At 66.3% G+C, this 53,837-nt stretch carries 35 protein-coding genes (1 of these 35 only partly in view); 20 read left to right on the top strand and 15 right to left on the bottom strand.

The window, feature by feature from the left end; translation table 11 throughout:
- The first annotated feature begins 292 nt into the window (after window positions 1-292).
- A complete protein-coding gene (locus ACWGRX_RS22415; RefSeq protein ID WP_452119368.1) occupies window positions 293-2,683 on the top strand; it encodes a hypothetical protein in 2,391 nt (796 codons plus the stop codon).
- Between the two features lie 116 nt (window positions 2,684-2,799).
- The gene (locus ACWGRX_RS22410) at window positions 2,800-3,588 is read left to right on the top strand and encodes an ABC transporter permease (protein ID WP_452119367.1); all 789 of its coding nucleotides are present in this window, start codon (window positions 2,800-2,802) and stop codon (window positions 3,586-3,588) included.
- 84 nt (window positions 3,589-3,672) lie between these two features.
- On the opposite strand, the gene ACWGRX_RS22405 is transcribed toward ACWGRX_RS22410, so the two are convergent.
- The 3 genes from ACWGRX_RS22405 to ACWGRX_RS22395 form a co-directional block, all read right to left on the bottom strand.
- Window positions 3,673-5,271 carry a DUF2793 domain-containing protein gene (locus tag ACWGRX_RS22405; RefSeq protein WP_452119371.1) on the bottom strand — a complete coding sequence of 533 codons (1,599 nt, stop codon included), beginning with the start codon at window positions 5,269-5,271 and terminating at the stop codon, window positions 3,673-3,675.
- Between the two features lie 64 nt (window positions 5,272-5,335).
- On the bottom strand, window positions 5,336-6,151 hold the full coding sequence (locus tag ACWGRX_RS22400; RefSeq protein ID WP_452119366.1) for a glycosyltransferase family A protein: 816 nt from the start codon (window positions 6,149-6,151) through the stop codon (window positions 5,336-5,338).
- Between the two features lie 50 nt (window positions 6,152-6,201).
- On the bottom strand, window positions 6,202-11,346 hold the full coding sequence (locus tag ACWGRX_RS22395; protein ID WP_452119365.1) for a glycosyltransferase: 5,145 nt from the start codon (window positions 11,344-11,346) through the stop codon (window positions 6,202-6,204).
- Window positions 11,347-11,481: 135 nt separating this feature from the next.
- Between ACWGRX_RS22395 and ACWGRX_RS22390 the strand changes: the two genes are divergently transcribed.
- From ACWGRX_RS22390 to ACWGRX_RS22370, 5 genes are all read left to right on the top strand, one after another.
- On the top strand, window positions 11,482-14,979 hold the full coding sequence (locus tag ACWGRX_RS22390; protein WP_452119364.1) for a glycosyltransferase family protein: 3,498 nt from the start codon (window positions 11,482-11,484) through the stop codon (window positions 14,977-14,979).
- Window positions 14,980-15,124: 145 nt separating this feature from the next.
- Entirely contained in the window at window positions 15,125-16,555 is a 1,431-nt protein-coding gene (locus ACWGRX_RS22385; protein ID WP_452119363.1) for a cytochrome P450, read from the top strand.
- Window positions 16,480-17,421, top strand: coding sequence for a lysophospholipid acyltransferase family protein (locus ACWGRX_RS22380; protein ID WP_452119370.1), 942 nt, complete (start codon window positions 16,480-16,482; stop codon window positions 17,419-17,421). The genes ACWGRX_RS22385 and ACWGRX_RS22380 overlap by 76 nt, the downstream gene beginning before the upstream one ends.
- Before the next feature lie 39 nt (window positions 17,422-17,460).
- Entirely contained in the window at window positions 17,461-18,282 is an 822-nt protein-coding gene (locus ACWGRX_RS22375) for an SDR family NAD(P)-dependent oxidoreductase (protein ID WP_452119362.1), read from the top strand.
- Window positions 18,283-18,338: 56 nt separating this feature from the next.
- Entirely contained in the window at window positions 18,339-19,127 is a 789-nt protein-coding gene (locus tag ACWGRX_RS22370) for a hypothetical protein (RefSeq protein WP_452119361.1), read from the top strand.
- A 27-nt stretch (window positions 19,128-19,154) separates the two neighbouring features.
- Here the strand turns inward: ACWGRX_RS22370 and ACWGRX_RS22365 are convergent, their stop codons facing one another.
- The 4 genes from ACWGRX_RS22365 to ACWGRX_RS22350 all read right to left on the bottom strand — a co-directional run bounded on the left by ACWGRX_RS22365 (window position 19,155) and on the right by ACWGRX_RS22350 (window position 30,748).
- Window positions 19,155-20,480, bottom strand: a complete 1,326-nt coding sequence (locus ACWGRX_RS22365) for a glycosyltransferase family 4 protein (protein WP_452119360.1) — start codon at window positions 20,478-20,480, stop codon at window positions 19,155-19,157.
- Between the two features lie 86 nt (window positions 20,481-20,566).
- Entirely contained in the window at window positions 20,567-21,928 is a 1,362-nt protein-coding gene (locus tag ACWGRX_RS22360; protein ID WP_291648994.1) for an aminotransferase class I/II-fold pyridoxal phosphate-dependent enzyme, read from the bottom strand.
- Window positions 21,925-29,346: a type I polyketide synthase gene (locus tag ACWGRX_RS22355; RefSeq protein WP_452119359.1), complete on the bottom strand. Its 7,422-nt coding sequence runs from the start codon at window positions 29,344-29,346 to the stop codon at window positions 21,925-21,927. Before ACWGRX_RS22355 ends, ACWGRX_RS22360 begins: the two co-directional genes overlap by 4 nt.
- A gap of 112 nt (window positions 29,347-29,458) precedes the next feature.
- On the bottom strand, window positions 29,459-30,748 hold the full coding sequence (locus ACWGRX_RS22350) for a glycosyltransferase family 4 protein (protein WP_452119358.1): 1,290 nt from the start codon (window positions 30,746-30,748) through the stop codon (window positions 29,459-29,461).
- 181 nt (window positions 30,749-30,929) lie between these two features.
- Here ACWGRX_RS22350 and ACWGRX_RS22345 point away from each other — a divergent pair, with 181 nt between their 5' ends.
- On the top strand, window positions 30,930-31,592 hold the full coding sequence (locus ACWGRX_RS22345) for a CDP-alcohol phosphatidyltransferase family protein (protein ID WP_452119357.1): 663 nt from the start codon (window positions 30,930-30,932) through the stop codon (window positions 31,590-31,592).
- Between the two features lie 33 nt (window positions 31,593-31,625).
- Here the strand turns inward: ACWGRX_RS22345 and ACWGRX_RS22340 are convergent, their stop codons facing one another.
- Window positions 31,626-33,401 (bottom strand): WcbI family polysaccharide biosynthesis putative acetyltransferase, encoded by a 1,776-nt coding sequence (locus tag ACWGRX_RS22340; RefSeq protein ID WP_452119356.1) that lies wholly within the window; start codon window positions 33,399-33,401, stop codon window positions 31,626-31,628.
- 266 nt (window positions 33,402-33,667) lie between these two features.
- Between ACWGRX_RS22340 and ACWGRX_RS22335 the strand changes: the two genes are divergently transcribed.
- From ACWGRX_RS22335 to ACWGRX_RS22320, 4 genes are all read left to right on the top strand, one after another.
- Window positions 33,668-35,419, top strand: coding sequence for a fatty acyl-AMP ligase (locus ACWGRX_RS22335; protein ID WP_452119355.1), 1,752 nt, complete (start codon window positions 33,668-33,670; stop codon window positions 35,417-35,419).
- Window positions 35,420-35,476: 57 nt separating this feature from the next.
- Complete coding sequence (locus tag ACWGRX_RS22330; protein WP_452119354.1) at window positions 35,477-35,722, top strand: acyl carrier protein; 246 nt, start codon at window positions 35,477-35,479, stop codon at window positions 35,720-35,722.
- 175 nt (window positions 35,723-35,897) lie between these two features.
- Entirely contained in the window at window positions 35,898-36,791 is an 894-nt protein-coding gene (locus tag ACWGRX_RS22325; RefSeq protein WP_452119353.1) for a metal-dependent hydrolase, read from the top strand.
- A 9-nt stretch (window positions 36,792-36,800) separates the two neighbouring features.
- Window positions 36,801-37,667: a class I SAM-dependent methyltransferase gene (locus tag ACWGRX_RS22320; protein ID WP_452119352.1), complete on the top strand. Its 867-nt coding sequence runs from the start codon at window positions 36,801-36,803 to the stop codon at window positions 37,665-37,667.
- Here the strand turns inward: ACWGRX_RS22320 and ACWGRX_RS22315 are convergent.
- From ACWGRX_RS22315 to ACWGRX_RS22290, 6 genes are all read right to left on the bottom strand, one after another.
- Complete coding sequence (locus ACWGRX_RS22315) at window positions 37,645-38,421, bottom strand: sterol desaturase family protein (RefSeq protein WP_452119351.1); 777 nt, start codon at window positions 38,419-38,421, stop codon at window positions 37,645-37,647. The two genes, ACWGRX_RS22320 and ACWGRX_RS22315, sit on opposite strands and share 23 nt — an antisense overlap.
- Before the next feature lie 26 nt (window positions 38,422-38,447).
- Window positions 38,448-39,341, bottom strand: coding sequence for an FkbM family methyltransferase (locus tag ACWGRX_RS22310; RefSeq protein ID WP_452119350.1), 894 nt, complete (start codon window positions 39,339-39,341; stop codon window positions 38,448-38,450).
- 157 nt (window positions 39,342-39,498) lie between these two features.
- Window positions 39,499-41,403 (bottom strand): adenylyl-sulfate kinase, encoded by a 1,905-nt coding sequence (cysC, locus tag ACWGRX_RS22305; RefSeq protein WP_452119349.1) that lies wholly within the window; start codon window positions 41,401-41,403, stop codon window positions 39,499-39,501.
- Window positions 41,400-42,332: a sulfate adenylyltransferase subunit CysD gene (gene cysD / locus ACWGRX_RS22300; RefSeq protein ID WP_452119348.1), complete on the bottom strand. Its 933-nt coding sequence runs from the start codon at window positions 42,330-42,332 to the stop codon at window positions 41,400-41,402. The genes cysC and cysD overlap by 4 nt, the downstream gene beginning before the upstream one ends.
- 47 nt (window positions 42,333-42,379) lie before the next feature.
- Window positions 42,380-43,504, bottom strand: coding sequence for a polysaccharide biosynthesis/export family protein (locus ACWGRX_RS22295; protein WP_452119347.1), 1,125 nt, complete (start codon window positions 43,502-43,504; stop codon window positions 42,380-42,382).
- Between the two features lie 224 nt (window positions 43,505-43,728).
- Window positions 43,729-44,982 (bottom strand): KpsE/RkpR family capsule polysaccharide export protein, encoded by a 1,254-nt coding sequence (locus tag ACWGRX_RS22290; protein WP_452119346.1) that lies wholly within the window; start codon window positions 44,980-44,982, stop codon window positions 43,729-43,731.
- On the opposite strand from ACWGRX_RS22290, the gene ACWGRX_RS22285 reads away from it, so the two are divergent.
- The 3 genes from ACWGRX_RS22285 to ACWGRX_RS22275 are packed head-to-tail and all read left to right on the top strand — an operon-like array spanning window position 44,909 to window position 48,059.
- Window positions 44,909-46,330: a KpsE/RkpR family capsule polysaccharide export protein gene (locus tag ACWGRX_RS22285; protein WP_452119345.1), complete on the top strand. Its 1,422-nt coding sequence runs from the start codon at window positions 44,909-44,911 to the stop codon at window positions 46,328-46,330. The genes ACWGRX_RS22290 and ACWGRX_RS22285 overlap by 74 nt on opposite strands.
- Entirely contained in the window at window positions 46,254-47,042 is a 789-nt protein-coding gene (locus ACWGRX_RS22280; protein WP_452119344.1) for an ABC transporter ATP-binding protein, read from the top strand. Before ACWGRX_RS22285 ends, ACWGRX_RS22280 begins: the two co-directional genes overlap by 77 nt.
- A gap of 42 nt (window positions 47,043-47,084) precedes the next feature.
- A complete protein-coding gene (locus tag ACWGRX_RS22275) occupies window positions 47,085-48,059 on the top strand; it encodes a hypothetical protein (protein WP_452119343.1) in 975 nt (324 codons plus the stop codon).
- Window positions 48,060-48,111: 52 nt separating this feature from the next.
- On the opposite strand, the gene ACWGRX_RS22270 is transcribed toward ACWGRX_RS22275, so the two are convergent.
- A complete protein-coding gene (locus ACWGRX_RS22270; protein ID WP_452119342.1) occupies window positions 48,112-48,984 on the bottom strand; it encodes a MurR/RpiR family transcriptional regulator in 873 nt (290 codons plus the stop codon).
- A gap of 98 nt (window positions 48,985-49,082) precedes the next feature.
- Between ACWGRX_RS22270 and ACWGRX_RS22265 the strand changes: the two genes are divergently transcribed.
- From ACWGRX_RS22265 to ACWGRX_RS22245, 5 genes are all read left to right on the top strand, one after another.
- Window positions 49,083-50,693, top strand: a complete 1,611-nt coding sequence (locus ACWGRX_RS22265) for an ABC transporter substrate-binding protein (RefSeq protein WP_452119341.1) — start codon at window positions 49,083-49,085, stop codon at window positions 50,691-50,693.
- A 99-nt stretch (window positions 50,694-50,792) separates the two neighbouring features.
- Window positions 50,793-51,770 (top strand): ABC transporter permease, encoded by a 978-nt coding sequence (locus ACWGRX_RS22260; RefSeq protein WP_452119340.1) that lies wholly within the window; start codon window positions 50,793-50,795, stop codon window positions 51,768-51,770.
- Window positions 51,771-51,772: 2 nt separating this feature from the next.
- Complete coding sequence (locus tag ACWGRX_RS22255; protein ID WP_452119369.1) at window positions 51,773-52,675, top strand: ABC transporter permease; 903 nt, start codon at window positions 51,773-51,775, stop codon at window positions 52,673-52,675.
- Window positions 52,672-53,655: an ABC transporter ATP-binding protein gene (locus tag ACWGRX_RS22250; RefSeq protein ID WP_452119339.1), complete on the top strand. Its 984-nt coding sequence runs from the start codon at window positions 52,672-52,674 to the stop codon at window positions 53,653-53,655. The genes ACWGRX_RS22255 and ACWGRX_RS22250 overlap by 4 nt, the downstream gene beginning before the upstream one ends.
- Window positions 53,652-53,837: the 5' end (the start) of an ABC transporter ATP-binding protein gene (locus ACWGRX_RS22245; protein WP_452119338.1), read on the top strand. Its footprint extends 822 nt past the window's final position; the window shows 186 of its 1,008 coding nt (coding positions 1-186); it begins with the start codon at window positions 53,652-53,654; its stop codon lies off the right edge, out of view. The genes ACWGRX_RS22250 and ACWGRX_RS22245 overlap by 4 nt, the downstream gene beginning before the upstream one ends.

The following is a 53,837-nucleotide window of genomic DNA, read 5'->3' as shown; positions in this document are numbered from 1 at the left end:
GCGCTGAAGCGACCCGTCGTCGTCGACCTGCGCAACATCTACCGCTCGAGCGAAATGCGCCAGCGCGGCTTCGAATACCTCAATATCGGAAACGCATGAGGATCAACGCAGCCGGCGCGCATGAAACGTCATGGCGCCAGATCCTACCGGAGAACGAACTCAAGCCGGCTGGGCAGTTGCAGGCCGGGTTGATAGGGGTGCGAATATCGACGCATGGCAAATTTGCTGTGATCGTCCATTTTCAACCGTATCGGATTTGGATTCGGTGGCGGCAGGAGACGATAAGGAAGAGATGGGCATTCTCCAGCGGCTTTACGCGTCCCTTCAAAATCGCCGTTTCGACCAGGCTCTGCGGAAACGCGACGCGAATGCGCTCTCGGCATTCGCTGGCGAGAGCGGTTTCCGGGCAAGGCCTCGGCAGGCGCTGGCGGCCGCGCGCCTGCTGATCGAGCAGGGGCGGCCGGTTGCCGCGGCTGCCCTGATTCAGAATGCGCTTTTAGCCGAACCGGGCCAGAAGGAGCTGATTCTTGCCCTGAGGGAAGCCGTTCAAGGGATTGTCGTTACCGCTGTCTCGCCTGCGGCCGAGGAGCTGGCACGGCGTGCCGATGCTGCGCGCGATGTAGGCCATTCGGCAGAGGCGGCCACTCTCTATGGGGAAGCGCTTTCGATCTTGCCCGACGCCACGCATTGGCGTGTCCAGCGTGCGAACATGCTCAAGGATTCGGGCGACCTTGCCGCCTCCGTGCCGGAATACCGCCGCGCCCAATTGGAGCGGCCGGAGGATGCCGACATCCCGCTTCAGCTCGGTCGCGCTCTGAAGCAGGCCGGCAAAAACGACGAAGCCCGCGAGAGCTTTCGCGAAGCTCTGCGGCGAGATCCCGCAAATCGCGCTGCTCGCGATGAACTCGCTTGGCTCGGCGAGCCGCAGGACCAGGTCCAGCAAACGCTCGCCGCGCTCGAGCGCGGAGAGCCTTCTGCGCTTTTCGCGCTCGCTGACGTGCTTTCCAACCTGCAGGCAAATTTTTCGCGGATCGAGCGACTGCTGCCTTCGGCCTCGGCCGGTTCAACCTTCCCGCCCGAACTCCATGCTCTCTTCCGGCGTCATTGCCCGTCACCGGCCGCGCCTGCCGGGCGCGCCGCGTTCCGCCTGGCGATCCTGATCGACGCCGATGCTGGACCCGATCGCAGCTTCCATGCCCGGCTCGACGCGCTGATCGCTCTGGCGAGCCGCGACGTCGTCCTGATCGTGACCGTGACCGATGCCGGCCGGCGCGACGACATCCTGCGCCGAGCGGCGCCCGAGGCGGACAGGCTGCTGATCTGTCGCGCCAGCTTGACGCTTCCCGAATTGGTGGCGCTTCTCGGCGAGTACGGATGCCAGGGCCTGCTGGTCCTGGAGGGCGAAACCCTTCCCGATGCGGTCGCGCCCGACTGGTTCTCCCTTGCGCTTCAGCGCGCCGAGTCTGCCTATGCCGATGGCGAGAGCGGCACGCTGCGCCCCGATGGGGGGATCGAGCATCACGCCCCCATCCTGCGCTCGCGCCATGATCCGCAGCGCGGCATCGCAGCTCCTGGCCGAGCCCTCGCGCTGAGAAGTGCGATGCTGGCGGAGATCGCGGCCGCGCAACCGGACGTGCCTGCGACGATCGCTGCCTTCTGGGCGGTGGCGGCTCATCGCGCCGCGCCGCTGCATATTCCGCTTTTCCTGGCCTGCGACATAGGTGTCGTGCCGGCGGCTTCCCTTGAGTCCGCTCTGGCATTCGCCGGAGCGCCTGTCGCCATCGGCTGCGTGATCCCGACCCGCAGCCACGCCGAAGATGCGGAGCGCTTCGTCCACTCGCTACGGAGTACGGCCCGCCACCCCGGAGCGCTGTCGATCATCGTCGTCGACAACGGCGTCTCCGGCGAGGGCCTGGCTGCGCTTGCGCGGCTGTCGGGGGAGGGCGTCAGGATCCTGCGGGACCACGAGCCCTTCAACTGGTCGCGGCTGAACAACCGAGCCGCGGCCGAACTCGGCGAGGCGCAGATCCTGCTCTTCGCCAATGACGACATGGAGATGCTGACGCAGCATTGGGATGATGAGCTGCGTGCAATCCTAGCGCGCGACGGCGTTGGCGCCGTCGGTGTCAAGCTCCTCTATCCCGATCGGACCATACAGCATGCCGGCCTTCTCTGCTCCTGGGCCGGCCGCCCGGAACATGAGGGCCGTGGCGAAGCGGAGGATGCGGCCGGTCCTGCAGGGCGCTGGCAATGCCGGCGCACGGCACTGGCCGTGACCGGTGCCTTCCTGGCGACGGTCCGCGCCGATTACGAGGCGGTCGGTGGCTTCGATCCCGATTTTCCGCTCGGGCTCAATGACGTCGATTTCTGCCTGCGACTGCGCGAACTGGGCCGCAGCACCGTCTACACGCCGCACGTGGCCTTGTTTCATCACGAATCGAAAACACGCGGCAAACATGCCGCCGACGCGGCGCAGGCGGCCCGGGCCGAGGCGGAAGACGCGCGTTTCGCGGCGCGCTGGCCAGCCCGGCTCATGCTCGACCCCACCGTCAATCCCAATTGGTCAGAGTCCTTGGCACCGTTCCGCGCCTATCGGGCGCCCGCGGGCGCCGCCGTCCTGCGCTATCTCGACGACCAGCTCGCGGAAGCGACCGCGGCTTTTCGACACGATCCGACACGATGACTACCGGATCGATCGTTGCTTTCGTTTTCCGCCGGCGGTCCGACGACCTTTGAGTCGCGAAGGAGCTGTGATACCCGAGCGGTCAGCGGCGGAAAGCTCCAACTGCGGGTTCCGATTTGTCCCACCAGCCTACCCTGCGTGATGCGCTCTCGGTCAAGCAACGGGTCTACCAGGCGCTGATCGTGCGCTATCTGGTCGGACGGTACGGCCGCGGCAATATCGGCTTCCTGTGGGTCGTCGCCGAGCCGATGCTGTTCTGCGGCGGCGTCATGCTGGTGTGGACGATCACGAAGGGAAGCGCCACGCACGGGATCAACGTCGTCGCCCTTGCCTATACCGGCTATCTGCCCCTGCTCCTGTGGCGCCACCTGTCGTCGATGCAGCATCTTCTGAGAGGGAGCAAGCATCTGACGATCTTCCGCGACATTCATCTTCTGGACGCGGTCTTCACGCGCTTCCTGCTCGATTTCGTTTCCATCTCGGCGAGCGCCCTGATCGTCTATCTGGTCCTGCAGGCGGCGGGCTCCATGCCCGAGGCCCATGATTGGTCCGACATCCTTCATGGCTGGTTCCTGATGGGGGGGCTCGGCTTCGGTGCCGGCCTCCTGACCGCGGCGCTCAGCGAGCTTTCCGAGATCGTGGAAAAGCTCGTCGGACCGGTTCAGTATTTCCTGCTGCCGTTCTGCGGCTGCTTTTACATGGTGACATGGCTGCCGGATCCCGCGAAGGACGTGGTCTGGTACATACCGCTCCTGCATTCTTACGAGCTGATCCGAGGCGGATTTTTCGGCCCCGAGATCCCGACCTATGCGACACCCGCCTATGGCTGGGCATGGGCGCTGGCGCTGACCGGCCTCGGCTTCGCCGTCTTCCGTCTGGTCGAAGACCATGTCGGCCAGAAATAGCAGGTGACATCACACCATCGAAACCTTGAACACTCCAGTCGCGACCGAAGCATATCGCCAAGGAGTCCCCCGAGCCCGCAAAGCCTATTGGTGCGGTATCCGTTCCAGGCGGTCGACGCGTGCCGAAAGCTCCCTGATTGCCTGAACCATCGGGGCGATAAGCTGATCATAGCGTAGCGACTGGCGACTTTCGGGGTCGTCGGGGTCGTCGAGCAGCCAGATGCCGCAGTCGACTCCGGCCGCTTCCAGCGCCGCGTGGACTTCCTGCGCCATCAGCCCGACATGGCAGCGGTTACCTGTGCGGGGCGTCTCGATGATGCGGATCTGCGCCGGCTCCGGGGCTTCCCCCGCCTCCGGCCCCGGAGCCGGCTCGGGGCGCTCCTCGACGAGCAGCCCACCCTCGCGCCAGCGGAACTGTTTCGGACGCAATGCCAGGACGAAATCGAGCCCAAGCGGGCAATCGCGCACATCCGTCTTGAGACGCTGGTCGGAAGACTGGATGACGCCGCCTGCCGCATAGACACTGGCCCAGCGATAGCTGGAGCTACCGAGGCTATGGGCATTGTCGGCGGCCGGCGACACCGTTCCCGCAACCGTGAATCTTGCATGGGGCGTGGTCACGCCGAGACCGAGATCGCCGGCTGCCGTCAATCGCAAGCGTTCGGTCAGTGTCCCACCCGCCGGAGTGGTGGAGAAGCTCAGGCGGCCCGGCACTACGCCGCTGCTCACGGTCGTGTCCACGGCGGCGGTGATCGAGACGGAGCGTTGGAAGGCTGCGCCGTCGCTGGCCTCGAAATGCATGCCTCCGAGTGTGTCGTTTCCGGCTGCGGCTGCGTGCGTCCCGATCGCGGCGCCTCTGCTCTTGGCGAAGACGATACCGTTAGGTCCACCGGAGTTGCCGACCCAACGGCTCAGCAGCATGCCCGATCCCGCCGAGGTATTGTTCATCTGGAAGGTCGGCCGTACCGAGAAGGCCACGGCGATATTGCTGGTGTCGCCGGCCAGTGAGGTGATCAGGTGGCCTTCCGAGGTGAGGTGAAGCCGTGTGCGATCGGCCGTGCGCAGGTCGAGCTGAAGCGGGGTCGCTGCCAGGCTCGAGGTCCAGTTGGTCCCGTCTTCCGAAAGCTTGAGCTCGAAGGCCTGCGAGCCGGTGAGGCCGAACTCGGCCTGGCCGGAAAAGCCGGTCTGGAAGACAACGCTCGCCGTGTTCGGGGTGGCGACCCGGCTCACCGCGATGCGGCAGTCGCCGCTTTCCTCTGCCGCAGCTTGAAACAGCGCGGTCGACGAACGCACGGCGAGGCGCGCGGCGAGCGAGGCTGGCATGTTGATGCCGAGGCTGTCGGCCAGCTGCGCCTTGACTGGTTGCCAGGCGCCCTCGGACCAGACCCTCAACGCGCCGTCCTGTTCCAGGAAGGCGATCCACCCGGGGCCAGGCGAGATGAAGCGCCAGCCGCCTTCCTCTTTTTCCGCGATGTCGCCGGCTGCCCCGCCGCCGATCGCGTTGAGCAGCAGCACACGGTCACCGGTCCCGGCACCTTCGGGCAGGGCGCTCGCAATGGCCTTGGCTGTCAGATGGACGATGTCGTCGAGCGCCATCAGCGCATCGTTGTGCGTGACATGCTTCTGGGCCTGACCGGCGGCGAGAAATGGCAGACCGAGGCGCGGTGTCGAGGATGCGGACATGGCGGACTCCCTCTTTGAGGGAGATTTTGTATATGAAAAAAATCCTATATCAAGGATATCATACTTATTTTGTGCGGCGCCGGATCTCTCCGAGCAAGGTGTCGCCGTAGCGGTTCCTGAAATCGACTTCGATCGCGGCAATCGCACGATCATTGCCGCCCTGCTCGTTGAAGTTCTTGTAGAGAGAATGATCCTTGGTCGTTTCCGGCAGTGAATTGACCCGGTAGTCGGCGTGAATCATGAAAACCGGCACGTCGAGGATCGCGCTGTGCCATTTGAACCAGAGGTCGTCGACAGTGCGCGCCAGCGCGACGCCGCGCTCCATGTCGAGCACGTCCGGATGGAAGAAGATGGTGTTGTAGAGCACGCCGTCCTTGCCGGTCGGCAGGTTCAGCACACTTCTGGAGGCGCCTGGCTGGCGGCGCATCCAGGAACGATAGCCCATCCAGCCATCGGCGTCGTAGGCCATCTGATGGCCGCGATAGCAGACGATGCAGTTCTGCAGACGGTAGTGGAAGTACAGATCCGACACCCAGCTCGGAGGGTAGAGGGTATCGTCGTCGGCGGTGACCACGAGGGAGGATTGGCCGAGCCGTTCCTCAAGCAACGGCACGAGTTTGCGATATGAGCCGATATTGCGGACGAAATGGACCTCGATCCGCGGCGCGTGCGCCTCGATCACCCGCATGCACGCTTCCGGCAATGTGTCGATGCCCTCGTCGAGAAGAAAGGCGTCGCGCGACACGTACAGACGGATCGTCAGATTCGGATAGCTTTGCCGGGCCAGCGATTCGAGTGTGAGATGCAGGGTCGGCAGGCGTGCATGGATGGTCGTCAAGCTGATCGTGATCGGTTCGGCGGTCGACGATGGGCTGGGCATGACAGTCTCAAGAGTGGCGTGGCGGTTGTCTGGGGAAGGTGCGCGGGGGGTCACAGGCTCGCGCTGGTCGGCCTGAGCGGGAATGGAACCGTCAATGGCAGCGCTCCGGCCGTCTCGGCACCTAGCGCCAGCAGCTCCGCCCGCTTCATGAAAGTATCCCGCAGCAATGCGAGGTAATGACCACGGGTGGAGGCAGCCGTGTTCGAAAGGGATTGCGGCGTCGCCAGACAATACATAAGCGGGCAGGGATCGTGATGGATCGCATGGACGCCGGCCCAATTGCGGATCCGCTCTCGGAACTCGACGTCGCCGCGCGAACGAACCGACGCGAAAAGGCCGAACTGCTCGAAGAGCGAACGGTGGAAGACTGAGGTCATGGGACCATCCCCGAAGATCTCGAGCGTATGCTCGAGTTGCGGGCGTCCCTGATAGTCCAGCCTGACATGGGCGGTGGTACTCAGCCGGACATGCGGGTTGTGCGTCATCGTTGCGATCTGGGTTTCGATCTTCTGCGGATGGGCGAAATCATCGCAGTCGTTGATGGCGACGAAAGGCGCGTCCGAATGGCGGATCGCCCAGTTCCGGCAGTCATAGGGGCCGACATTGCGGGGCATGCGATGGAAGCGGAAGCGCTGGTCGACGAGGGCCGCTTCCTGGATCTGCTCGGGCTCGATCTCGTCCGAGCCATCGTCGATCACGATCACGTCGAGGTCGGAATAGCTCTGAGCCGCCAGAGACAGCATCACCTGCCGCATCAGATCGAGATCCGGATTGAACACGGAGCAGATGACCGCGACCTTGCCGGCACGGGTCACCTCGGATCGTGCCGCTCTTTCGGCCGTCATGATACCGCCGAAGACGGTCGCCAGCCCACCTGTGCCGAAGGTGACCGGTTCGACGCCGCGCTCGTGGCACAGCCGCGCGATTGTCCGGTTGAACCCGGAGAAATCATCGAGCCGGGTCTGGGCCGCAAGATAGAGCGGGGCTTCGACCTCCGCCTCCACCGGCACGCGCGACACGAATTGCTGCATCGTCTCGCGATCGCCCAACAGCACGGCGGCCAGCAATTGGTCGCGTTCATCGAAGCGTGAGGGGTCGATGAGATCCGCGCAGCGCAAGCCCATGGCCTGCAATTCGACGGAATAGGTGCGCGTCAGCGCGGCGAATTCCTTGACGGATCGGCCGGATGCGAAAAAGCGGATCACGGCCTGCCGGACCGCCTCCGGATCGGCCGAGCGCAGGCTGCTGGTGAGCACGGCCGACGGGTCGGCGAAGACCAGGAGGTCGGCCAGGGCGAGCCCGCTGCCGCGCAGCCTCAGATCGGGCTGGAGACCGTTGGCGACGATAGCCGTCGCGACGATCCGTGCGAAATCTGGCTCGGACAGCAGCGACGGACGGCTATCGTCGATCTGGACCAGAGCCGTCCAGATCGTGCTTGGCGAGCAATAGCGGGCGATCAGATCGAAGGCGCGGAAGACCGGCCGCGCGCTCTTGGAGGTCAAGCCCCCCTGCAAGATGAGAGTGAGCATGCTGGCCAGGGCATCTGGCTCCAGCGTCGCTGCGAGCGCTTCGCCGACGGCGGTCAGAGCACTCGGGCAGTTGCGTGCCAGATGAGGTGCGTGCGGGCAGAAGGCGGCCGCGAAGTCGGGTTCGAGGCTGAGCCGACGAGACAGGCTCGCCAGAGCCGTGAGCTGTCCGTCCTCGACCACACCTGCGAGCAGGTTGGGCGCTGCCAAAGCGGACTTCATCCCCTGGTGGGCCAATTGCGGAAGGCCGAGCTCGATCAGGCGTTCCGCGAGTTCGAGCGCCTGGGGAAACGTCGCGGCCGGAAGCGCAGCTGCAGCCTCCGATGCGGCGATGCGGTTGATCCTGGCCAGCTGATGTCGCTCAGCCTGAACGATCCGATCGAGATCTGCATGGCTGATCCCGCCTTCCATCCAGGTCAGCAGTTCGGGCTGACTACGGTGGAAGGCTGCGCCTTCAACAGGCAGCGGCTGCTCCGGGATGACGAGCGGGAGATCGTTCGACACGAGCTTAGCCAGATCGTCAGCTCGCCAGACGGCAAAATCGATCCGTGCGATCGTGGCATGGTCCCCGGCCAGAACGAGTTGCAGGGTACTTTTGCGCAGGTCCCACGTCATCGCAGCGAAGGCGGTACTGCGACGGCCCGTTCGTTCATAGGCCCGCAATGCGTCGTCACGGAATGAGGCGTCGTAGGAGAGGGCCGGACTCATCACCAGCACCGGCTCGTCCGGTGTGGCCTCGCCGATGAGCGCGATCAGTCGTGCGCGGGCGCGTTCCACCCACGTCTCCGGCGCTTCGTCGCGCAGATCGACCACGCTGATCGCTCCGGCCGCGCTCTGGAGCGCGTCCACCTTCCCGGTTTCGACGACGGGAAATTCCGCTATCGCCAGTGCCGGCTGGCCGGCTCGTCGCCCGCCCTCCAGACGCGCTCCGATCAGCAGGCGCCGCGCTCCGAAGCGAGATTGATATCCCTGCAGGCTCACGATCTGCTGCGAGCCCGACAGATAGGCCAGCACGGGCCAGATCACGGCTCCCACCGGCCGCGCCATGCCGACATCGCCACGCAGATGTATTGCATCATCGCCGGTGTGCTCAGCCGCATCCGTGACGACCGTCACCGTAGCCGTCGCGTCCAGCGCCTCCAGAAGATCGACCTGAGGAACCTGCAAGAGCTGTCGCAGGCAAAGCCAGCGTGCGCGCCGCGCGCCAATGCCCTCGTCCGCATCTTCTTCCGCGAGTGTGGCGCGCGCCTCCTCGGAGAAGGCGGCGATCCATTCGGGCGGGAGCAAGGCGAGGCGCTTGGCTCTGTGCGCGCCTGCGACAGCGGCCAGGCCCTGCCGGATCTCGTTCACGCCGAGCACGTTCTCGAAAGATCCATACAGGTCGGCCGGATCATCCATCTCGTCGCGCAGGAGGCAATCCAGCACCAGGCGCCTTGCGACCAGCTGCGGATGCCGGTCGGCTTGCGCGATCGCCAGCAGGAAAGCGCGTTCGATCCCTGCGGAGACCAGCGCGTCGTCGATCGCCCTGGCAGCCTCGACGACGCCCGGAGCATCGACCGGCAGCTGTCCCTCGCGCTGCGGCCCAAAGGGCTGCCCATCCTCGAATGTCAAGGTGAGCCCAGCGCGCTCGCCCGGCTGCAGGAGCCTTGCCAGCGGCACCGCAAAGCCACAAGGCAGCGGCTCGGCCAAGCCCGCCTCCCGAGCATGGGCCGGCGCATCGGCCGTCACTCGGACGGAGCGTCCATTATCTGCCGTGATGACGAGTTCGAGTGGCTCGGCGATGACCGAAAGGTTCGCCGCCCAACCCGAAATCAGCTCGCCGGAGATAGTCCAGACTCCGCAGGCATCGACCCGGCCATCGCCGCGCAGCGTGCCGCCGCCGGCGCGCAGCGCCATCTGGACATCCCGCTCGCGCAAGGATCTCGGCGCGATTGCGCGTGCTTTCTGTTCGCGAGCCTCGGCATTGCCGTGTAGGCGCACTGGCAGGCCGAACAGGGCGAGCGTGGCGATGACATCGTCCTTGGCCAGGGCGCCGAAGGACACTGCGGCGCCCTCCCGGGAGCGCTCGTCCTCTTTCTCGTCGAAAACGGCTCGCAGTTGGGCCGTTCCCGCTGCTCGAATCGCTCGCCGCAGGGTCTCGCCTCGCTGCGTCGTGACTTCGACGATGGCGGTGCCATTGACCGCAGCCGGCAGCGCGATGTCGAAGACGCCCGGCGAGACCTGTTCTGCCTGGGCGGCGGCCGCGAGCAACGATGCCAGTGGGAGCCTCTGAAGCGCGAGGCTGGCAGGCGCCTCGAGAGTGAGCTCGCTGTCGAGATCGAGCGCGCCGACGCTGCTCAGATCGAGACTGAATCGCGCGCGGCCGAAGCCCGCGGAGATATCGGCCTCTTCGACAACCGCCAATGTCGAGGTCAACGGAAAATCCCGCGCTGCGAGCACGATGCTCAGATCGGGGCGTGGCGCTCCGTAGACAGAGCCAACCAAACGCCCGGCATCGAATGCAAGGCGTCCCCACCGCAAGCCCGGGGTTGCGTCGGCCACGAAGGCTTTGCGGAAGCGCGCCAGCTCGATCGGCCCGGTATCGGTATATGCCTCCACGACGGCGATGCGTGTCTGGCCGTCGACGAAAAGCTGGGGCGGCGTAAAATGGAAGGCAACCGCATCGGTGCCGGCGAGGCTCTTGGGCTGGAGATAGGCGGATCCCGCCAGCGCGCCGTCGAGCTTCAACGAGATACTCGACAGGCGCTCGAAAGGCACTATGAACCAGCCCCGGACGCTGCCGGCGAGATCCGTGTCGACGAAGGCCTCGCCCGCGCCCGGTGCATCGCTTCCAGCGGACATATCGCCGCCTGGTATGGTGAGCGGTGTGCCATCCTCAAGAAATACCTCGACCGGCGTGCCGATCTCGATGTCTTCGGGCAGCTCAATCTGAAAGCCATCGAAGCTGCCTGATACTGTCGAAAAATGGCAGGCGAGCCCCTCGATCTGTCGCTCCCCGCTTTTGACGACGACTTTGGCCGGGTGTTCCCCGGCTGTGTCGCGTGCGCGCCCGACGATGATACGGCCGTTACGGAGGCCGTCGACGCTTCCGGAGAAACGCTGCGGCGCAGGGCGCTCCTTGCGCCTGGCCGAGTTCCCTTTGGCGCTGGTTTGTCCTTCCACTTCGCGCGTCGGCTCGGCATGTGGCGCTTCAGGCTTCTGGCCGCGCCTGGCGGCGGCCCTCAGAACGAGGATTTGCAGCTCCTCATCCGTTTCGGCGAGGATGCGGGGGTCCTTCGACAAGGCCTTCACGGCCTCGAACGCCTCGCGCGTGCCGGGATCGTCGAGCCGCTTGAGCAGATGCGCCAGATGAACCCAGGGATCAGCATCTTCCGGCGCGAGTTCCGCGGCGCGCCGATAGGCGGTGGCGGCCTCTCCCAGCTGTCCGCTCTCCTTCAGCGCATGGGCGTATTGCACCCACAGACCCGCTTCACCGGCCGCTACCGCCACAACTTGAGCATACGTCTCGGCGGCTTCGCGCCATGCGTGTGCGTCACGAAGACCATCGGCCTTGGTAATCAGATCACGGATGAACTTATCGTCCTTGCCGCCCGCTGAGAATGCCTCGTCAGCCGGCAAAGGCTTCTTTGACGAAGGTCTAAACTTCCGAGTAAGGCGCATCAAATTCATATCGCAGACCTTCCTCACGTCGAACAGCCACGCGTCGCCTGAGCAGACGAGTATTATGAAATGCCAAAATTGTTGCGGGGAGCTCTACCCAATTAAAGCTTTATATGCGAGGGCAAAAAACGATAAGGATTACCTATGACTATCTCCTGGTTGCGTTTCGTCAGATGGTTCTCCACTGCCCCGGACGGCGACGCCCAGATCCTTTCCGTCAGCGATGCGATTCTGGCCGAGGCCGACGCGCTGCGTGATGGCGGCCGTTGGGTAGAGGCTGCCGCTGGCTATGCGCGTTTCCTGCAGATCAATGGTTCACAGCCGGCGATCCATGTCCAGCACGCGCATGCGCTCAAGGAAGCTGGCCGGTACCGGGAGGCCCTTGCGGCCTATGCCCATGCCATCGCGCTCGCTCCGGACGATCCGGAGGCGATTCTCCATCAGGCCCATCTGCTGAAACGAATCGGTGATCCGGCGGCCCTTCAGACCTTCCGCCGCCTTGCCGCGCTCGATGCCACCGCCGTCTCGGCAGAAGAGCTGTCGCGGCTCGAGGCGCTGTTCGGCGATTCGGACCCTGACGTCGAGCCCGAGGCGCCGGTGTCGCCCACCGCCGAGATCCCGCCGCCAGGCCCCGCAACCCGCATCGTCGAGCCTCTGCCGCCCGGGCTGCATCCGCGACGACGGGCGGTTCGCTTCGTCGCAGACGTCGATGCCGAGGCTCCTGCTCCGAAGCTGCGCGTCATGCTCGATGGCGACATCTGGTGGAGCGGCGACATCGAGACGCGCCCGGGATCGCGGTCCCGCCAGATCGACAGCATTTTTTCCTTCCCCGAGCCCGACGGCCCGATGGATCGTCGCGAGGTGCGGATCGAGGCGCTCTCGGACGGCATCACCCCGGCCCAGGCCTCGCTCACCTTGCCCTATGCCGCACGGTTCGAGGGCGAGTTCACGCTCGGGCCGCCCGGGCTCGGTGGCGACCGCATCGGAACGGCCCGTTTTGTCGACCGTGAGAGGCTGACGATCGCGCCGGCCTTGCGGGCGACGGATGCGGATGGCGTGTTCGTCCCGATAGTCCTCACGAGCTGGCGGCGCGAAGGCACGGGATTCGAGATCGTCTTCTCGGCCGTTTGCGACGGTGCTTTGCTGCTCTACCCGATGTGGAGCACGCAAGCGCTCTTGGAACGCGAGGCCGGCGAGGCGGATACGAGCACCCTCGCAGCGGTTTCTACGGTCGAAGGAGCCGAGGTCGTCGGCCGCATCCTCGGCATCGCCGACGGGCATGTCGAGGGCTGGGCGCTGCGTCCTGGCCAGCGCGATCGCGCGGTGATCGTCGATATCTTCGCCGTGGGAATGCTGGTGGGTTGCGGCCGGGCCGATCGACCGCGATCGGACCTGGCCGAGACGATCGGCGATGGCGGTGCCCATGGCTTCCGGATCGTCCTGCCCTGCGGCCTGCGGGAGAACACGCCGCTTACGGCGCGCGCACGCGGCTCCATGACCGATTTCGCCACGGGCCGCGTCCCGGCGCGAGCCGCCGGCGTTCTGGCCGCACCGGCGCGGGATGCGGTCTCTGCCGTCGCTGCCGCAGCGGCGACGGCAAAAGCCGCGCGATCGATCGCAGCGCTGCTGCTATGTGACGGCGATACGGCCTGGTGCGACGAGACGAGCCGCGTCCTGATCGAGCAGGGCCTGCCTGTTCACCGGATCATCCGCGGCAGTGGGGATTTCCCTGGGAGCCTTGACGCTGCATTCACCGTGATCGAGCAGGATCTCGTGCTGGTTCTGGGCGAGGCCGCGCTCTGGAACGAGGCGGCGCTCGCCCCGATGGCGCAGGCGCTGGCTGCCACCGGTGCCGTGGTGGCCGTGCCGATCCTGCAACCGTCCCGTTCCTCGAATCTTGCCGGCGCACCGGATCAGTGGGGCTGGTCGCTCGACCTGTCATGCGGCGAGGCGGCCCTGCGGCCGTCGCCGCCATCGCCCTGGCTCGCGCAGGCTGCGGCGGCATCTTCCTTTGTGACCGTGGCCGGCGCGGACTGGACGACGGCAAGCCTGATCGACCGGCGACGCTGGCTGGAAGGAGGCGGGCTCGTTCTTCGATCGTCGACAGAGGCGACGGCTTCGCCGCACAGCCCTGCCGCACCCATCGCGGCTCTCGCCGAGACCGAGACGATCTTGGCGACGCAGGCGGTGATCCCGTTGCGCGGCATGCCGTCGACGGAGCCCGTCCCGCTGCCCGCGGCCTCCGCTGACAGGCTGGCGCGGGCGCAGAGGAAGAGCCCGCTCCTGGCAGGAGCGCTTTCCGCGAGGCCGTCCGTCATCGCGCTGCTGGTCACGTCGACGCGGACCGATGCGCTCGAGGGCGATGCGATCGTCGCGCGCGAATTCGCTTCGGCGCTCTCGGCGGTGCTGCCCTCAGCCGAGTTTCGGCTGATTCCGCGCGAGCCCGATGGCGGGGCGGATCTGGCCGGCATCGATGCTGTGATCTCCCTTCGCGAAGATTGTGATCCGCGGCGTTTCCGCCATCTCTCGCCGTCCTGCCGTGTCGTGTTCTGGATCCGCAACTGTTTCGACGCTTTCCTGGAGAACGAAAACTGGCGGCGTGCAGACGAGGTGTGGATGTCGTCCGAGCACGAATGCAGGCGGTTCAGCCGGCATACCGGGCTTCCGGCTCGTCTCCTCAGGATCGCGACCAATCTGCAGCTGTTCGGGGCTGCGAAGCCCGATCCCGACCTCGCCTGCGATATCTGCTTCACCGGTTCCTATTGGGGCGTCCATCGCGAGATCGCGACCAGCCTCGCGCCCGAGATCCTGGATGCCACGGTGCGCATCTTCGGCGCCGGCTGGGATGCGGTGCCGGAGCTCGCCGCGGTGGCACAGGGGCCGGCGCCCTATGCCTGGATGCCGGCGATCTATGCGAGCGCCAAGCTCGTGATCGACGACGCCAACCATGTGACGATCGACAGCGGCTCGGTGAACAGCCGGGTCTATGACGCGATCGCGGCCGGCGCCCTGCCGATCACCAACGGCGTCGCGGGGGCGCAGGAGACCTTCGGCGACCTGCTGCCGACTTATCGGGACGCCCATGGTCTGACGGGGCAGATCCGCCGGTGGCTGGCGGATGAGCCGGGCCGCCTCGAGCGTGTCGCGGCGCTTCGGCGTCTGGTCATGGAAAAACATGGATTCGAGCATCGTGCCCGGGACGCCGTGCGCTTCCTGTCGGAGCCGGCGCAGATCCCGTTCGTCGCCGTGACCGGAGACGGGCCGGAGGCGGGAGCGATGGTGGATGCCCGGCCTGCCGGGCTCGCACCGCTCATGACGGCGCTGGCCCGCGCCGGCTGGCGCGCCGACTGGATCGGGCAATCGCATTGGGACGGGCGCCTGGCGGCGAGCGCCGATCTGCGCCTGCATGTCGGCGCCGCGCCGCCTCCCGCGACGCGAGCCGGCCAGGGTTCCGTCGCCTGGATCCTGTCCGAGGCCGACAGCTTGTCGGCGCGTATCGTCGGGCGCGAGAACGCCGTCTTCGTCCCTGCGGCGACGAGGCAGGCCGTGCCGGACCTGCCGCGAGCGGTCCGGACCCTGGACTGGCCGACGCGGGATGAGGAATTCGAGGCGATCGTGGCGCGTTTCGCAGGCCTGCGATGATGGAGCTCCGACCAAGACCGGCGCCGTTGAACAGGCGGCTCCATCGCTGTAACGATGCAGCCGCCCGGAGAGGTCCTACGCAACCTGGGATATCGCGCAGCCTGATGCCTTCCTATCACGGTCAGTTTCGGGCGATCGCGCCATGATGTCGGCTGCGTCCTTGCTCTATCCCGCCCCACCGACGATCGAAGAGCGCAGCGGTAGCGAATTCATCCCCGCTCACCCCATGCCCTTGCGGCGTGATCCCAATCTGCTTCAGATCGTCATTGGCGCCCGCCGCAGCCTGATCGAGGGCTGGACCGAGAGCTATTACCGGTCAGGGATCGACAGCTTCCGCATTCTGCGTCGCCAGATCGTCTTCGTGAACAGCCCGGAGCTCATCCGATACGTCGTGGTGACGCGGCACGGCAATTTCGAGCGCAAGAGCCCGCAGATGCGGCGTGCGCTGGAGGCCCTCCTCGGAGACGGGCTCTTCATCAGTGATGGCGAGACCTGGAAGAGGCGGCGCCCGCTGGTGGCGGACATCGTCCACAAGCGCAGGCTGCCCGAATTCGGCCAGACGATGGAGGATGCGGCGCTCGCCGTCGCAGAGGAATGGGGCGCGTTGCCGGCGGGCTCCGAGGTCGAGCTGACCGAGGAGATGGGGCGCCTGACCGCCACGATCATCTCCCGGGCCGTCTTCGGCAAGAACATCCCGCGCGACGCGGCCCAGCGGGTCATCGACGGTTTCAGTGCCTATCAGCGCCAGACCGATGCGTTCAATCTCGGCTATTTCCTTGGCGCCGATGACGGCTGGCCGGCCTTTGGCGGCAAGCGGCGGCGCCGTGCGATGGCGATGGTTCACGACGTCATCGAGAGCGTGATCAACGCTCATCTGGCGGGCGAGGGGGATGCGGGCTCGATGGTCGACCTGCTGATCCGCCGCAACCAGAAGAGCGGGGGCGAGCCGCTTGATCTCGCGGCGCTGCGCAACGAGGCGGCGACCATCTTCATGGCTGGGCACGAGACGACGGCGACGACGTTGGCCTGGGCCTGGTATCTGCTGGCCAACGCGCCCTGGGTGGCGCGCCATGTCCACGAGGAGATCGAGACGGCCTGCGGAACGCGTGCCCCGACCCTGGCCGACCTGCCGCGATTGCGCTGGTGCCGCGCCGTCATCCAGGAGACGCTCCGGCTCTATCCGCCGGTCCCGCTGCTGCCGAGGCAGGCTCTGGAGGCCGATCGCATCGGGCCTGTCGACGTCGAGAAATCGGCCCTGGTCATGATCGCGCCCTGGCTGCTGCACCGCTCCGTCGATCTCTGGGAGAAGCCGAACCATTTTCTGCCGGAGCGCTTCCTGTCCGGCACGCGGATCGACCCCTTCGCCTATATTCCCTTCGCGGTCGGCCCGCGGATCTGCCCCGGCATGAATTTCGGACTCGACGAGGCGACTCTGTGTCTGGCGATCCTGGCGCAGCGCTTCGAGGTGCGTCCCCGGGAGGGCTACAAGGTCGAGCCGGTCTGCCGCCTGACGCTGCGCCCGAAAGGCGGCCTGCCCGCCCGCATCGTCGCGCGCTCTTCCCGCCCACCCCTCTGAGACGGACCGCCACAGCCATGCAGAGCCTGGAGAGAATGGCGCATCGGGCTCTACGGCGCCTGCCCATCCCGGTGGTGTCGAATCTGGGCGCCCGGCTAGCTTGGCTCAAGATCCGCTTCATCGATCCGGACGTCGCCCGCAAAGCCCGGGCCAATGTCCGGCGGCATCATCCGGAGATGCCGGAGGCGGAGGTCGAGAAGCTCGTATGGCGTTTCGTCGAGAATGTCGGTCGGCTGATGGCCGAGTTCTCGATCGTGCATCGCTTCGCCTCGGCCGACCGGATGGAATTCGTCGGCGTGGAGGCGCCGCGCGCCAATGTCGGCAAAATCCCGACCATCGCGCTCTGCCTGCATCTCGGCAACTGGGAGGTGCTGGCTTCGGCAATGCAGATGATCGGCGTTCCGATCGCTTCGATCTCGGAGATCCCCGACAATGCGGCGCATCGCGACATCGCCGATGCGACGCGCGGCGGCTTCGACGTCAATGTGCTCGCTCCCGATCGGAACGGCCTGCGCCGTGCGCTGTCGATCCTCGCTGGGAACGGCGTCCTCGCCATCTTTCCGGATGAAAAACGCGGCGACACGATGATGGCGCCTCTGTTCGGACGCGCGCCTCACCTCAAGGGCAATCTGGCCATGGCAGCGAAACTCGCCCGGCGCAGCGGGGCGCAGCTCGTCGTCGTCTATTGCGAGCGGGTCATGGAGACGCGCTTCAGGCTGCATTTCGAGGGACCGTTCTACATGGATCCGGCGCAGACCGATCCGCTCGCCGATGTCGCCTATCTCAACGGCCGGATCGAGCCCGCCATCCTGCGCCATCTCGACCAGTGGTATTATCTGGACGATTCGATCGGGCCGATCGCATAAGGGACCGACCTCGTGACGGCCCGTTCGGAGAATGCTCGCGTGCCAAGCAGCGATCCGCTGAAGGTTGCCGTCGTCTCGGGCGGCTCGAGCGGCATCGGGCTGGCATGCGCGCGCGTCCTGCTGCAGCGCGGCCATCGCGTCGTCCTGCTGGCCCGAGACGCGGATCGCCTCGCCAGAGCCGCCGCGGCGCTCGATCCGGCGCAGGAAGGCCGTGTCGATGTTCTGGCCTTCGACGTCGCCGAGGCTGGAGCTGCGCAGGAGGCGATCGCCAAGGTGGAGGCCCGCCATGGCCGTATCGACTGGCTCGTCACGGCCGCGGGGATCGTCGAGCCGGGACTGTTTCGCGATCTCGACCTGGCGGACCACCGGGCGCAGATGGAGATCAATTATTTCGGGACGCTTCACCTGATCCGGGCAGCGCTTCCCGTCATGCGCCGCCATGGCGGGCGGATCACGCTCGTCTCCTCGGGGGCGGCCTTCATCGGCATCGCCGGCTATAGCGGCTATGCGCCGGGCAAGTTCGCGGTGCGGGCGCTCGCGGAGATCCTGCGCGTGGAGCTGGCCTGCGAAGGCATCTCGGTCAGCGTCGCCTTTCCGCCCGATACCGAGACGCCGCAACTGGATGGGGAGAGGCCGAAGCGGCCGCTCGTGACGCGGCTCGTCTCCGAGCAGGGCGGGGTGATGACGGCGCAGCGGGTCGCGGAGAGCATGATCGCCCAGGCCGAGAGGGGGGCCTTCGTGCTGGCTCCGTCCAGGACGATCGCGCTGCTGGCCCGGTTCCACAGCCTGTACAGACCTGTGCTGGCATGGCAGCAACGGCGTATCCTGGCACGAGATTCCGGTCGGCGCCCGGAGTCGTGAGAAGGGGATAGCGGTCCATCGTCCTGCAGCGGCAGGCGTTCCCGGCAAGGCAAGGCATGATCTATATCTGCTACGGCATCACGAAATCGGCCAGCACCTTCCTCTATCAGTTGACGGAGGAGGTCTTCAGAGCGGCCGGTCGGCCGGTCGCCAGGCTGGGCAAGCCGTTCAGGAAGCTCGATTCCGTCGAAAACTACTTCAACTTCATCGACCACGAGCTGCTCGAGGAGATCGAGCGCCATATCGACGGCGCGGATGTCGTCCTCAAGACGCATGGGCCGCCGCGCGGCGATGTCGCGGCGCTGGTGACTGTGGGCCGGGTCCTGGCGAGTGCGTCGATCAGGGATCCGCGCGAGATCGCGCTTTCGATGCTCGATCACGGCACCCGTTCGCGGCGCTGGCGGAACAAGCCGTTCTCGGAATTCGTGACTGTGGCGGACACGTTGAACTCGCTCGACATCCAGCTCGGCTGCTTTCGCGAATGGGCCGCGGCGGAAAAGGTCGCGATCTTCAACTACAACGAGGTCTGCTACGATAGCGGCGCCGTGGTCCGTGCCATCGCAAGCCAGATCGGCGTGAGCGTCGATGTCGACGGCGTTCTGGAGAAGTTTCGCGACAAGGGCGTCATCGGGCAGTTCAGCAAGGGCAAGGCGCTGCGCTATTCCGAGATGAGCGAGGCCGACCAGGCGACGTTCCTCGAACGTTACGCCGAGCTCTACGCCGCCCATGCCTTCGATACCGAGAAGGCCCGCCGGGTGGCCGCGGAACAGTCCTCGCTCGAAATGCGGGCCTCGGGCGAGCTCGCCCAGCACATCACCAATCTCAGGCGCCGCCTGCGCATCTGAGGGAAGCGGAGCCCGGCCGAGCCGGTGTCAGCCCAGGACCTTGTCGTAAACGGCCTTGACCCGCTCGGCGTGCCGCACTGGCGAGAAGAACGCGGCTCGGCTGCGCCCGCGGTTCGCCAGTTCCGCGCGTAGATCGGCATCGGCATCGAGGGTCCGGATCGAATCGCGGATCGCCTCGATCTCGTAGGGGTTCACCAGCATGGCGGCATCGCCCGCGACCTCGGGCAGGGAACTGGTCGTCGAGGTGATGACGGGCGTTCCCAGCAGCATCGCCTCGAGGATGGGTAGGCCGAAGCCCTCGTAGAGTGAGGGAAACAGCACGGCCCGCGCGCCCCTGATCAGGGATATCAGCGATCCCCGCGGCACATAGGGCAGGCGCTGGACGCGGCGCTCCGGCCGGATATGTGAGCCGTCGAAGCGCCAGCTCAGCAGGCGCTCGTCCTGGAGCGTCTCGAGATCCTTGTCATATTGCCAGCCGAGGCCACCAACGAGAATGAGCGGCCGCGTCGATCCGGAAGCTGCATAGGCTTCGACCAATCGCGAGATGTTCTTCTTCGGCTCGACGGCGCCGAGGAACAGAAAGTACTCCTTGAAGGCGAGGCCATAGCGATTCTCGATATCGCGGGCCACCACATCATCCGAGGTCGAGACGAGGGCTTCGTCCAGCGAGACGGACTGCCATGTGTTGGTGATCCGATTGTCCGGAATATCGAAGAATTCCTGCACGTCACGACGCGTATGCTCGGATACGGTGACGATATGATCGGCCTCTTTCACGAGATGGCGGATCATCGTGTAGAAATACTTCTTGTTGTCCAAAGTCGCGTAGGGCAGGCGCAGCGGGACGATATCGTGGATGGTATAGATATTGGCTGCGCCCTTCACGAAGGCCGGGGTCGGGCGGGTCACGTGAAACAGATCGTGACGCCCCTCGGATTTCACCGCCATTCGCCGCCCGAAGCGATTGAAGTGGAGAAATGCGCGCTCCCAGAACCGGACGGCCCCATGCGTCGGATGGCGCCTCTGCGCGGTGGTGCCGGAACCAGGGTCGAGAACGATGCGCGGCGCCGGCAGGCGCTGGGTCCGGGCGCCCGCAGGCACGCCGATCGTCCAGTCGACCGCACGGCCGATCATCTTGAGCGGATCGATGGTCTTCGGAGCCGCCGCCTCGTTGAGAACGACTTCGGACAGGAGAGCCTCGCGCCGGTTGATGGCGCGTTCGATGCCGATCAACAGCTCGACGTCATGGCCCAGGCCGGTCGCGGTGCTCGCGAGATTGCGGGCATAGGTCGCGATTCCCGTGCCCTGCTTGAGCGTCATCGCATGGGCTTCGAGAAGGATGTTCTTCGGCACCGGCTGGGTCCCTGTTGGCGATGTGTCGTCGAAAGCCGCCGATGACGGAGTGGGCGCAGCCTCGCGTGCCACGGGACGAGGAGAGGTCATTCGGCCCCGCCGCGCAGAATCTGCTTCAGCGAGGCGTCGCCGAGGTTCCGCACTTCCCGGACCAGACAATCGACGGCGTCGTCGATCTGGGCGTCGCTATGGGTGGCGTTGATGAAGAAGCGCAGACGCGCCGCCTTCTCCGGCACCCCCGGCGGCACGATCGGAAAAGCGTTGACGCCCTGATCGAGCAGGCGCTCGGCCAGCATGACGGTCGGAACCGTCTCGCCGATGACGATCGGAACGACGCCGAAGCCCCAGCTCTCGCCGGTGTCGAGGCCGGCCTGCCGCGCCCGCTCGCGGAAGCGCTGCGATTGCCGCTGCAGGCGCAGGACACGCTCCGGCTCGCGCCGCATGAGATCGAGCGCTACGGTGGCGGCGACCGCGTTGGTCGCCGGCATCCCGACGCTGTAGACGAAGCCCGGAGCCTGATGCTTCAGCAGATCGACCGCTGCGGCGCAGCCCGCGACATATCCGCCGCAACTGACGAGCGACTTCGACAATGTTCCAAGCCAGAGGTCGACGCCCTGCGGTGCAATGTCCTGATGCTCGAAGATGCCGCGTCCGCTCCGCCCGAGGACACCCAGACCATGGGCATCGTCGATCATCAGCCAGGCGGAGAAGTCCGTCTTGATCTCGATCAGCCGTGCGAGGTCGGGGCCGTCGCCATCCATCGAGAACAGACCCTCGCTGACGATCAGCACCCGCTCGAACTGGTGCCGGTCCGCCTCGAGCATGGCCTGGAGGGCATCGAGATCATTGTGGGGGAAGATCCGTCGGGTCGAGCCGGCGAGCTGAGCGCCGACCACGACACAATTGTGGATCAGCGCGTCGTGAAGGATCAGATCGCGCGGCCCGAGCAGCGTGGCGATCGCCGATACCGCGCCGGCATGGCCGGACACGAAGGCGACGCAATCATCGGTCTCGTAATTGCGGGCGAGCGCACTCTCGAGGTCCCGATGGACCCGGCGTTCGCCTGCGGTGATCCGGCTGGCCGAAACAGAGCTGCCGTATTCCGCGACCGCCTTTGCGATCGCATCGGCGATCTCCGGGTGACCGTTCAGACCGAGATAGTCATAGGAGGCGAAGTTGGTGACCTGCCTGCCTTCGACGACGGAGGTCGCGCCCGCCCTGGCCTCATGGAGGCGATAATACGGGCTCTCCAGCTTTGCGAAGTCGGCAAAGCTCCTCTGGAACGCCATCTGCTGATAAAGCGGATGATCCTCGAAAGCCATGCTGACACGCGGCAGATTCCGAACGCCACGACCGGCCAGGGCCGGTGCGGCTTGCGGAATCTCCTCCATCTGCACCAGGAGTTTCGCCAGGGCGCCGTCTGAAAGGGGGCGGTTGTCGTGGCTCATTCGGCGGCGCCGCGGCGAGGCTGACGAACCATCGTCTCGATCTGGCTCGCCTGTTCGGGTGAGATATCCATCTTCGAATGCACGTTCGCCAGCCTGATGATGGTCGCCTGCATGCTCTCCGCCGAGGCCGGATCGGTCTCCTCCTCGGCCTGATCCAGCTGGTCGACGATGGAACCCGCCATGTCGAGGAGGCTGCGGTCGCCGGCACCCACCACCGTGATCTGGACGTCGATCGCCGCCTCGAGTGCCATATGCAGCTCCAGAGCCATCAGCGAGTCGAGCCCGAGATCGGCGAGCGGCCGCGTGAGGTCGACATTGCTTTCCGCCATGCGCAGGATCTCGGCCACCTCTCGGCGCAGGACGCCCGTCACGATCCCGATGGCCTCCTCGCGGCTCTTCCCTCGCAGGCTGGAGCCGAGGTCTTCAGCATGGGCCGCGCGCGCCTCGCCGCCGGGATTGCCGAGATCGATGAAGGCCGCGCTCTTGAGCAGGTTGAGTTTCTCGGCCCCTGCACCCGGTGTGATGCCCGCGAAGAACTGCACGGGATCGACGGCATTGCCGAGTCTCAGGAGCCGGCCGAGATGTGCCAGAGCCTCGAAGGAGCGCATCGGCACCACACCGGTCGCCCGCCGCAGCCGCTGCCCGAGGCGCTTGTCGCGGGCGATGAGGCCGACATCGGAGATGGCGCCCCAGCCGACGGCGAGGCCGGGCTTCCCCAGGCTCCGGCGACCGCGCATGAAGCCTTCGAGGAAGCCGTTCGCCGCGACATAGGCGCTCTGCCCGGGACTGCCGATCAGCGTCGTCGCTGACGAATAGGCGACGAAGAAATCGAGCTGATGATCCGCGGTCGCCTCTGACAGGTTGATGATGCCGTCGACCTTGGTGCGCAACACCGCCTCGAGCCGTTCCGGGGCGAGATTGGCGATCAAGCCGTCGTCGAGATGCACCGCCGCATGGATCACGCCGCGAAGCGGGCCATGGTCGCGGGCGAGACGCGCGACGGCCTCCCTGACGGCAGCTCCATCGCAGATGTCGAGCGCTTCGACGATGACCTGCGTGCCAGCGGCCCGCATCTCGGCGAGCTGCGGTGCGAGCTCCTCGTCCACAGCGCCGCGGCGGGAGAGCAGCGCGACATGCGAGGCGCCCTTGCGTGCGAGCCATTGGGCGGTGGCGAAGCCGAGGCCTGCCGTGCCGCCGACGACGATATGGAGCCCGGGCGGAACCGTGTAGTCCAAAGACGCCAGATCCGTCCGCGCCGTCCGAGGCGGACGGATGACGATCTTGCCGACATGCTCGGACGCCTGCATGGTCCGGAATGCCGCACCGACTTCGTAGGCTTCGAAGCTGCGATAGGTCAGCGGCCGCAGACCCTGCGTCCGGAAAGCCTCCGACAGCTCGGTCATCATCCCGCGCACCAGGTCGGGATCGACGGCGAGCAGTTCGTCGAGGTCGACACCGCTATAGGCGATGTTGCGCAGGAAAGGCCGCAAGGCCAGCTGCGTATTGTCGAGAAAGTCGCGCTTTCCGAGTTCCAGGAAACGCCCGAACGGCTTGAGCAGGCGGAAGCTGGCCAGCATGGCCGGGCCGGCCAGTGAATTGAGCACGACGTCGACGGGGCCGAATTGCCTGCGGATCTCGCCGGCGAAACGCTCCTGACGCGAATCGAAGACCGCGTCGGCGCCGGCCGCCGTGGCGATGGCGCGTCGCGCCTCGTTGCTCGCCGTCCCGAAGACACGCGCCCCGTGCAGCTTGGCGATCTGGATCGCGGCGAGGCCGACTCCGCCGGCCGCACCGTGGACGAGGACGTCTTCGCCGGCGCGGACATGGCCCCGCGCGACCAGGGCATACCACGCCGTCGAAAAGGCGACGGGGATCGTTGCGGCGGCTTCGAGGTCGAGCCCGTCAGGCGCCGGGAAGAAATGCCAGTCGGGGCAGGTAATGTGCGAGGCGAACGCTCCGGCGGCGAAGCCCATAACCGGATCGCCCGGCCGCAGCCGCGTCACGCCCGGGCCGACCCGGCTCACGCGGCCCGCGCATTCGAAGCCGAGTGCCGCGCGGGTCAATCCGGCGCCGAGCAGATCGTCGTCGAGGAGACCGAGGCCGACCATCACATCGCGATAGTTCAGCCCGGAAGCGACGATCTCGACCTCGATCTCGCCGTCCCGCGGAGCCTCACGCGGCTGGCGTTGCCATTCGAAGCCGTCGAGACCGACGCCATCGGCGAAATGGAGAACAGCGCGTTCATGCGGACCGAGCGGCGTGTCGAGCGCGATGCCGCGCCGAACACGGCTGACCTCGACGCCCGAATCGGTGATCCGAATGTCGCGCTCGGCATTGTCGAGGGCGAGAATTCCGGTGAGATCGACGCGGGCCGCATCCGAGATATCGACGAGGCGCAGGTCGATCTCGGGAAACTCGTTGATCGCGACGCGTGTGAAGGCCGAGACGCCGGCATCCTCGCCCAGGCGAGCGGCGTCGCCGGTATGGGCGTTCTGGGTCAGGACCAGCATGCGGCAAGGCTGCCCTGCTTCGGCGAGCAGCTTCAGCAGCGCCGCCAGGGTCTCGATGCGCGCAGCCAGTCGGCTGGTGGGCGGCGTGTCCGGGGCCTCGGGCGCGACGACGACCGTCGCGCGCTCGCCGGGCGGCAGCGCCGCCAGCCAGGTGCCGAGCGCCTCGATGTGGTCGCGATCGACGATCTCGGGATTCGCCAGGCCGTAGCGCGTTTCGTGAGCGCCGACGATCGCGACATGGTCGGCTGCAGCGGGCGCGATGTCGGAGCGGACGGCGCGAGCGCTGGCCAAAGCCAGAACGCGATCCGCGTCGTGGCCGGTTTCGACGGCGACGACACGTGCCGATTCCAGACGCCGCCGTAAACCGTCCGTCCCGCCCAGCGACGGGTTGCCACGATCCTGCCAGATGGACTGGGTCGAGCTCCCGAGCAGGAAGGCGAGGTGTAGATCGTCGACGGGCGCGGCGAGCAGGATCGGCGCACCGTCTTCCAGGAGGTCGATGGCGCTGCGCTGTGCCGCCTCGTTCGTCTCCTGGAACGGTGAGAGCGGCATGCCGAAGCCGATGAGCGCATCGAAGCGCCACGGGGCCGATTTCTCGCTCTCGTCGAGGACCAGCATGTCGAACAGGCTGCCGACGCCCGGCCAATGCCGCTGCTCGTCGGCCCTCGCGGCGTTGGCGACAGCGAGCATGACCTTGATGCGGCCTTCGCGGGTCGCCGTCGCCAGCGCTTCCGCCAATCCGCTGTTCCAGTCGCCGGTGACGAGCACGCGCAGCGGCCGCGTGGCGGCCGCGGTCCAGAGGTCAAGCGTGTGGCCGACCGCATCGCGCAGCGCCCCGGAAAGCCCGAGCAGGCTCCACTGGTCATGAGCGAAGCCGGCGGGACGCGTATCGATCTCGCCTGTGCGGAGGAAGGGCCCGGCTTGGGTCAATGCCTGCGCCGCCAGGCGCAATTCACGGTTCGCCGCCGGGAAACGCTGCATCAGCGTGCCGAGCAGGGCTTCCGGCGAAGGCATGGCGAAGGTCGCGGTCAGCCGCGTGCCGGCCTCGGTGCTCTCCAGCCCTCCCGCCATGGCGAGAATGTCGCGCGCCATCCCGAAAAGCGGCTGGGCGGCCGGAGCAATCACGCCACTGGTCGCGGCGCTCTCGAAGCTGTCGCCGCTCTCCGGCGGCAAGAGATCGCAACAGAGCTTTCGCGCCAGGGAAACGGCGAAGGCCTTCAGCAGCAGCGAAAGCTGCTTCGCCTCGCCGGGTTGGCCCCGACCGGGGTCGGTCGCATCGAGCGGAGGCGGCGGCAGGGCGACGGGAGCGACCGCCAGACGCTCCTCCCGAAACGTCCGCTCGACCATGAAGGGCTTGACCAGATGGACGGAGCGCAGGACCGCCGCCTCGATCGAGGCGACGAGTTCGCCCCGATCGCACATGAGGGAGACGGAGAGCGTCTTGAAGCGGTCGGTTTCCCGCAGCAGCTTGGTCACCGAATGCGTGATCTTCGCCCCCGGCTTCCAGACGCGGATCTGCCGGAAACGGATCGGGAGATGCGCCTTGCGCTCCCCGTCCCGCTGCGGCCGCGCGAGGAAAAGCCCATGGAAGCTTCCGTCCAGCGAGACGGGGTGCAGCACATGCAGGTCGTCATAGGCCCCGACGCCGCCATCGGGCACGGAGAGGCGGCTTTCGCCAACGGTGTCGTCGCGCCGTGTCGAGAGTACGACCTGGAAGCGCGGTCCATAGTCGAGACCTGCGCGCTCGGCCGCAGCGTAGATTTCCGCGCCCTCGTTCAGGATCGGGGTCTCGACCGCGGGGATCTCCGGCGTCTGCGCCGCAGAGGCGGTGTGCAGCGGCCCGAGCACGCCGCGGGCGTGCAGTATCCAGTCGCTGCCGGCGAAACGGCGCCGGCTCCAGATCTCGATCGTCCCGGTATGCTCGAAATGGCGGGTCGAAATCTCGCGCGTTTCGTCATCGGCGAAGGTCATCGCCTTGGTGATGTCGAATTCCGCGATCTCCAGGGGCACTGCCCCGAACAGCTCCCGGCCGGCCGCCAGGGCCAGCTCGATCAGCGCCGCCGCGGGCATCACCACGCCGCCATCGACCCTGTGATCGCCGAGATAGGGCAGCAAGACAGGGTCGAGCAGATTGCGCCATTCCGGCGAACCGTTTGAAACGCGCGCTCCGAGCAAGGGGTGTAGCGGCAGGCTTGCTATCAGGCGACCATGGGCGTTGAGCGCTTCGCTCGTGCCGTCGAAGTGATACTGCTCCGGCTGGAACGGATATGGCGGCAAGGCTTCGACCGCAGCCGGCGGCTCGCCGAAAACGGCCCGCTGCTCGTGCCGGACGCCATTGACCACCATGCGGGCGACCACGCCGCGGATCGGATCCCGATCCGCGGGGTCGCTTGCCGACAGCGTCGACAGGATCGGGTTCTGGGCCTGGCTCGCCCGCAGGATATCCGCGATCGGTCCGACCAGGATCGGGCGCGGGGCGATTTCGACGAAGGCAGCTTCGGGATGGGCCGCCAATGCCGCCTCGATCGCCTCGGCGAAGCGCACGGGGCGGCGGATATTGTGCCACCAATACGACGCGTCCAACATGGCGGGATCCAGCGAATGCCCCGTCACCGTCGAATAGAACGGAATCTGGGGCTCCTGGCCGGCTATCCCGCCGAGGTCGCGCAGAAGATCCTCGCGCACGACCTCCAGCGCCCGCGAGTGGAAGGGATAATCGACCGCCAGGGGCACGCTGGCGATCCGGCTCCTGCGCGCCAGCCGGGCCAGGACGTCGAGCTGCTCAGCGGGCCCCGACACCGTTGTCGAGGACGCGCTGTTGTAGGCCGCTATATCGACCTCCGACGTGCCGGCCTGCCGAATGAGATCGTCGACATTGGCCGGGTTGCTCGCCAGAACCAGCATACGGCCTTTGCCGCGCACCGTTTCCTGATGCCGGCTTCGCTTGTGCATGACCCGCAAGGCGTCGCGACGCGACAGCAGCCCGCAGCATTCCGCCGCCGCGACCTCGCCGACGCTGTGGCCGAGCGCGCCGAGGGGGCGGACACCATACTCTGCGAGAACAGCGGCGAGAGCCGACTGGATCGCGAAGATCAGCGGTTGTGCCACCGAGGTGAGATCGAGCTGCTCGTCCGGGACCCCGTCGCGCAGATGGTCGGCGATCGACCAGCCGGCGATTTCGGCATAGAGGCGATCAATGTCGTCGATCTCGCGCCGGAAGGACGGATTGGTCCGATAGGCCGCGACGCCCATCTGCGCGAATTGCGCACCGTTGCCGCTGAATACGAAGATTGCGCCGCGTTCCGCCCCGTGAACGACCGCGGCCGCGCCGCGCCCCTGCAAATCGGAACCCTGGCCGAATGCGCGCAGGCTCGCGGCCACATCCGCCGCGGCGGTAGAGCCATCCGGGACGGCAATGGCCAGTCGATGCGGCAGCAATTCGCGCTGATGCGCGAGGGCGCTCGCGACGCTCGCGACGGAGCGCCCATCCGCAACCGTCTCGGCGATCTGCAGCGAGCGGGTCTTCAGTGCGTCGGCCGTGCCGCCGGAGACGAGCAGCACCTCGGCCTGGCGCGCGCCTGATCCATTCGTCCCGGCAGGCTGGTGATCGCGCGCCGCGCGCAGGATCGCGTGTCCGTTCGTGCCGCCGAAACCGTAATTGCAGACGCCGGCGAAAAGATCCCCGTCATCGGAGGTCAGCGTGAGCGGCTGCGTCAGCGGCGACAGATTGAGCTCATCGAAGGCGATCGCCGTGTTTCGCTCTTCGGTGAACAGCGAGCGGGGTGCGAGGCGATGCTCCAGCGCCAGGCTCGCCTTGAGAAGACTGGCCAGTCCGGACGCCGCTTCCAGATGGCCGATATTCGATTTGACCGATCCGATCGGCAGCGGCGCACTGCGTCGCCGGCCCAGCCCCTCGCCGATGGCGGCGGCCTCGATGGGGTCGCCGATCTTCGTGCCCGTCCCGTGCGCTTCGACGAATGCGAGCGCTTCGGGCGCGATCCCCGCTGACCGGTAGACCGTCTCGATCAGATTCTGCTGCGATTCCTGCGAAGGCAGCGAGATGCCGTTCGTCCGGCCGTCCGCATTCGTGCCGGCGGCAACCACCACGCTGCGGATACGGCGGCCGGCAGCGACGGCTTCCGGCTCCCTTTGAAGCAGCAGCACCACGGCCCCTTCGGAACGGACATAGCCGTCCGCTGCCTCGGAAAAAGGCCGGCACAATCCGGTCGACGAGAGCATGCGCGCCTGAGAGAAGCCGATGAAGGGCACCGGCGAGAGCAGCATGTTCACACCGCCGACGATCGCCAGTTCGATGTCGCCGGCACGCAGGGCCGAGACCGCCTGTGTCAGCGCGACGAACGAGGACGAGCACGCCGCGTCGACCGTGAAGCTCGGGCCCTTGAGGTCGAAGACATAGGACAGCCGGTTGGCGAGAACCGACAGCGCATTGCCGGTCATGAAGTGGCTGCCGATCACGGCGGGATCGAGCGCCCCAACACTCTGGTAGTCGGCCAGGGAGGCGCCGACATAGACGCCGATATTGCGGCCAGCGAGCGAGGAGGGCGGCAGGCCGGCATCCTCGCAGGCGCGCCAGGCCGCCGTCAGCAGCAGGCGCTGCTGCGGGTCCATCTGCTGCGCTTCTCGCGGCGAGATGTTGAACGGTGTCGGATCGAAGCCGAACGCGTCGTCGAGATAGCCCCCGGCGAACGTGTAGGAGAAGCCGGGAGCAGGGTCGCCCGGACGAAGGAAACGCTCCACATTCCAGCGCCCATGAGGGCGGGCCGAAACGACGTTACGGCCGGCCGTCAGCAGCTCCCAGAAGGATTCGAGACTATTCGCACCCGGAAGGATGCACGAAGCGCCGATAATCGCGGCTTCGGTGGGAATTGACTGCTGTCGGAGCGACATGGACTTAGACAATCCTAGCGAAATGATACGACCCGCCCGGCGCTTCTCGGCACTATTGTCCCACCATATGCTCCCTGCTGATAAGGGGGCTTCAGGCAAAAAACAATCCGAGTCACGTCCGGGCCGCCTGATCGGCCAGGATCGTGTGAATGAAATGTGACAGTGACGAAAAGTAATCCGACCAGGTGAGCTCGGCATAACCGGGGGACGGGGCCAAACGGCGGGGCTCCCCGGACAGCAGCGCGGCGATGGCGGCCTCCCAGCCCGGGCCGTCGATCGGGTCGACGAATGTCGTCCCCGGATGACCCACTTCGCGGTGCGCAGGGATGTCGGAGGCGATGACCGGCGTGCCGAGGACCGCCGCTTCCACGACCGGCAGGCCGAAGCCCTCGATGAAGGACGGCATCAGCAATGCGCGCGCGCCGCTGATCAGCCGCTTGAGCGCCGGGGTCGAGAGGCCGTGAAGCACATGGATGTAATCGCTGACCTGGCCGGAGCGCCGCAAGCGATCGAGAATCAGATCGCCCTGCCAGCCCTTGGCGCCCGCGATCACGAGATGCGGCGTGGCTGGACCATGCTTGCGATACAGGCGCTTCCAGACCTCGAGAAGCAGAAGATGATTCTTTCTCAGCTCTACCGCGCCGCAGATCACGAAATAGGGGACGCCGGTCAGGGTCGGATCCGGGTCGGGTGCCCCGCGAAAGATCGAGGGGACGGGCAAGGGCAGCGCAAGTGTCGGCAGTGCCTTGGCGCCGCGGCGCTCCAGCTCCGTTTCGATCGCCTTCTGAGCCGTTCGTGTGGTGACGATCAGGCCGGCGGCATAGCGCGCGGTCTGATCGACCATGGTCGCGTGCGCCTTGACGGCGTGCGGGGCGACGTATTCCGGTGTCTCCAGCGGAATGACGTCGTGCAGCATGAAGAGCGGCCGGATATCGGGCCGCCGGTTCAGCCAGCGCAGAAGGAAGGGCACCGTCAGACCGACCTGGCCGACATTGACGTAGACCGTGTCGCGCCCAAGGCTCGCAACCGCATCCTCGCCAAGGCCGATGCCCGTCGCCTTGAGCAGGGCGGTCATGCGCGCCGTCAGGGTGAGAGCGCCGTTCGAGGGTAGGTACCAGGAGGATTTGCCGGCCTGGATCGTCGGAGCGAGCGATGTCCAGGCGCCGTCGATCGCTGGCTGCCTGTTCTCTGCCCAAAGTTCCTCGAGGCGCGTGAGGCCACGCAGGACGCGCTCGCGCGAGAAAGTCCGGGTGCCCCATGCCGTGGGCAGGATCGCGCAGCAATCTTCCGTCGAGTGCTCAAAGAAATGGCGCGCATAGGCCAGATCGACGCGGTCGATGCCCCGCGGCGTCAGGGACAGCGGCCCCAGCAGAAGGCGAGTCGCGTCATAGGCAATAGGCACTAAAGATCCTAAAATTCGTTTAGTTGTGACGGTCGGCCATCGTCGCCTGCTTGCCAAGACTGCCGAGTAGAACGGACTTCATGTCGAAAATCAATCCGATCTATACGCCCGGCGATACTTGCAACCAGCGATCCGTTCGGCGATAGCTGGTTCCACGATTGGCATCAAGCAGTCACCGCCTTTGATACGCATCCACAACAGCCTGGTCCGCTCCCTTGAGAGGAAGGCGCTGGACTGGCTCGTCAGGCGCGCGCCCGCGCGCATCACGCCCGATTTCCTGACGGCTTTCGGGATCGTCGGCGCCGGTATCACGCTCGTCGGCTATGCGCTGACCAGCTGGTCTCCCGGCTTCCTGTGGCTGGCCACATTGGGCCTCGTGCTTCACTGGCTCGGCGATTCGCTCGACGGCAGTCTGGCGCGCTTCAGGAAGATCGAGCGCCCGCGATACGGCTATTTTCTCGACCAGTCGATCGATGTCGTCGGGAACCTGCTGATCTGCGTCGGCATGGGCCTGTCGCCCTATGTACGCATGGACGTGGCGCTGTTCGCGCTCGCCGGCTACCACGCCTTGTCGATCTATTCCCAGGTCAGGGCCTGCGTGTCCGGCGAATTCCACGTCTCCCTGGCCGGCTGGGGGCCAACGGAGATGCGCCTGCTCATCATACTGATGAATACGATGGTCTTCTTCTTCGGCGCGCCGGTCTTCGAGGTGGGCGGTCTGGCGATGACCTGGTGCGACGTCTCCGTCCTGCTGATGGCAGCCGGTTTCTTCGTGACCTTCGTGCACTTGCTCGCAAGCTATGCCCGGCAGCTGGCTCGCGAGGAGGGCGACAACGGCAAATAGCGACGCATCGCCACCCGAAACGGCGTTGGATAGCTATCCGTAATAGGCGATGTACTTCCGGAAATACGCCTCCCAGGTCAGCCATTCGCCCCGAACCAGGTACTTCCGACGAGCGTCCGCCCAGCCCATTCCCAGCGCCGCCGCGACTTTCGGGTGGATTGGCACCTGCAGGCGACGCAGCGAGTTCAGCGAGCCGGGCAGCAGGAAATGCAGGGGCAGTCCGAGCTCGCGCGAAACCTGCCGGACTAGCATTTTCATGATTCGGCCATTGGGATGGGCCGTCGTATAGAAGGTCTGCTTGCTCCTGAAATTCTCGAGGATGTAGGCCCCGATCCCGGCCGCGAATTTTCGGTCCATGTCCTCGAGGCGCGCCTGCTCGAAGCGATGCAGGCGGTTGAAGTCGATGACCCGCTCGATATCGAGCGACTCATAAGCCCGGAAGCGTTGCTCGTGATCGGGGATTTCCTTGCGCAGCCGCGCCAGGAGGCCGTCGAAATAGGTGAACTCGAAATTCGGGAAGTCGCGGTTGCGGGCCAGCCTGTCGTCCGGCCCGTTGAAGGCGTCGAAGGGCCAGGGCGAGGCGAAGCGCACGCAGGGGTAACGCAGCGTCGGCAAATCGCTCGGCACATGCGCGCGCAGCGGATACTGGTTCCATTCCCGAATGTCCTGGACGAGGAGGAGGTCGCATTCCTCCAAATCGCGCCGGCCCTGCTCGTGCAGATTGGCAGGCAGCTCCATATAGTGGTGCTTGACCGAGAAATGGCGCGAAAAGCCGGAATGATGACGAAGCGCCTCGGCGAGAAGATTGCCCTGGCAGTTTCCGAAGATGACGATCTGCTTCCTGACGCCTCGGCGGGGGGCCGGCCTCCCGGAGGATTGCTGCGATGATGGAGCGAGGGGTTCCGCGGAGAACCGGTGCAGATCGAGCGCGGTGAGGAGGAGGTCTGCATTGCGGAAGTGGCTCAGGCGGATATCGATCGAGCGCGGCACGCCGGCATCCAGGCCCAGATCCCGCGGCACGGTGAATTCGAAGGAAACGCGGCCAGATTCCAACTCGCTCGTCCCGAACCGGCCCTCCCCGAGCGGAATGCCGTCCCGCGTCCTGACCGTGACTGCGAGTGCCTCGTCGGAGATGTTGCGGGCGCGCCTGAGAACGCAGCCGATTTCTGCGCGATAGCTGCCCGCCGGTAGCCGCAGGATCGCCGAGCTGCGGCCGAGCTTGAGGCGTGTGACGGACAAGGGCGAAAGGCGCACTCCGCCAGGGGCGGGAAGGGTTCGCAGCCGGCCGAGCAGCCGCCATGGCGCGATTTCGGCCGGCGCTTCGGCAGCGCAGTCTGCGGACGCCTCGCGATGCAGCGTCACTTCGAGCATGGTCAAGAAGGCATTGCCGAAATGCGTGAAGCGGAATTCGAAAGGGGCGTCGGCGCCGCTTTCGATGCTCAGATCTGCTGGAACCGTGAATGTCAGGCTCTGCTCGCCGTCGCGAAGCTCGGCTGCGCTATAGTCGCGCCAGGCCCGGAGGATCCGATTCTGCGCGATGACCTCGAGACCCATGACGGGGTGCTCGCCCTGCAGCGGCATCTTCACCCGACAGCGGAAGGACAGGCGGTATCGCCCTGCCTCGAGGCGCAGGAAGGGGCCGTAGAGAAAGGCCTGGGCCGGGATCAGGAACACGACCGACACGGTGCCGTCGGCCCAGCGCCTCGCCGGTTCGCGAACCTCCATCACGGGCAGGAGCGGCCGGGCCTCGTCATCGGGAGACTGCCGAGCCGCCCCCGGCGTCGTCTTGACTTGATCTAGAGCATCCATCCTCTGTTCCAACAGGTCGGGCCCGGCTCCTCTGCGTGATCCGCGACGATCCTGCAGAACGGCCCGCCTCGCAAGCCGACCCGGTCCAGCTCTAACATCACTGACGCGGCCATGCAGCCATGGCGCGTCGGCTTTCCAGGTTGATCTGGTCGGAGGTGCGCTTCATAGAAGGCTACGGGCTCCTTCCAGGTCCTCTCCATGGCAGAGAAGACGGCAGTATACTATTCGAAGATCGCTGACGGCGCTCGTTCCACAGATGGATCGCTATGAGTCATTTTTCGTCCCTGGCAGAGGTCTTGCAACATCAGGCCATGACGAGGCCGGACATCGCCGCCGTGACGGTCTATTCCGACCGCCCGGGTGAGCCTTCGAGACTCAGCTTCGCCGAGCTCTACGCGCAGGCGGCGCATCTGGCCCAGCAGCTCGCGGCCGAGACGGTGCCGGGCGACCGCGCCCTGCTGGTCTTTCCGTCCTGCCTCGAATTCGTCGTCGCCTATTTCGCCTGCCTGATCGCCGGGGTGGCGGCGGTGCCGATGATGCCGCCGCGCCGCAATGCGAACCATGATGCCAGCGCTGCCATCATCGCCGACTGCGCGCCGCGCCTGGCGCTGAGCCCGGCATCGGATCCTGATCCGCGCGGCCTGCTGCGCGAGCGTCTGGCCGCGCGCGGCATCCGCCATCTCCCGGTCGCCCTGGCATCCCGGCCGAACCAGGCCGGAGAACTCCGGAGCAACCCGACGGGCCTCGCCTTCCTGCAATACACTTCGGGTTCCACCTCCGCCCCGAAGGGGGTCATGGTCAGCCATCGCAATCTCCTCGCCAATCTGGAGATGATGCGGCAGCGTCTGGGGAACCATGCGGGCTCGGCGCATGTGAGCTGGATTCCGCTCTATCACGATCTCGGCCTGATCATGAACCTGCTGCAGCCGATCTATCTCGGCGCGCCTTGCGTTCTCATGACGCCATCGGGCTTCATGCATCGCCCGCTCAACTGGCTGAGGGCCATTCACGAGCATCGTGCCGAGGTCGCTGCGGCGCCGAATTTCGCCTTCGATCTCTGCGTCGACCGTTTCCGGCCCGAGCAGATGGAGGGCATCGACCTCGGCGGATGGAAGATCGCGCTCAACGGCGCCGAGCCGGTGCGCGCGGCAACGCTGGAACGGTTCAGCGCCACCTTCGCCGCCTATGGCTTCGCGCCCGAAGCGATGCGGCCGGCCTACGGGCTGGCAGAGGCGACATTGCTGGTGAGCGCCGCGGAGCGGGGCAGCCTGCCCCGGACGCGCGAGGTCAGCGCCCGGGCGCTGAAGGCCGCGCAAATTGCCTCGCCGGAGGGGGAGGGCGATTGCCAGAGAATCGTCAGCTGCGGCTCGCCGATGACCGGGCTGTCCATCGCCATCGTCGACCCGGACACACTGCGTCCAGTGCAGCCGGGCCGGATCGGCGAGATCTGGATCCGGGCCGACAGCGTCGCCGACGGCTATTGGCTGCGTCCGGAAGAGAGCGAGCGGGTCTTCGAGGCCCGGCCACAGCGGACGGGGACAGGTGCCGAGGACAATGGCGACTGGCTCAGGACCGGCGATCTCGGCCATCTCGACGAGGCTGGCGAACTCTATGTCGTCGGCCGCATCAAGGACGTCATGATCATCCGCGGCGTCAACCATTACCCGCAGGACATCGAGGCCACGGTCGCGGCGAGCCATCCTGCCCTGCGACGGGATCATGGCGCGGCCTTCACCATCACGGACGAGCATGGCATCGAGCGCATCGTCGTCGTCCAGGAAATCGAGCGCAGCCGGCGCCACGCCTTCGTCGAGGCGGAGGTGGTCGCGGCGATCCAGGCGGCTGTGGTGAACAATCACGACGTCGCCGCCGACCGGATCGTTCTGATCCGGACCGGCTCGCTGCCGAAGACCACGAGCGGCAAGGTCCAGCGCGATCTGACCCGGCGCCGCTTGTCGGAGGGAACGCTCGAACGATGGAACCTGCCCGAGCGGCCGGGAGAAACCATCCCCGCCTGACACGGACCCGTTCCGCTTCGCTTGAAATTGCTCTCGCTCCCCACCCGACGGACCACCATGCCACCCACTTCCGAGATCGAACGCTTCTGCACCGCCCGGCTTGCCGCCATGTTGGAGATCGACGAGGCCGGCATCGCGCCGATGACGAGCTTCGCCAGCCTGGGGCTCGATTCGGCCGCCGCCGTCCATTTCGTCCTGGAGGTCGAGCAGGAATACGGCGTCGAGCTCTATCCGGGCGTCACGCAGGATTATCCGACGATTGCGCAGTTCGCCGAGCACCTCGCTGGCTCGGCAGCACCCTAGGCCGCTGCCGATCCGTTCGCGCGTGCGGGCAGGATTCTGCGCCTGGCTCCGCATTCTGCGCCTGGCTCCGCCATTGGCGTGCGATGCAGCCTCGACGGGCTGCGCTGTTGACGATAGGTAGTCGCCTGCCGACGAACCGATGCGGCAGAGGACCCACCGGGATGGACCAGAGCTGATGGCACATGCTCCGAACGCGGCCGGCGGCCAGCACATGGCGAATGCCGAAGACATCATCCCGCGCGACATCCGGTTCGGTATCCTCGACAACGCCCAGCGCCATTGGCTCGAGGACGACATCATCAAGACGGTGCTGATCGACGGGCTCTCGATCTTCCTGCCCGAGGGCGAGCGCTTTTTCATCCGCTCGCTGAAGCATTACGGGCCGAAGCTGCAGGACCGCGAGCTCGCGGCCGAGATCAACGGCTACTCCGTGCAGGAGGCCTATCACACGCGCGAGCACGAGGAATACAACCGCGCCATGGCCAGGCTCGGCTACGACGTCGAGAAGATGGAGGCGCCGATCCGTCGGGGGTTCGACATCGTCAAGAACCCGCTGCACCGGCTGTCGATCACCTGCGCGATCGAGCACATGACGGCGACGCTGTCGACGCTGACCTTGCGTCATCCGGAGCTGATGGACAAGGCCGCGCCGGCCTATCGGCGGCTGTGGATGTGGCATGCGCTGGAGGAACTCGAGCACAAGGCCGTGGCGCTGGACGTGCTCAAGGCGGCGACCCCGGAAATGTCGAGCTGGCAGCGCTATTTCGTCCGCGTCCTCGGGATGAACGGGACGCTGTTTCCCTTCCTCGTGCTCTTCCTGCGCAACGTCCCGATCTATGCGAAGACGGATGGGGTGAAGACCGGGTTGCGCTTCTGGCTGCGCTTCTTCTGGGTGACGATGGTCTATCCCGGCTATTGGCGGCGCTGCTTGCCGAACGTGCTGCGCTACTACCTGCCGGGTTTCGACCCGCGCAACAGCGATGACCAGGAGCTGATGCGCAAGGGGCGCGACTGGCTGGCCGCCAATCTCCCGCCCGCGCCCGGCGCCTCGCCGCAGTCGGCCTCCTGAGCATCGAACATGGCGAGCCAAGCCTTCTCCGGCCTGCTGGAAGCCATCGATCGGGGCGCCTTCCCCAAGACCCGCAAATGGCTGTGGCGCGGCCTCTACAACATCCTGTCCCGGCGCTGGCGCGACGACGACTGGCGTTTCATGAACTACGGCTTCCTGCCGCCCGCGCCCGGCATTCTGCTGGAGCAGGAGGACGAGGCGGACCGGCCCTTCATCGGGCTCTATGCGCAGGCGGTCGCCGGATTGCCGATGAAGGGCGCGCGCGTGCTCGAGATCGGCTCGGGACGCGGGGGCGGGGCGCGCTACATCGCCCGCTATTGCGAGCCAGGTTCCGTCATCGGGCTCGATTATTCTCCCGCGACGGTCGCTCTCGCCCGCCGTCTCAATCGCGACACGCCGAGGCTGGCCTTCGAGGTCGGCGACGCCGAGAAGCTGCCTTTCGCAGACGGCGCCTTCGACGTGGTGATCAATATCGAGTCCTCGCATTGCTACGGGGATGTGGCGGCCTTCGCGCGGGAGGCGGCCCGCGTCCTGGCTCCCGGCGGCTGGTTCAGTTTCGCCGACATGCGCGGCAGGGCGACGCTCCCGCTGCTGCGGCAGCAACTGGCGGTGCCAGGGCTGGCCCTGCGCGGCGAGACCGACCTTTCGCAGGGCGTCATCACCGCGCTCGACGCAGCCGAGCAGCGCAAGCGGGCTCGCATCGGCAAGATCCGCTTCATGCGCGGCTTCATCAGCGAGTTCGCGGGCTCGCAGGGCTCGATTCTCTACCGGGAGCTGAGCGAGGGCGGAGTCGTCTATCTCGCGCAGCGCTATCGGAAGGAAGACGGTTTCCGCGAACTGCCTCCTCCGTCGATCAGCGACGCTCCGAAGGCGTAGGCGAGGCCGGCTTCGCCGCCTCGCCGCCGGACGGCTCGAAGCTCTTCAGCGTGTCGTCGTAGCGCGGATGCAGCGTGCCCATCCAGCGGTCCCACAGCGAGAAGGTGTGGCCGTAGTTGAAGCGGAACGTGCCGTGATGCTGGTCATGGAACACGGTGCTGGCGAGCGGCCAGGGCGAACGCCCGGCGGGCGAGGCGAAATGCTCGAAGCCGGCATGCCCGAGCATGCCGCTGATCTGATCGTAGAGCTTCTGCAGCACGAGCATCTGCCACGGGATCGGCAGGATGAAGACGATGATCGCGTAATAGGCCTGGTTGAGCAGCGCCTCGACGAAGCTTTCGTGATGATTGCTCCACACGGTCGGCGCCACGCTCTTATGGTGGAGCGCGTGAAAACGATAGAAGACGCGGCCGTGGAGCAGCCGGTGGACCCAGTAGAACCACGCATCGTAGAGAACGACCGAGAGCAGCAGCGTCAGCGGCCCGGACCACCAGCCGAGTTCGAGCGGGGTGAGAGACCAGCCCTGTTCCTGTGCGAACAGGCCGAAGGCGAAGCAGGCCGACAGCGTCAGGATCGAGATCGGGGCCTGCCGCAGTTCCTTCCATTTGCGCCGGTTGACACGGTCCTTCTGGATGCGGCGTTCGGGATGCCGGCGATTCATGACCTCGAAGAAGAGGCCTGTGAGCAGCATCACCAGCACGACGGCGGCCACCACCAGACCGAAGAGGCGGAGGAAGTCGTTCAGCAGCGCCACGGTCGCAATCCCATCATCGATCCGGTTCAGGCGTCGCCGTCCAGATAGAGCAGGCGATCTTCCTGGTTGCCCGGGTCGAGCAATTCCTCATCCGTCACGGGCGTGACTTGCGCATCGTAGCCAAGGCATCGCAGCACCGGATAGGGGCCGCGCAACCGCGCGAGCAGGCCTCGGGGATCCTGGCAGCGCCCCGGGTTGAATTCGAGGATGATTCGCGGCCGCCAGCGTTCGATGGTCCGACCCAGCCCGAGCGCGATGTCCTCTTCCGCCCCTTCCGCGTCGATCTTCAGAAAATCGACGCGGGGGAAGCCGGCGAAAAGCGCGTCGAGGCTGTGGATCGGCACGGCGACCAGCGAGGCGTCGCCGCGCGCTTCCGCCGCACCGACGAGGGTGGCATTCTTCGGTTCGCCCGCCGGGACGAACAGGCATCCCTGTCCGTCGCCCGCGCCGGCAGCTGCAGCCGTGATGGTGCTGCGGCCGGCGAAGCCGTTGAGCTCGAGCGTTCGCTTCAGCATCTCGACGACGGGAGGGTTGGGCTCGACGGCCAGAAGACGGCCCGTCGGCCCGATCAGATCGGCCATCAGCAGCGAGTAGTAGCCGAAATTCGCGCCGACATCGGCGACATGCATCCCGGGCGCGACCAGGCGGGCGATGAACTGCGTCAGCCACATCTCCCAATAGCCGTCGAGCATGACATGCGCGGCAAAGCCGCGATCCCGCGTGTCGAGAAACGCCTTGTAGCGTCCCAGGACCCGCGACAGCACGGTATGCTCGCCCAGATAGACGCTTTGGGTCGTCGCGCGGCAGACGCATTCGACTCGGTAACGGTCGGGGCCCCGCAGTTCATCGAGGGACAGGATGCTTCCGGGCAGGATCTGCGCCTGCATGTGCGGATGCTCCGCGATATGCGTCTTGTTCATCAACCCGTCCACTCCGACCGGACATCGATGCGCACCGCGGCGCGCCCGAGCCGGATCCGGTCACGCCACAGCGACCCGACCGTGAATACGCTTCTAAACTATTGATAGAGAACGTTTTGCCGAACCGACTGCATGTGCACTCTTATCGGAACGCGCTCTAGGTGGCGATACCCCGTTCGATCAACGATCTCACGACGCGATCGGCCAGTTCGTCGACCTCGTATCGGCTGCTGTCAAGGTGAAGATCCGGAGCGATGGGGCGCTCATAGACGGAGTCGATGCCGGTGAAGTTGCGGATCTCGCCGCGGCGCGCCTTTGCGTAGAGTCCCTTCGGATCCCTGTGCTCGCAGATCTCAAGGGGAGCATCGATGAAGACCTCCAGGAAGGGACAACCGGCGAGGCGCTCGCGCACCATGGCCCGGTCGGCCGCGAAGGGGGATATGAAACCGCACAGCACGATCAAGCCGGCATCGACCATGAGCTTGGCGACTTCCGCGACGCGACGCAGGTTTTCGACGCGGTCGCCTTCGGCGAAGCCGAGGTCGCGATTGAGCCCCAGGCGGATATTGTCGCCGTCGAGCAGGATCGTCAGCTTGCGCCGCGCATGCAGCCGGCGCTCGACGGCGTCTGCTATCGTCGACTTGCCGGCGCCGGACAGGCCGGTGAACCAGAGGACCGCGCCCTTCTGGCCCAGCAGGCTCTCGCGCGCCTGCCGATCGACCGTCAACTTCTGCGCGAACAGATTGCTGCCGCGCTCAAGCGCGTTCCGCACCATTCCGGCTGCGACGGTCTCGCCGCTGACCCGGTCGACCAGCAGGAACCCGCCGGTGGCCGGGCAGCGGGAATAGCTGTCGAATGCGATCATTCCGGGCGTCGCGAGGTGGCAGATCGCGATCTCGTCGCGTTCGATCTGCGTGCCCGCCACCAAGGCGCCGCCGACGATGTCGAGCTTGCCCCGGATCGCCGTCACGGTCACCGGGGAGGTCAGGGTGCCGAGGCGCAGTTCGTAGTCGCGGCCGGCGAACAGCGCCCGCTCGCCGAACCAGACCACATGTGCCGCAAAGTGGTTCGCGCATGCCGGCGCACCGCCGCCGGCATGCAGCAGGTCACCGCGGCCGAGGTCGATCTCCGGTGTCAGCGTGAGGGCGACGGCCTCTCCAGGCCCGGCCTGCTCGACCGGTCCGTCCGCCCCGATCAGTTCCCGTATGGTGGCTTCGGTGCCGCCTATGGCGGTCCTGACCCGCGCGCCAGAGGACAGCGTCCCGGCGGCGATGGTTCCCGCATAGAGGCGCTCGCCCCCGGCCGTGCGCCAGACGCCCTGGATCGGCAGGCGCAGGTCGTCGACCCGCTTCGGCCTCTCGATCTCGAGGCGTTCGAGATGGTCGAGAAGCGTCGGCCCCCGATACCAGGGCATGGAGGGGCTGGCGGTCACGACATTGTCGCCCAGGCGCGCGGAGACCGGAATGGCGACGACCTCGAGATCGAGATGCTTCGCGACCGGGGCGAAGCTCTCGACGATCCGGTCCAGGCTATCCGCCTCGAACCCGACGGCATCCATCTTGTTCACGGCCAGGACGATGTGCCGGATGCCGAGCATGCCGCAGATCGCTGCGTGCCGGAAGGTCTGCGTCCGCAATCCGCGGACTGCGTCGGCCAGAATGATACCGACCTCGCATTGCGAAGCGCCGGTCGCCATGTTGGCGGTGTATTGTTCGTGGCCGGGTGTGTCGGCGATGATGAAATCGCGCCGGCCGGTCGACATGTAGCGATAGGCGACATCGATGGTGATGTTGCGCTCGCGCTCGGCCGCCAGGCCATCGGTCAGCAGCGAATAGTCGATCTCGCCTTGCCGGGTGCCGTAGCGGCGCGAATCGGCCTCGAGAGCTGCCCACTGGTCGTCGGGGACGGCTCCGGCCTCATGGAGGAGGCGACCGATGAGGGTCGACTTGCCGTCGTCCACGGCGCCGCATGCCAGGATGCGCAATGCCGGCGGGCGTTCGGGCGGTGCCTCTCGTTCGGTCTCGCCGAAGACTGCGCGATAGGTTGCTGAAACGGGGTTCAAAAATAGCCCTCCCGCTTCTTCGCTTCCATGGACGCCGCGCCGGTGCCGTCGATCAACCGGCCATGGCGTTCCGAGGTGGTGGTGGCTTCCAGCTCGGCCACGACCTCCGCCACGGTGGCGGCTTCGGATTCGACCGCCGCGCTGAGCGGATAGCAGCCGAGCGAGCGAAAGCGGACGGATCGCAGCTCCGCTACCTCGCCGGGTTGCAATGGAAAGCGCTCGTCATCCACGACGATGAGCGATCCGCCTCGGTCGACCACCGGGCGCGGGCGTGCCAGATAGAGCGGCACGATCGGAATGCCTTCCGCCAGGGTGTAGCGCCAGACGTCCCGCTCGCTCCAGTTCGACAGCGGAAAGACCCGCATCGTCTCGCCCGGCCGCAGATGCGGGTTCACAAGGCGCCAGAATTCCGGTCTCTGGCTGCGCGGTTCCCAGCCATGTCCGGGGCTGCGCAGCGAGAAGACGCGCTCCTTGGCGCGGCTCTTCTCCTCGTCCCGGCGCGCGCCTCCGATCGCCACGTCGAAGCCTGCCTGCACGAGTGCCTGCTTGAGGGCTTCGGTCTTCATGACGCGGGTATAGGCGTTCGCGTCGGCGGAGAAGGGCGAGACGCCGCGCTCCAGCCCCTCGCGGTTGACGTGCACCCTGAGTTCGTAGCCCAGCGCCCGTGCAAGCCGGTCGCGAAAAGCGATCATGTCGCGGAACTTCCACGTCGTGTCGACGTGCAGCAGCGGAAATGGCGGCCTGGCCGGCCAGAAGGCCTTGGCCGCCAGATGGGCGAGAACCGTCGAATCCTTGCCGATCGAATACAGCATCACCGGCCGCTGGAAGAGAGCGGCCGTCTCCCGCAGCAGGAAGATCGCCTCTTCTTCCAGCCTCCTGAGGTGGTTCACGCCATTATTCGTCCGGTTCGGCGGGAGGGGTAGCCCCATTTGCGGGGCTTGGACCCTGTCGGCGCCTCGATTGCGAGAATGCGCGCCTAGTAGAAGCGGCCCGCGACACTGGCGCCTTGAACCACCGGCGAGGACAGGCTCTGGAAGACGGAGAAGGCCTTCTGCAGATCCGTCAGCGGCGCATTCGAGACATAGAGGATGTCGCCCCTCTGCATGCGCAGCCCCTGGGCGATGAATAATCCGTTGGGGTCGCGCAGGTTCACGCGATAGACCACCGGAATCCGCCCGCCACGACCGAGGAGCGGGCTGTCCGGCTTGACCCGGCGCAGCAGTTCGGCGGATTCGAAGCGATACAGGAACACGCCCTCCGGGTCCGCGCGGAAGTCGAGGAGGCCGCCGGACTTGGCGATCGCCTGTGCCAGGTTCATGGCGTCGGCGTCGAACGGAATGTCGGTGTTGCGTCCGGTCGCGCCGGCGGCGATGAAGGTTCTCGGGTTCCGGACCAGCGTCAGGGTATCGCCGCCACGCAGATAGATGTTCTCGCGCGGGTTGTTGACGACGGTGATCATCGGAACCGCGACGGAACGCGAGCCGCGCATGAGACGGATCTCGGTCTCGTTGACGGGCGCGCGGATGCCGCCGGCTGCGGCGATGACGTCGAGAATGCGATCGCCCCGGTTGGAAAGAGGGATGCGCCCGCCCGTCGCCACTTCGCCGGTGACCGCCACCGTGCTGCTGACCGGCCGGCTGACCGTCACCAGGATCTGCGGCTGGATCGCCTTGCCGGCGAGGCGTTCCTCGATCGTGCTCTGGACCTCTGCCGCCGTTTTGCCGGCCACTTTGACGCGCCCGGCGTAGGGCACCGAAATCGTCCCGTCACGGGCGACGGCTTGCTCCGGGATCGTGGCGGTCCGCGAACCGGGCGAGAAGCGATCCGTGGTCAGAGGTGCCGAGAAGAGGCCGCCTGCTCCAGCCTCCCAGATCGTCACGGCGACGAAGTCGCCGATCCCGATCCGGGTCTCGACCGCCCCGCTGCGATCGCCGAAGCTGCCGCTGAAGCTGTCGACCGCCCGGCTGTTCAGCGTGGCGAGCGAGGCCGGAGTGAGATCGATCAGCTCGAAGTTGAAGTTCGCGTTCTCGGCCGATGGGGACACGATATCTGAAGTGGACGGACCACTGGCAGGGAGATTGGAGCAACCCGCCAAAGTCATGGCGGACAGAATCACGAATAGGCCTACCCGCACAGATCTCGTCTCCTACGCCACTCGGCGACTACCACTGATTGTCCCGTTTTGAAAACGAAACGAAACCGAGGGAGCGCATTCCCTTTCGGAGTGTGGACTTCTTGCATCGCGAAACGGTTACGCGCTGCGCGGTGAACGGAAACATGCTTACCGAAACGTGAAGGAGCGATGTGGCCGTCGGTCCGCGGTGCCTATTTCATCTTGATGGCGTGTTCACGCACGCCGGCGAGGACCAGCCAGCCGACCAGGAACAGCAGGAGGCTTGCGGCGAAGGTGACCACCACCCCCCGCAGCCGGCGGGGCTGTTCGGCGAAGTCGGCGATCCGGGGTTCCACCACCCGCTCGAGATAGAGCTGCTGGCGGCGCGCTTCGTTCCGTGCGACTTCGAGGCTGGTCATGGCGGAGGCGAGCGCCTTGACCGCGAATTCCCGCTGAAGATTGAGTCTCTCATAGCCAGCGATCTTTTCCGCCAGGCCGTCCGACGCATTCGAAACGCGCTGGCGCTCCAGTGTGATCTGCGCCTCGAGAGCAGCGATCCGGCGCCGCAGTCCCGGAATTTGCGGGGAGCTTGGCGAAGAAGCCTCGATCTCCCGGAGCTGAGCCGTCACTGCGGCCAGTTCATCCGACAGGCGGCCGATGAGTGCGGCGATGACGAGCGAGCTCTGCGATGGATCGAGCATCAGCTCGCGATTCCGGAATTCGGTGATCGCGAGCTGCGTCTCGACCAGGCGTTCCTCACCCCGCTTGACCTCGGCTTCGGCGAAGCGGATGGCGTCGGCACGGATTCGCTCGTTCATGCGATTGACCAGTGCCTCGCCCAGGTTCAGCAATGTCCGGTTGATCTCGACCGAATCCTCGGGTCGGAAAGCCTCGACGGTCAGGGTCGTCAGCCCGGTCGTCGCGCCGTGGAGCACGCTGACGAACGATTTGTAGTGCTGGAACAGCTCCTCTTCACTCGCGCCGCGCAGCAGATTAGGATAGCGCGCCACGAAATCCGCGCCGGGGCGATCGAACATCTCGCGCAGGGGCAGGCGCTCCGAGAGCGCGGTCACCGCATCACGCGACAGCAGATATTCCTGGACCGAATAGCTGTCGTCCTGTGACCGGGTGACGCCGACGATTTGCAGCAGCCCGCCAAGGCCGCCGGCAAGCGGCGCCTTGGCGGAGCGAACCACGAAGGTGGATTCGGACACGAACCGGTCCGAGGCGATCAGGCCGAAATAAACCGCCGAGAGCGCCGTGGGCAGCGCGACGAACAGAAGAAACGCCGCCTTGCTCCAGCTCAGGCGGATGGTCGGGCGCGGACGCAGCTCGGTATCGGGCGCCACGTCAGGAGCGCGATCCGTTCCGGGGAGCGGCAGGCGAAAATGCTTGGCGGCGAGCGGCCGTGCCACATGGGCGATCGGACGCAGCCGCCGAGAGAGTTTCTCGAAGCGCTGCCTCATGCCGGAGCCTCGCTCCTCTCGCCGATTCGCAGAGAAGCGTTCATGTCAGGTCGATGTCGCGAGTGTCCGGAACCATTGGTTCGGCATTCCTATCGAAGAGGCGGCCTGCTATCTAGCACCCAAGTGTCGGGATCAGAAGTCGACGATGTCTCAAGGTATAATGCAGGAAAGTGCCACCGACTATGTTGAGCTCGTTCCCTTGCGGGTCAACGAGGCCGGTGTCGGCTTGCCTGCCAAGAAGCCTTTGCCCGGTTGGCTGGCTGCGCTGTCCCGGCACGCGCTGATCCTCGTAACCTTCGTCCTGCCCTGTTTCCTCGCCGTGCTTTATTACGGGCTGATTGTCGCTGACCGCTATACTTCTGAGGCGCAGTTCGTGGTCAGAAGCCCGAGCCGGGCAGGCCTCGACCAGCTGACGGGCATGATCCCGGTCACCGGTGGGGAGCGAGCCTCCGACGAGGCCAGTACCGTTCACCAGTTCGTACGCTCGCGCGATGCCGTCGAATTGCTCGTGCAGACGGCCGATCTGCGGGCGATCCTGTCGCGACCGGAGGGCGATGTCTTCTGGCGCTTCCCCGGATGGTTCTCCAGGGATCTGCGAGAAAAGCTCTTCGAGCGTTATCTGGATTTCGTCTCGATCAAGCCGGACAGCAGCACGGGCATCAGCACGCTGGTCGTGCAGAGCTTCCGGCCGGAGGATTCGGTGAAGATGGCGGAGGTCCTGCTCCAGGGATCGGAGGCGCTGATCAATCGGCTGAACGAACGCGCGCGCGCCGACACGATCCGGGCCGCCGCGCGTGAAGTCGAAGCGGCGAAGGCGCGTGCCTTCGAGCGGCGCGAGGAACTCACGACCTTCCGGACGCGCGCGGGGACAGTCGATCCGGCAAAATCCTCCCAGAACCTCCTGGAGACGATCGGGAAGCTGTCTTTCGAGGTCGCACAGCTCAATGCGCAGCTCGCCGAAGCGCAACGGAACTCGCCCCAGGGGCCGCAGATCACGAATCTGCGCAACCGCATCCAGGCGGTCGAGCAGCAGATCGTCGAGGAGAAGCGGCAGATCGGCGGGTCGGCCCAGGCGCTGGCCCCGATCATCGCCGATTATGAGCGCCTGGTGCTCGAGCGCGAATTCGCGGACCGCGCGCTCGCCTCCGCGCTCGCCTCGCTGGAAAGCGCCCGGGCCGAATCCCAGCGCCAGCAGCTCTATCTCGAACGCGTCGTGGCGCCGCACGCCGCCGATTATCCGAGCCAGCCGAGGCGCTTGCTCTGGATCGGCATTGTTTTCCTGCTCAGCCTCTCGGTCTATTCGATATGCCGTTCGCTGCGGGATTATCTTCGCCAGCGCGAGCATTGAGATGACGTCGCCTGCCGCCCTTTCGTCTAGGCCCGACACCGCCCCCGAAGCAGGCGCGGAGCGGGTGGTGCGTGCCGACGACATCGTGAAGGAATTCCATACCGAGCACGGTCCCCGACGCGTGCTGGACGGAATCTCGTTCAGCGTCGGGGCCGGCGAACGGATGGCGATCCTGGGCCGCAACGGTGCCGGCAAGTCGACCCTGATCAAGATTCTCGCAGGCGTCGAGCGGCCGACCTATGGCAAGATCCATCGCGGCCTGAACATGTCGTGGCCCTTGGCCATCGGCGGCGGTTTTGAAGGGCAGATGACCGGCTACGATGCCTGCCGGTTCGTTTCCGCGCTGTATGGCGCACCGCTCAAGGACACCGTCGAGTTCGTCGCCGATTTCACCGAGCTGGGCAGCCAGCTCTTCACGCAAGCGCGCTTCTATTCGGACGGCATGCGGGCACGCCTGGCCTTCGGGCTCTCCCTGGCCATCGACTTCGAATGCTACCTCATCGACGAGGTCATCCTGGTCGGCGACCGGCGCTTCCAGCAACGCTGCCATGACGAGCTTCTCGTCAAGCGCAAGGATCGGGCCATGCTCATGGCGATCCATTCGATGGAATTCGCCCGAGAGTTCTGCAGCTCGGCGCTGGTTCTGAAACAGGGGCGCGGACGCGTCTTCTACGATCTCGATCTGGCCTGTTCGATCTATGCGACATTGTGAACCGTCACGTGGACCTATCTCTCGCCCGGTGACTTTCCGGGCATGACCACCATCGTTCTGGGCATCCCCAGCGCCTTCTCCGCCTGGGGCTTCGAGGTTGTGCGCCGCTTGGTCAAGGCGTCGCGGCCTGCGACTGAGCTGCGTCTCGTCGATCGTTACGATCAGTTCGACGAGGATCCGGATGCCGACGTGATCGTCTGCTCGCAGTTCCCTTCGCGCTCGCTGCGTGAGGCGGCGCAGAAACCTCGGGTGCGCCTTGTCGTCTTCGCTGCCGACAGCCTGGCTGCCGTCAGCTTCCAGCGGCGCCGGCAGCCGAAACTGGTCGAGGCCTTGCGGACTGTCGGTGCCAGTGCCGCTCTGATCAGTGACTGTCGGCCGCAGAAGCGGGCGCTCTTCCTCGACGCCGCCGGCCTGACCTCGGCCGAGTTGGCGACGCAGCTCATCGCCGATCACATCGATTGCCCCATTCCCGCGGATTTCGCCGAGACATTGGCTTCCCTCGGGCCGATCCCGACGGAGGACGCGACCGGCTCTTCGCTGACGGAAGCGGAGAAGGGAATCATCGCTCTCGTTCTCGACAATGCCACGGCCCATCTGCGTGATGCCGGCGTTCCGCTGAAATCCATTTGGCCGCATCGGGTGTTCTTTTCGGGCGATCGGCCAAACGAAGAGGCTCCGCTCGTGGTGGATGCCACAGGGGGCTCGCGGGTCCTGTATTACGGCCCGTATTTCCATCTTTCCGAAGGACGCTGGCGCGCCAAGCTCACGGTGGGCTTCACCAAGGAAGCGGCAGGATTGCCGTTCAAGATCTCCGCCTTCGGGCCGGAGCCGCTGGGAGAGGCCCGCCTGAGGCCGCGCCAGGAAGGGATTTTTTCAGCGCAGTTCAGTTTTCTGGTCTCCGAGCCGGAACGTCCGGTCGAGTTCCATATCCGCACCGAGGAAGGCGCCATCGAAGGACGGGTTGCACTGGCGCAGGCGGAACTCTCCCATCTCGGCGACAAGCCTCCGGCCGATTGATTTCGGCGGAGCGTGCCAGGAAGCCAAGGCTCTGTCGCTCGAAACGGATGCGCTAATAGTGGAAGGTCCAGAGCAGGCTTTCGCTCAGACCCTTCAGCGCCTCGACGGCGTCGGGCCGTTCGCGCGCCAAGGTCGCGATTAGCGCGTCGGCCACGGCGAAGGCTGCGGTCGGCGAGTTCGGCAGGAAGCTGTTGCGGGCCGGGGCGAAGAGCGTCATGTCGGCCAGCGGCACCAAGGGCGATGACGGTCCGTCGGTGAGGGCGAGCAGCACGGCGTCGCGCTTCTTGGCGAATCTGGCGAGCTCGAGCGTCGCGCGCGAATAGCGCGGCAGCGAGATCGCGATGACGGCATCCTCCGGCCCGGCCGAGAGCATATGACGCACCGCGCGCTCCGGCCCGCCGCGCGAGGAGGCGAAGACCACGTCGGCGTCGAGATAGAGCGCCAGCCCGTCCTCGAGGAAGGCGCCGACATGATGGCTCGCGCCGGAGCCGACGATGAAGATTCGGCGCGCCTTCAGCAGAAGGGCGATGGCGCGGTTGACGGTCTCCTCTTCCAGCGTCGCGATCGCCTCGTCGAGATTGGCGGCCTCGCCCTTCAGCGTCGTCGCCATGGTGGCGAAGACCGAGCCGGCTGCCGCGCGCGCATCGGCGAGGCCTTCGACCGGCGCGAGCGCGACCTTGAGTGCCGTCGACAGCGCGGCGCGGAAATCGGCATAATTGCGATAGCCCAGCGCCCGGACGAAGCGGGTGACCGTCGCGGTCGAGGTGCCGCTCTTTTCGGCCAGGCCCTCGATCGTCACCGTCGCGGAATCGAGCGGGCTCTGCAGCACGAAATCCGCCGCCTTGCGATGTCCCTCGCTGAGCGAGGGGTAGATCCGGGCAATGCGGTTGGCGAGGTCCGTCGTCGGCTTCAGGGCGCGTGACATGGCTTTTCCGCTGATTGACGTCGGATCATTTTCATGTTTGCTACCGCGTGAAAATAAAACTGTCAAAAACGCTCACCTATGGGAACGGAGAAGGACCGATGCGGCAGCGCGCACTGATGACCATCCTGCTCGGCGCAAGCATGCTGAGCGCGCCCGCCATGGCGCAGACCCTGCGCGTCGCGCTTTCCTCGGAGCCGACCGCGGTCGATCCGCATTATCACGACCTCACCCCCAATAATGCGCTCGCCCTGCACATCTTCGACCATCTCGTGCTCCAGGACGAGAAGCAGGCGCTGAAGCCCGGCCTCGCTACCGCCTGGGAGAATGACGGCAAGAACCGCTGGACCTTCAAGCTCCGCCAGGGCGTCAAGTTCTCGAACGGCCAGCCCTTCGGCGCGCAGGACGTGGTCTTCACCTTCTGCCGCACCCTGAAGAACGAGACCAAGGTCTCCGGTTCCTTCGCCGACATCACCGGCAATTTCGCCAAGGTCGAGACCCCCGACGCCAACACGCTGGTGATCGAGACCAAGACGCCGGAGCCGCTGCTGCCGACCCTGCTCTCGGGCCTGCCGATTCTCTCCGCCTCGATCGTCCAGCACGGCGACATCACCTATGACGTCGAGAAGAATTGCGGCGTCACCGGTCCCTGGCCGACCGTCAACAACTTCAATGACGGCTCGATGGCGATCGGCACCGGGCCCTACAAGCTGAAGTCCTATGTGCGGGGCTCGGCGATCGAGCTCGAGCGCAACCCCAATTACTGGGGCGCGGCCGAGCCCTGGGAGAGCGTGCGCTTCCTGCCGGTGACCAATGCCGGCCCGCGCCTCGCCGGACTGCTCGCAGGCGATTATGACGTGATCGAAAGCCCGGCGGCGCGCGACCTCAACCGCATCAAGGGCGACAAGCGCTTCAGCCATGTCATCACGCCCTCGACCCGCATCATCTATTTCCAGCTCGACGTCGCCCGCGACGACAGCCCCTTCGTCAAGGCGCCCGACGGCAAGAATCCGCTGAAGGATGCCCGTGTGCGCAAGGCGATGTCGATCGCCATCGACCGCGACGCGATCGCCAAGCGCATCATGGACGGCGCCGCCGAGCCGGCCTACCAGTTCCTGCCGACCGGCATGTTCGGCACGCTGGCGAACCCGGCGAAGATCCCCTACGACCCCGCCGCGGCCAAGAAGCTGCTCGCCGAGGCCGGCTATCCCAACGGCTTCCAGCTGACATTGTCGGCGACCAATGACCGCTACATCAACGACAGCCAGATCACCCAGGCGGTCGCCCAATACCTGACCCAGATCGGCATCAAGGCCGAGGTCGACGCGATGACCCGCGCGATCTATTTCCCGCGCCGCGCCAAGAAGGAATTCAGCGTCGCGATCGGCGGCTGGGGCTCGAACACCGGCGAGGCCTCGTCCTTCCTGCGGCAGTGGCCGCCGACCCCGAACGAGGACAAGACGATCGGCGGCTCGAACTATGGCGGCTACAAGAACGACGAATACGACAAGGTGATCCGCGCCGCGATCTCGACGCTCGACGACAAGAAGCGCGAGGAACTGCTGCAGCAGGCGATGACCATCGTCCTCGCCGACGGCGCCTTCATCCCGCTGCACTTCGAGAGCGGCATCTGGGCGGGCAAGGCCGATCTCAAGATCACCGGTCGCGCCGACCAGTTCACCCTCGCCATGTCGGTGAAGCCGGCGAAGTGAGCCGGCGACGCCGCTCGCGACAGCAAGCAAACATCGTCGTTCCGGGCCGGCGCCCAGCGCTGAGCCCGGAATGACCATTCAACCGGTCGAGCGTTTCCGATGACCGCCTATGTCCTGCAACGGCTGATCCAGAGCGTGCTCGTGCTGCTCGCGGTCTCGGTCGTGGTCTTCTTCGCCGTCTACGGCATCGGCGACCCGATCGAGCTTCTGGTCTCGCCGCAGGTCAGCGATGCCGAGCGGCAGGCGCTGATCCGGCGCCTCGGCCTCGACCTGCCGGTCTGGCAGCAATACCTGACCTTCATGGGCAATGCGTTGAAGGGCGATCTCGGCCGCTCCTTCGTGCATGGCGTGCCGGCGGTGCAACTCATCCTGGCGCGGCTGCCGGCGACCTTCGAGCTCGTGCTGCTGGCGATGACGCTGGCGCTCGCCGCCGGCATCCCGCTCGGGCTGATGGCGGGCCTAAACCCCGACAGCCGCCGCGCCCGCATCGTCATGGCCGGCACCGTGCTCGGCTTCTCGCTGCCGAGCTTCTGGAAGGGCATGATGCTGATCCTGCTCTTCGCCGTGCTGCTCGGCTGGCTGCCGACGGCGGGCCGCGGCGAGACCGTCTCGGTGCTCGGCGTCCAGACCAGCCTTCTGACCCTCGACGGGCTGCAGCACATCGCCCTGCCGGCGCTCAACCTCGCCATCCCCAATCTCGCGCTGATCATCCGACTCGTCGCCGCCGGCACCACCGAGACGATGACCCAGGACTATGTGAAATACGCCCGCGCCAAGGGTGTGCGGCCGCGGCGCATCGTCAACCGCCATGTGCTGCGCAACATCCTCATCCCGGTCGTCACCGTGGTCGGCGTCGAGTTCGGCAGCCTCGTCGCCTTCTCGACCATCACCGAGACAGTCTTCGCCTGGCCGGGCATGGGCAAGCTGCTGATCGACTCGGTCTACCAGCTCGATCGCCCGGTGGTCGTCGCCTATGTCCTGCTCGCGACGCTGCTCTTCGTCACCGTCAATTTCATCGTCGACGTGCTCTATGCCGCGCTCGACCCGCGGGTGAAGCTCGCCGGAGAACAGGCATGAGCATGGACGCTTCCCGCCTCGCCGGGCCGGCCAAGGCCGACACGCCCCTGCGCGAGAAGGTGCTGCGCCGGCTGCGTAACCGCCCGACGACCCGCGGCGCCATGATCCTGCTCGGCATCATGGTGGTGCTCGCCCTGCTCGCGCCGGTGATCGCGCCGCAGAACCCGCATGATCTCGGCTCGCTCAGCGTGATGGACAACAGGCTCGCGCCCGGTGAGCAGGGCATGAGCGGCTTCACCTTCTGGCTCGGCAGCGACGCGCAGGGACGCGACATGCTGAGCGCCATCCTCTACGGGCTGCGCACCAGCCTGCTCGTCGGCCTCGCCTCGACGATCGGCGCGCTCGCCATCGGCATCATGGCCGGGCTCGCCGCGGCGCAGTTTGGCGGCACCATCGACGCCCTCATCATGCGCATCGTCGACTTCATGCTCGGCTTCCCCTCGATCCTGGTCGCGCTCGTGCTGCTGGCCTCGATCGGCCGCGGCGTCGACAAGGTCATCCTCGCCATCGTCCTGGTGCAATGGGCTCAGTACGCAAGGCTGATGCGGGCCGCCGCCATGGTCGAGCGCCGCAAGGAATATATCGAGGCGGCGGTGAATTTCGGCCTGCCGACCCGCCACATCATGCTGGCCCATCTGCTGCCGAACTCGGTCGGCTCGGTGCTGGTCGTCGCCTCGATCAGCATCGCCTCGGCGATCACGCTGGAGGCGACGCTTTCATTCCTCGGCGTCGGCGTACCGGTGACGCAGCCCTCGCTCGGCCTCTTGATCGCCAACGGCTTCGAGTTCCTGCTCTCCGGCGAGTACTGGATCGCCGTCTTCCCCGGCATCGCGCTGGTGCTTTTGATCATGTCCCTCAATCTCGTCGGCGATCGTCTGCGCCGCAGCTTCAACGTGCGCGCATGACCGACGCTCCCCTCCTTTCCGTGCGCGGTCTCAAGACCGTGTTCCATGCGCAGGACGGCGCCTGGCCGGCGGTCGACGGCGTCGATTTCAGCGTCGCCAAGGGCGAGGTGCTCGGCCTCGTCGGCGAATCCGGCTCGGGCAAGTCGGTGACCGGCTTCTCGCTGGTGCAGTTGATCGACCCGCCGGGCGAGGTCGTCGCCGGCGAGGTCATGTTCGACGGCACCGATCTGCGCGCCGCCTCCCAGGAGCAGCTGCGCGAGCTCCGCGGCGACCGGATCGCGATGATCTTCCAGGACCCGCTGATGACCCTGAACCCGGTGCTCAGCATCGGCGAGCAGATGGCGGAGGCGATCCTCGAACACCGCGCCTGCAGCCGCGAGGAAGCGCTCGCCAAGGCGGCCAAGGCGCTGGCGCGGGTCGGTATCTCGTCGCCCGAAGCCCGTCTCAAGCAGTATCCGCACGAATTCTCCGGCGGCATGCGCCAACGCGTCGCGATCGCGACCGCGCTGCTGAACGACCCCGATCTGATCATCGCCGACGAGCCGACGACCGCGCTCGACGTCACCATCCAGGCTCAGATCCTCTACGAGGTGCAGAAGCTCTCGCGCGAGAGCGGCGCCGCAGTGATCTGGATCACCCACGACCTCGCCGTCGTCGCCGAGCTCGCCGACAAGGTGGCGGTGATGTATGCCGGCCGCATCGTCGAGATCGGCGATGTCGAGACCGTGCTCGACCGGCCGCGCCACCCTTACACGCTCGGCCTGCTCAACTCCTCGGCTGCGATGACCCGGCCGGGCGAGCGCCTGCACCAGATCGACGGCATGGCGCCGCGCATCGATTCGCGCCCCTCCGGCTGCCCGTTCCGGCCGCGCTGCGAGCGGGCGCTGCCGGTCTGCGCCGAGAGCGATCCGCAGCCGCAGGCCCATGACGGCCGCACGCTGCGCTGCCACAACCCCGTGCCGGACAGGAGAGCCGCATGAGCGAGCCCCTGTTCGAACTGCGCGGCGTCCGCAAATACTTCCGCGGCAAGGCCAATATCGCCGAGCGCATCCTGACCGCAATCGGCCGGCACGCGCCGCCTTCGACCCTGAAGGCGGTCGACGGCGTCGATCTCAGCGTTCGCAAGGGCGAGGTGCTCGGCCTCGTCGGCGAGTCCGGCTGC

The sequence above is a fragment of the Allobosea sp. NPDC055594 genome, assembly GCF_053618995.1.
This window is presented reverse-complemented; position numbering and strand designations above follow the sequence as displayed.

Coding starts and splice junctions, on each gene's coding strand:
- ACWGRX_RS22295 (WP_452119347.1), bottom strand. CDS start 43,504: ATGACTTTGGCGGGTTGCTCCAATCTCCCTGCCAGTGGTCCGTCCACT.
- ACWGRX_RS22275 (WP_452119343.1), top strand. CDS start 47,085: ATGACCACCATCGTTCTGGGCATCCCCAGCGCCTTCTCCGCCTGGGGC.
- ACWGRX_RS22400 (WP_452119366.1), bottom strand. CDS start 6,151: ATGCCCAGCCCATCGTCGACCGCCGAACCGATCACGATCAGCTTGACG.
- ACWGRX_RS22255 (WP_452119369.1), top strand. CDS start 51,773: ATGGACGCTTCCCGCCTCGCCGGGCCGGCCAAGGCCGACACGCCCCTG.
- ACWGRX_RS22340 (WP_452119356.1), bottom strand. CDS start 33,401: ATGGATGCTCTAGATCAAGTCAAGACGACGCCGGGGGCGGCTCGGCAG.
- ACWGRX_RS22395 (WP_452119365.1), bottom strand. CDS start 11,346: ATGAATTTGATGCGCCTTACTCGGAAGTTTAGACCTTCGTCAAAGAAG.
- ACWGRX_RS22385 (WP_452119363.1), top strand. CDS start 15,125: ATGTCGGCTGCGTCCTTGCTCTATCCCGCCCCACCGACGATCGAAGAG.
- ACWGRX_RS22355 (WP_452119359.1), bottom strand. CDS start 29,346: ATGTCGCTCCGACAGCAGTCAATTCCCACCGAAGCCGCGATTATCGGC.
- ACWGRX_RS22330 (WP_452119354.1), top strand. CDS start 35,477: ATGCCACCCACTTCCGAGATCGAACGCTTCTGCACCGCCCGGCTTGCC.
- ACWGRX_RS22250 (WP_452119339.1), top strand. CDS start 52,672: ATGACCGACGCTCCCCTCCTTTCCGTGCGCGGTCTCAAGACCGTGTTC.
- ACWGRX_RS22290 (WP_452119346.1), bottom strand. CDS start 44,982: ATGAGGCAGCGCTTCGAGAAACTCTCTCGGCGGCTGCGTCCGATCGCC.
- ACWGRX_RS22415 (WP_452119368.1), top strand. CDS start 293: ATGGGCATTCTCCAGCGGCTTTACGCGTCCCTTCAAAATCGCCGTTTC.
- ACWGRX_RS22320 (WP_452119352.1), top strand. CDS start 36,801: ATGGCGAGCCAAGCCTTCTCCGGCCTGCTGGAAGCCATCGATCGGGGC.
- ACWGRX_RS22370 (WP_452119361.1), top strand. CDS start 18,339: ATGATCTATATCTGCTACGGCATCACGAAATCGGCCAGCACCTTCCTC.
- ACWGRX_RS22335 (WP_452119355.1), top strand. CDS start 33,668: ATGAGTCATTTTTCGTCCCTGGCAGAGGTCTTGCAACATCAGGCCATG.
- ACWGRX_RS22270 (WP_452119342.1), bottom strand. CDS start 48,984: ATGTCACGCGCCCTGAAGCCGACGACGGACCTCGCCAACCGCATTGCC.
- ACWGRX_RS22325 (WP_452119353.1), top strand. CDS start 35,898: ATGGCACATGCTCCGAACGCGGCCGGCGGCCAGCACATGGCGAATGCC.
- ACWGRX_RS22265 (WP_452119341.1), top strand. CDS start 49,083: ATGCGGCAGCGCGCACTGATGACCATCCTGCTCGGCGCAAGCATGCTG.
- cysD (WP_452119348.1), bottom strand. CDS start 42,332: ATGGGGCTACCCCTCCCGCCGAACCGGACGAATAATGGCGTGAACCAC.
- ACWGRX_RS22390 (WP_452119364.1), top strand. CDS start 11,482: ATGACTATCTCCTGGTTGCGTTTCGTCAGATGGTTCTCCACTGCCCCG.
- ACWGRX_RS22260 (WP_452119340.1), top strand. CDS start 50,793: ATGACCGCCTATGTCCTGCAACGGCTGATCCAGAGCGTGCTCGTGCTG.
- ACWGRX_RS22310 (WP_452119350.1), bottom strand. CDS start 39,341: ATGAACAAGACGCATATCGCGGAGCATCCGCACATGCAGGCGCAGATC.
- ACWGRX_RS22360 (WP_291648994.1), bottom strand. CDS start 21,928: ATGAGCCACGACAACCGCCCCCTTTCAGACGGCGCCCTGGCGAAACTC.
- ACWGRX_RS22405 (WP_452119371.1), bottom strand. CDS start 5,271: ATGTCCGCATCCTCGACACCGCGCCTCGGTCTGCCATTTCTCGCCGCC.